Genomic DNA, 57,671 nt, shown 5'->3' with positions numbered 1-57,671 from the left:
GCGGATGTGGTTGTCGCTGAAGCCCTGGTTGCCGGACCAGACGATGCCGACCCTGAGCCGGCCGTCGCGAGCCCCCAGCAGCCGGGCGGCCTTGGCGCGCGCCTCCTCCGGGACGGTCAGGCGGGCCGGCGGCGGCACCGTGGCGGCGGTGGTGCCGAAGCGGTGCGGCAGGCCGATGATCGAGCTGTGGACGTGACAACTCCGTCGCCTGAAGGGCGACGGCTTCTCGGACCAGCTATGCGGCATCCCGCTGACTTGGCGTCCGAAGGCCGTGTCCCGGCCCTGTTCCATGTCCTGCCCTCTGCAGGATGACCTTCGCTGCCGCAACGTCCCGATCCATCACGCATCCGCAGTCGCAGCGGTGCGTGCGGTCGGCGAGCGTCTTGGCGACGACGGCCCCGCACTCCGGGCAGGTCTGAGAGGTTCCGCGCGGATCGACAGCTTCCACCCGAACACCAGCGTTCGCAGCTTTGTAGTCGAGGAAGGATCGAAGTTGGCCCCATGCGGCGTTGTGAACGGCCTTGGCGAGCATCGACCGGGTCAGACAGTCAACGCCCAAGTCCTCCAAGGCAATGACGGCGTAGCGGTCTACGAGCGAGCGGGACAGCTTGTGCAGGAAGTCCCTGCGCCGGTTGGCCGTAGCCGCGCTGTGACGCGCCAGCCTGCGCTTCGCCTTGAGCCTGCGCTTGCTGCCCCGCTTGGCGCGGGCAAGCGCACGCTGAAGACGACGCTGTCTCTTGGCCGCACCCTTTGTCCATTGCGGAGCAGCGACCGTTTCCCCGTCCGAGGTGGCGATGAGCGACGACAGGCCCAGATCGAGGCCGACCGACGCGCCGTCGCGCGGCTGAACCTCTTCGTCGGGCATCGTGATCTGAAAGCACACGAACCACTTTCCGGCGGCGCGCGACAGCACGGCGGCTCCAACCTTGGCGAAGGCCGGAAGATCGCGGTGCCACTTCACCTTCACCTCGCCGGGGATGCCAACGACACTGAGGCGCTTGCTCTTGCGGATCGTCAGCCCGTCGCCAACCCGGAACTCGGCGCTGTCGAACATGCTCTTGGCGCGGAAGCGCGGGAACCCGGCCTTGCCCTTCCTCACGCGACCGAAGAACGCCACGAACGCCTTGTCCAGCCGGCGGAGCACCTGTTGCTCGGCGCTGAAGCTGTAGCCGGCCAGCCGCTCGTCAGCCGCCCGGACATCCTTCAATTCGCCGGCCTGATCGACGTACCGCAGGGCCTTCCCGGCCCGGCGGTACGCCTCGATCCGCTGCTGAAGGGCAGCGTTGTACAGGTCGCAGAAGGCGCCAAGCATCGCCTCGAACCCGGCAACCTGCGCCGTGGTCGGGTAGAGGCGATACTTGTAGCTCAGGACCGGCATCGGTCACTTGCCCTTCTGGTTTTCGATGTAGCGGCGGATCGTCTCTTCCGAGACGCTGCCGACCGTTGCGGCAAAATAGCTGCGGGACCAGAGCGTTGGAAGCCTGGACCGCAGCGCTGGGAACTCGTCACGAAGAACCCGGCTGGACTTTCCCTTCAGGCGGTTGACGATTTCGGCAACACCAAGTGTTGGATCAGCCTCAACGAAGACGTGAACATGATCGGGCATAACTTCCAGCGCGTGGAACGTCATATCGTACTCGGACGCCACTTCGCCAAGAACTTCCCTAAGCCGGTCGTCAATCGGTGGCGTCAGTACGGGGCGCCGATATTTCGGGCACCATATGATGTGGTATTTCAGCGAAAATACCGCCCCGGCGTTCTTAGCATAGCGCGTCGTCATGCGAGAGATTATGCTTCTGCCAGAAAACTAACGCAACAGCAAAGGAGGCGCGGCTTCCGCTGCCGGCTTAAGCCGGCATTCCCCGCCGCGAAATCATGATGGCCGGTGGAGTGGGGGAGAAGGGCGGCTAGAAACCATAGAGAAGCGGGTCCGGCACCCACAAGACGCGACATCCGTCAAACAGTATCGCCTTTGGGGCGTGTCCATCCGCCCGCGCCGCCTGCCGACAGGCCTTGCAAGGGCGGTCATCCTGAATTAACCCGATCGTCAGAAAGCACCGGTTACGGTCGGGGTTCATTTCGATCCCGATGCGGCGCCCGCCCCGGAGCATCCGGCCGGCGGGGTCCGGCCCGGCGGTTTCGAACGATGCGGCTTCAATGGACGGAACCGGCGGTGACGACACACTCCAGCAAAGCGGGCGGGGCCATGCCAGGGACTCCGGCGGATGGATCGGAGGAGTCCGCCCTGTCCGGGACCGGCTTGGAGGCCGGCCTGCGCATGCTGGACGGCCGGTCGGTCCTGATCACCGGGGGGACCGGCTCCTTCGGGCGCCGCTTCGTCGAGACGGTGATGCGCCACGCCACGCCGCGCCGGGTGATCATCTTCTCCCGCGACGAGTTCAAGCAGTACGAGATGCAGCAGCGCATGCCGGCGGAATGGGCACCGACGCTGCGCTATTTCATCGGCGACGTGCGCGACCGCGAGCGGCTGGAACTGGCGATGCGCGGCGTCGATTTCTGCGTCCATGCCGCGGCGCTGAAGCATGTGCCGGCCGCCGAATACAACCCGATGGAATGCATCCACACCAACGTCTACGGGGCGGAGAACGTGGTGCGGGCGGCGCTGTCGATGGGGGTGCGGCGCGTCGTCGCGCTGTCGACCGACAAGGCGGCCAACCCGATCAACCTCTATGGCGCCAGCAAGCTGGCATCGGACAAGATCTTCATCGCCGCCAACAACCTGTCAGGCGCGCTCGACACCCGCTTCGCGGTGGTGCGCTACGGCAACGTGGTGGGCTCGCGCGGCAGCGTCGTCCCGCTGTTCCGCAAGATGATCGCCGACGGCGCCGACCATCTGCCGGTCACCGACGAGCGCATGACCCGCTTCTGGATCACGCTGCAGCACGGCGTCGATTTCGTGCTGTCCTGCTTCGCCATGATGCAGGGCGGTGAGATCTTCGTGCCGAAGATCCCGAGCATGCGCATCGCCGACCTCGCCCGCGCCATGGCGCCGGACCTGCCGCAGAAGATCGTCGGCATCCGGCCGGGCGAGAAGCTGCACGAGGTGATGATCACCGAGGATGATTCCCGCCAGACCTACGAACTGGCCGACCGCTACGTGATCGAGCCGGCCTTCGCCTTCTGGCAGCATGCGCCGTACGAGCGGCTGAACGCCCGTCCGGTGGCCGACGGCTTCCGCTATGCCAGCGACGGCAACGACGACTGGCTGGACGGCGAGCGGCTGCGCGACCTGCTCGCGGAAGCGCCCTGATGGCGGATCCTCTAGCGGCGGATGCCCTATCGGCGGATCTGCCCTTCCTCCCCTACGGCCGCCAGTCGGTGGAGGAGGAGGACATCGCCGCGGTGGCGGCGGTCCTGCGCGGCGACTGGTTGACCCAGGGGCCGGCGGTCGCCGCCTTCGAGCGGGCGCTCGCCACGCGGGTGGGGGCGGCCGATGCGGTGGCCTGCGCCAACGGCACCGCGGCGCTGCGGCTGGCCTATGCCGCGCTCGGCATCGGGCCGGGCGACGCGGTGGTGGTGCCGTCCAACACCTTCCTCGCCACGGCGTCGGCCGCCCGCCACGCCGGGGCCGAGGTCGCCTTCGCCGACGTCGATCCCGACAACGGCCTGATGGGCGTGGCCGAGGCCGAGGCCGCCATCGCCCGCGCCCGCAAAGCCGGCTGGCGCGTCCGCGCCCTCGCCCCCGTCCATTATGCCGGGCAGACCGCCCAAATGGCCGGGGCGGCCGGGCTGGCGGCACTCGCGCAGGCGGAGGGGCTGGCGCTGGTCGAGGATGCCTGCCACGCCATCGGCACGGTGGATCTGTCCCCGGATGGCGAGACGCCGGTCGGCGCCGGGCGTGCGGAGGTGGAGGCGGGGTCGCTGACCGTCTTCTCCTTCCATCCGGTCAAGACCATCGCGGCCGGGGAAGGCGGGGCGGTCACCGGCGGCGATCCGGCGCTGATGGCGCGGGTGCGGCGCCTGTGCAACCACGGCATGATGCGCGTGCCCGAACCGGGGGAGGGCTTCGCCGACCCCGACGCCGCGCTGGATGCGGAGGGAAAGCCCAACCCCTGGTACTACGAGATGGCGGAGCCCGGCTTCAACCACCGCCTCTCCGACATCCATGCAGCATTGGTGCTGAGCCAGCTCGGCCGGCTCGACCGCTTCGTCGAACGGCGGGCGCGGCTGATGGCGCTCTATGCGGAGCGGCTGGCGCCGCTGGCCCCGCTGGTGCGGCCGCCGGCCCTGGTGCCCTGGTGCCGGCCGGCCTGGCACCTGTGCGCGGCGCGCATCGGCTTCGATGCTGCTTTCGATGCTGCGGGGCGGACCCGCTCGGCCGTGATGACGGCCCTGCGCGGCCTGGGCATCGGCACCCAGGTGCACTATATCCCGGTCCATCGCCAACCCTACTGGCGCCGCCGTTACGGCGACCTCGCCCTGCCCGGCGCCATGACCCATTATGCCCATACGCTGTCGCTGCCGCTGTTCCCGGCCATGGCCGACGGCGATGTCGACAGGGTCGCCGCGGCGCTGGAACGGGTCCTGTCCTGACGGATGTCCAGCCGGCCATCCTGACGGAAGATCAGTGTCCAGACCGTTTCGTCCAAGCGATTCCGTTAGCGTTTTGGACAGGATGGACGGATAACAATGGCGTCGTCAGGACGGCATAGGCCTAGGTCCAACGGCTGTAGAGCCGCATGGCCGGGGTCGGGTCATCCCGAACGCCGCTCCACAGTGCTTCGCGTACGGACCTCCGAATTTGCTTCGCAACACGCTCTGGAATCTGCTTGGCGAGGGGCTCCCCATGTTGGCGGCCCTCCTGTCGATTCCGTTGCTCATCTCCGCCGTCGGGATGGAGCGTTTCGGCGCGCTGACCCTGATCTGGGCGCTGCTCGGCTATCTGGGGGTGCTCGACCTCGGGCTGGGACGGTCGCTGGTGCAGGTGGTCGCCGACCGGATCGGACATGCGGGCCATGAGGGAGGTCCGGAAAACAAACCCGGAGATGACCAGGGCCGCGGCGGCACGGCGGGCATCGCCGGGCCGGCCATCGCCCTGATGGGGGCCATCGGCCTCTTGACCGGCGGGGCGGTGGCGCTGGGCGCCGGGCTGCTGGCCGACCGGTTCCAGCTGGATACCGGCACCTCGCCGGACGAGATCCGGCTGAGCCTGCTGATCGCCGCGGCCATCGTGCCGATCGCACTGGTCTCCGCCGGCCTGCGCGGCGTGCTGGAGGCCCACCAGCGCTTCCGCCCGATCAGCCTGGTGCGGATGACGGTGGGGGTGCTGAACTACCTGAGCCCGCTCTGCGTGCTGCCCTTCAGCCAGAGCCTGGTGCCGGTGATCGCCGCCATCGCGGCGGGGCGCTTCATCGGGCTGGTCGGCTATGGCGTGCTGGCCGTGCGCCAGATGCCGGACCTGCTGCGCCCCATCCGCTGGGGCCGGCCGAGCTTGCGCGGGCTGTTCACCATGAGCGCCTGGATGATGCTGAACAACCTGGTCGGCCCGGCGATGCTCTATGCCGACCGCTTCATCCTGCTCAGCCTGGTGCCGGCGGCGATGGTCGCCTTCTACACCACCCCGTTCGAGCTGCTGTCGCGGCTGATGGTGATCCCCGGCGCCCTGTCGCTGGCGCTGTTCCCGCTGGCCTCCAGCCTGTTCCGGCGCGATCCGCCGGCGCTGGGCCGCATCCTGGACGCCGGAGGCCACCTGACGCTGGCGGTGTTTCTGGCGATGCAGGCCGCCACCATCGTCGGCGGCGAGACGGCGCTGGGGCTGTGGCTGGGTCCGGCCTTCGCCGCCAACAGCGCGTCGGTCCTATCGATCCTGATGCTGGGCGTCTTCTTCAACGCCACCGCCTATGTGCCCAACACCCTGATCCAGAGCGTCGGGCGCGTCGATGTGACCGCCCGGCTGCAGCTGGCCGAGTTGCCGGTCTATCTCGGCGTGCTGTGGCTGCTGGCCGAGCGCTATGGCGCCGTCGGCGCCGCCGCGGCCTGGAGCCTGCGCACGGCGGTCGATTGCGGGCTTCTGCTGGTCCTGCTGCCGCGCGTGGCGCCGGGCACGGGGGCGGTGGCGCTGACCATCGGCCTGCGCGCGCTGCTGGCCGGAGCGGCGGGAACGGCCGGGCTGCTGGTTGGCGGGCCGGTGGGGGCGGCGATCAGCCTGACCGGCCTGCTGGCCGTCGGCCTGGGCGTCGCCGGCCGGCTGCTGCGCACGCGGTCCTGGGAGAAGCTGTCCGCCCCGCTGCGCAAGTCCCGCGCCGCCCGGCTGATCGACGGAACCGCGGCCGACCGGATGTAACGTCACCTCGTCAAGACACGGTTGCGCGGGTGGTTCCTTTGCCGCCGGAAATGCGCTATGTGAGCGGAAACTCTGTGCAACGCTGGTTGGAGTTCGAAGGCCATGGCCGAGGGTACTGTGGACTATTACGCGATGGTCGAAGAGGCTTGGCAGCTCAGCGACACCGCGCGCGACTATGTGAAGAACGCCGGCCGCGAGGTGGACAACACCGAGCTGTGGGAGAAGGTGTTCGCCTCTTCGCCGCTGATCGACCTGGAGCGCACCCGCGCCGAAGGCGGCCAGCCGCTGCAGAAGATCTTCTTCAAGAACCCCTACGGCCTGCAGTACCGCGCCGACCACAAGGACTGGATCCCGTTCCGCCACGGCGCGCTCGACCCGGCCTATCTCCAGGTCATCTGACCGGGCAGTCTGGACGGCCGGTCTGGACGATTGTCCGGCGGGCAGTGCCGTCTTGCGGCGGGAGTTTAGGGAGCGGGCATGGCGCGGCTGGTGGCGGGGCAGGGCTTCGCCCTCGATCTGGATGAGGCCCGGCTGGCGAACGGCTTCGTCGCCGACGCCTTCACCACCGTGCCGGACGCCTCCTCCATCGCCGCCGGTGCCGGCAGCCTGACCGTCGCCCGCACGGTCGCCGGCCGGGCGCACGCCACCCTTCTGGACTATGCCGCCTCCGGCAGCGGGGCCGCGGCGGCCGTCCGCTTCACCGGGTTGAGCGACCGCGATGCGGCCGGGCTCTTGCGCTACCGGATCGAGGGGCTGGACGTCGCGCTGACCGGCGGGACGCTCGACCGGCTCGGCGCCCGCATCTTCCAGCAGATCGACGGCTTCGTCGGGGCGGACGGCAACGACAGCGTCCATCTCGGCGTGCCGGGCGGGCGCAGCTTCGACGGCGGCGGCGGCATCGACCGTGCCATCTACACCGCCGACCCGCGCCGCTATGCCCTGCAAGGCGGCGCCTACCGCGCGGAGACGCCGGTGGTGGTGGCGCTCGACGGCAGCGGCCGGCGCCATGCCGTGGTGTCGAGCCGGAACGCCGATACGCTGACCGACGTCGAGCTGGTCAGCATCGACGGCCGCACCGCCGCCCCGGCGGCGCTCGCCTTCGACGCGCGGAGTTACCTCGCGGCCAACCGCGACCTCGCCGCCGTCTTCGGCGACAATGTGGTGGCCGCCGCCGCCCATTATTCCTGGAACGGCCGGAACGAGGGGCGCAGCCTGGGCGGATTCGACGCGCTGGGCTATCTGGGCGCCAATCCCGACGTGCTGGCCGCCGTCGGCGTCGATGCCGGGGCCGCCGTTCAGCATTACCTGGCCTATGGCGCCCGCGAAGGGCGGACGGCGGGTTTCGATCCCTACGGCTATCTCGCCTCCCACCCCGACGTGCTGGCCGCCGTCGGCATCGATCCGGCGGCGGCGGTGCTCCACTATGCCCGCCACGGCCGGGGCGAGGGGCGCAGCGTGACCTTCGACGCGGCGGCCTATCTGGCGGCCAACACGGACGTGGCGGCGGCCACCGGCGGCAACGCCGCTGCGGCCAAGCTCCATTACCTCGCCTTCGGCCTCGGCGAGGGGCGGCCATTGCGGGTGACCCCCGGCCGGTCCCCGGCGGCGGCCTCCATGAGGGCCGCTTCCATGAGATCGGCCATGCCGGCCGCCGCCGCACTCCTGGAGCCGCAGGGGACGCCGCAGGAGACGCCCCAAGGGACATCTCTTGGGACATCTCTTGGGACGCCGCAGGGGGTGCCGGTCGTGGTGACCGGGACGGCCGGCAACGACACGCTGAGCGGCAGCGCCGCCTATGACGCGCTGGGCAACCCGATCACCGACGCGGTGGACGGGCTGGCCGGGATCGACAGCTTCGTGCTGACCGGCGCGCTCGCCTCCTACTCTCTGGCCATCGATGCCAACGGCAATCTCGTGGTCGGCGGTCCCGACGGCACCGACACGCTGACCGGCATCGAGCTGCTGCAGGCCACCGACGGGGTTTATCCGGTGGGATCTCTGGTCGGCTTCTCCCAGCCGTCGCTGACGGGCCTGACCGTCTCGACCTCCGCCTCCACCGGCGCCGATTATCTGGTGGGCGGGATCATGGGGGACGCCATCGGCGGCGGGGCGGGGAATGACACCATTGCCGGGCTCCTCGGCAACGACACGCTGTTCGGCAATGCCGGCAACGACGTTCTGCTGGGCGGCGACGGCGCCGACCAGCTGGAGGGCGGGGCGGGCAACGACCTGATGTTCGGCGGAGCGGGGGACGATCTGCTGCGCGGCGACGTCATCGACGTCGTCGGCAACGACACCCTGCTGGGCGAGGACGGCAACGACTGGCTCGACGCCGGGGCGGGCAACGACTGGCTGGACGGCGGCGTCGGCAACGACACGCTCTATGGCGGGCTGGGCGGCGACGTGCTGCGCGGCGGCGGCGGCGACGACGTGCTGTTCGGCGACGTCTATTCCGACCGCAGCCACGAGATCTCGGTCAACGCCGCCGACACCACCACCGTCTACGAGGACGTCCTGCTGGGCGGCGCCGGCAGCGACACGCTGGTCGGCGGCTATGGCGCCGACCTGATGGACGGCGGAGCGGGGGCGGATGTCTTCTCCATCCGCAACCTGAACGAATCCACCCTGGCCGCCCCCGACGCCATCATCACCTTCAACGGTGCCGTCGTGGCGCAGCAGGCCCTGCAGGGGCTGGCGAGCTACGCCACCGTCGGGGCCGAAGGCGACCGCATCGACCTTTCGGAAATCGACGCCATCACCGGCACCACCGCCAACGATGCCTTCACCTTCGTCGGCACCGCCGGCTTCACCGCGGCCGGCCAGCTGCGCTATCAGACGTCCGGAACGGTGACGCTGATCGAGGGCGACGTGAACGGCGATCGCGCGGCCGACTTCCGCATCCAGGTCAACATCGCCAACTACACCTTCTCCGCCTTCGACTTCGTTCTGTAGGCGCGCGGCGGCCACCCTCATGATGTTCACCCTCGTCAGGACCGAACGGTTCGAGCAGGAGATCAAGAAAAGCCGCTTCCTGGCCCACGCCGCCCCGGCCGGCAGCGAGGAGGAGGCGCGCCGCGTCATCGCCGCCGGCAGCAGCCCGGATGCCGGCCACAATTGCTGGGCGTTCCGGATCGGCGACATCTACCGCTTCAGCGACGACGGCGAGCCCGGCGGGACTGCGGGGCGGCCGATCCTGCAGGCGATCGAAGGGCAGGGCCTTGACCGCGTGGCGGTGGTGGTCAGCCGCTGGTTCGGCGGCATCCTGCTGGGCGCGGGCGGGCTGGTGCGCGCCTATGGCGGCACGGCGGCCAGCTGCCTGAAGGCGGCGGAGCGCGAGCCGATCGTCGACTACGCCATCCTGTCCGTCGCCTGCGCCTTTGCCGAGGAGGCACGGATCCGCTCCAGCCTCGGTCCCTTTCCCGGCACCCAGGTCGAAACCACGGGCTTCACCGCCGACGGCGTCCAGCTTCGCGTCACGCTGCCCCGCGACCGTGCGGAGGATTTCACCCGCATGGTCACCGACCTCTCCCGCGGGCAGGCGGTGATCGGACCTGTCGGAGATCGCGGATAAGCGGAAGCGTGACCGTTTTCCATAAGGCTCATTATGTGTTTTTCATGGCATGAAATCATGATGAAAAATTATGGATTTGTGGTTTGGAAGCTTGTCGCGGTGCCGCCGGGCCTGCCGGCCGACGGAGAAGGCTGACGAGAAAACCACCCCTTTTTCGTGCGCTAAAAATGGCGGTTCCCCGTAGAGCGGCAATTTTGAGCAATCGCCGGTGAATGCGGAGTTCCGCCGAAATCACCGGGTGAAATTTCTCCATGCTTCTTCCGCTTTACTTGGAAGGATCGCCCGTTCTAGCCGGTGATACCCCGACTTATCGAGTTGTGGGCGGCGGTTTCCTCCTCATATTTGGGTGAATACGGCCGATTGGCCCAACAAATCATCACCGGAGCGCGGTTGCGTGTCCGGCAGCCGGCGGGAAATGCCCCCGTCCCGGTCATGCCGCCCTGCCGCCGTCAAGGAGGACCATCTGTGCGCGACGTACTGATTGCGGACGCCGGCCTCGCGGATCTGGACCGGCTGCTCGACCGTTGCCGGCCGAACGTTCGGGTCGTCCGGGTGGCGGCCGATGAGGATGGCGGGAAGGCCCTGGCCGATGCGCTTGCCGGGCGGCCCGCGGCCATCCATCTGCTGGCCCATGGCGAGCCGGGCGCGGTCCGCCTGGGCGCCCGTCCGCTCGATGTCGCGGCGCTGGAGGGGACCGGGGAAGAGGCTGCAGAGGCGGACAGGCGTTCCTGGCCGCAGGCGCCGGACACGGAGATCCTGATCCATGCCTGCGACGTCGGGGCCGACGGCGGCCGCTTCGCCGCGGCGCTCGCCCGGGCGACCGGCGCACGGGTCGCCGCCGCCAGCCATCCGGTCGGTCATCCGTCGCTGGGCGCTTCCTGGGACCTCGACGTGACCACCGGGCCGGTTGCCGCCGCCCTGCCCTTCTCCGGCACCGGCGACTGGGTCCATCATTTGGCCTACAGCGGCACCCCGTCGGACGGCGACGACACGCTGGTCGGCGACGACACCGGCAACATCATCGACGGCGGGGCCGGCAACGACAGCATCGCCAGCGGCAGCGGCGACGACAGCCTGGTCGGCGGGGCCGGCGACGACACGCTGGCCGGCGGCGGCAACACGGGCGTCGCGGCCGGCGACACCATGAATGGCGGGCTGGGCGCCGACCATTATGTCGGCGGCAGCGGCTTCAACATCGTCACCTACGAGGACGCCACCGCCGGCATCACGCTGGACCTGATCGACGGCGCCAACAACACCGGCGAGGCGGCCGGCGACAGCTTCGAGAACATCCAGCGCTGGATCGGCTCCGAGTATGCCGACAGCATGACGGCGGGCGATACGGCTGTGTGGTTCTGGGGCCATGGCGGCAACGACGTCGAGCATGGCGGGGCCGGCAACGACACGCTGGAGGCCGGCGACGGCAACGACAGCGTCTTCGGCGGCGGCGGCAACGACCAGCTCTACGGCCGCGCCGACAATGACGAGCTGCATGGGGAACTCGGCGACGACACGGTGGCCGGCGGCGGCGGTGCCGACCTGATCCATGGCGATGCCGGCAACGACCTGCTGAAGGGCGACTGGGAACGCGACACCATCCATGGCGGCGACGGCGACGACACCATCCTGGCCGGCATCGTCTCCGCCGGCAGCTATGCCCAGACCCAGGCCGACACGATCTTTGGCGAGGCCGGCAACGACCGCTACATCGTCGTCAGCCAGTATGACGCCGGCACCGTCAGCTTCGACGGCGGCACCGGCACCGACACGCTGGAGGTCCGCTCCGACGACCTGAGCAGCTTCAACGGCTACGACCTGGAATATTACACCGCCGTCGCCTCCCCCACGATCGACCTGACGGGGATGACGCTGGCCGGGGTGGAGCGGCTGGAGCTGACCGGCGGCAGGGCGCATGACGTGACGCTGACGGGCGCGCAGGCGGCCGGCTTCGAGGCCATCGCCGGCAGTGCGGCGTCCGACACCCTGCGCATCGCCGGCAGCGCCGACCTGTCGGCGGTGGCCCTGTCGGGCATCGAGGCCATCGACGTCACCGGCAGCGGCGCCACCCTGACGCTCGCGGCTTCGCAGCTGGCCGGGCTGGCGCTGACAGGCAACGGCAACGCGCTCGCGGTGGCGGCGTCCGGCAATGGGGCAGCCGTGGATCTGTCGACGGCCACCGGCTTCGCGCAGGTCGCCCTGACCGGCACCGCCGGGGACGACGACCTGACGGTCGGGGCCGGGACGACCGTCACCGGCAACGGCGGCGGCGACATCATCCGCATCGCCGCCGGGACCACAGGTGCCGTCACCGTTACCGACGCCGCCATCGGCGACCGTCTGGTGATGGAGGGCGCCGACCTCGCCGGCATGCAGGTGGAGACGGCCGCCGGCTCCACCGTGCTGCGCCTCGGCAGCGGTCTGGCCGTGACCCTGACCGGAAGCTTCGACGCCAGCCAGTTCCGGGCCGGCAGCGGCGGCAGCGTCACCATCGTTCAGGCCAACCGCGCCCCGGTGGCGGAGGAGGACAGGACGCTGACCGCCCAGGCCGGCGGCACCGTCGCTCTCGGCATCGCCGCCCCGACCGACGCCGACGGCGACGCCCTGACGGTCACCGTCACCGGGCTGCCGACCGGCGGCACCCTGACGCTTGCCGACGGCACCGTTGTGACCGCCGATCAGAGCCTGACGCTCGCCCAGTTGTCGGCCCTCACCTTCACCGCGGCGTCCGGCACGGTCGGCGATGCCGGGGCCTTCACCTACCGGGTCGACGATGGCCATGGCGGCATCGACACCCAGAGCGTGGCGCTGACGGTGGAGGCCGCTCCGGTCGTCTCGCCGCCCCCGCCCCCGCCTCCTCCGCCTCCCCCGCCCCCGCCCCCTCCGCCGCCGCCCGTCCCCACTCCCGATCCCGTGCCCGATCCGGTGGTGGAGCCGGCGGTCAACACCGCCCCGGTGGTCCAGGCCGACAAGACGATGACCGTCCAGGATCGGACGGCGGTGTCGCTCGGCATCGCGGCGCCCACCGATCCCGACGGCGACGCGTTGACGGTGACGGTGACCGGGCTTCCCGCCGGCGGCACCGTGCGGCTGGCCGACGGCAGCGCCGTGGCGGTGAACCAGACCCTGTCGGCGGCCGACCTGCCGGCGCTGACCTTCCTGGCCGCCGACGGCATGTCGGGCGACGCGGGGGCCTTCGCCTACCGGGTCGAGGACGGCCATGGCGGCGCCGTCGCCCAGCGCGTGGCCCTGCAGGTGGCGCCGTCGGCCGACCCCGCCTCCACTCCCCAGGCGCCGTCCGCAGGGGGGCTGCCGGCCGGCTTCAACGCGCTCGCCTACATCGCCTCCCACCCCGACCTGATCGCCGCCTTCGGCGCCAACGCCGAGGCCGGCACCCGGCATTACCTGCAAAGCGGACAGGCGGAAGGGCGGACGGTCACCTTCGACCCGCTGGCCTACACCGCCTCCTTCCCCGAACTGATCGCAGCCTTCGGCACCGACGCCGATGCCGCGGCCCGGCACTACATCGAGCTCGGCCGGGCGGAGGGGCGGCAGCCGAACTTCAACGGCCTGGCCTACATCGCTTCCCACCGGGACCTGATCGCCGCCTTCGGGACCAACGCCGACGCAGGCACCCGGCACTACATCCAGAACGGCTACGCCGAGGGTCGGAGCGTCACCTTCGACGGCTACAATTATCTGGCGGCCAACCGCGACGTGGCGCTCGCCTTCGGTGCCGATCCCGATGCCGCGGCCCGGCACTACATCCAGAACGGCCTGTCGGAGGGGCGGCCGGCCCAGGGCTTCGACGCGCTGCGCTACATCGCCAGCAACCCGGACCTGATCCAGGCCTTCGGTCCCGACGTCCAGGCGGCCGAAATCCATTACATCCAGGTCGGCTACGCCGAGGGCCGGTCACTGACCGCCTTCGACCCCGCCGCCTATCTGGCGAGCAATCCCGAGATCGCCGCGGAGTTCGGCACCAGCGACGCCGCGATCGAGCTTGCCTACATCAAGCGCAGCACCTCGACCGAGACGGCGGCCATGCCCGCAGCCATGGCGACGGCGCCCATCGCCGTCACCATGCTGGCGGCGGGGATGACCGGATCGGAGGCGCTGGGGATCGGCAGCGGCTTCCACGACCCGTCCTTCTCCGGCACGGCGCTCGGCACGCTGGCGGCGGGCGACGGCGGGCTGTCCGGCCGGGAGCGGACGGAGCTTCCCGCCTGAGCGGCGCGGAGGTTCTGGATAGGGTCTTGCGCAAAGATGGCGGCGCCGGGGCTTCCCCGGCGCCGCTTTCCGTTGGTCCGGTCCGTCAGCGGCCGCCGGCGGTCCTGGCGCGCTCGGCCTTCGCCATGGACGGCAGCGCCACGTCGATCACCAGCCGGTGGCCGCGGTCCTTGTCCGGGGCCAAGGTGGAGACGGCGAGCAGGCGCACCGGCGCGCCCTTGGCGTCGTCCTCGCCATCCTCGTCGCTGAACAGCAGGCGGGTGCCGCCGCCGTCCCGCTCTGCCCGGTAGCCGAGCGCCGTCGCCGGCAGGCGGCCGGACGGGGCGGCCTGCCACAGCGTGCCGGGCAGCCTCACCTCCAGCCGGCCGTCGGGGCGCCGCACCGGCGTCTCGTAACGCGGGTCCTGGTCGAGGTCGAGCACGATGCGCAGCCCGTCCCCGCCATTGGCGGTGCGGATCCGCTCCACATGACGCTGGCCCTCGGGGCGTTGAGCTTCGGGGCGCTGGGTTCCGGGGCGGGCTGCGGGCTGGAAGCTGACCGGCTGGGCGGGGGCTGCGTCGCCCCGGGGGTCGGGCTTCACCGCCGGAACCGGAGCTGCGGGAACTGGAACTGGCGGAGCCGGGGAGGCGACAGGCTGTGAAACCGCGGGCTGGGCGGCGGCCGGTTGGGCGGCCAGTTGGGCGGGCGGCCGGGTGGCGGCCTGCGCAGGGGGGACCGCCTTGGCCGGTTCCTTGCCCAGTTCGACGAAGCCGCCGGTGCGCCCCTCGGCGCGACCATGCTGGACATAATGGGCGTAGCCGCTGGAGGCCTGCCCGCTGCGGATGGCGGCGACGACGTCGGGATTGGCGGCCAGATAGCCCCGCTCCCGCCAGCCGGTCGGCGGCGCCAGGGCGCTGTCGATCTGCGGGGTGCGGCGCAGGCCGGACATCAGCGACCCGTGCAGGCCGAGCCCTTCCACCGCCAGCGACAGCCACATGGGCGTCAGCAGCAGAAGCAGAAGGCGCAGCAGCTGGGAGATCGGCGACAAGGCGGGGTGCGTCCGGCGAAGGGGAAACGGCACCGGTCACGTCGGCCCGGCGTTCCCCGCATGCCTACTCCCAAGCGCGCCGTCCGGTCCAGGAAAAGCCGCCGGCCGGAGGGGGGTGCTTTTTCGGCTATCAACCCCTTTGACCACCAACGATGCGGGGTACCCCATCGTTCGGGTGGCCGCCCGTCGGCGCGATGCACACCTTGGGTTGGCCGCAGCCGTTCGGCGCCACCCCTTAGAGTTTCGGAACCGGGAAGCCTTCATGGAACAGATGCGAGACGGATCGCCGGCCGATCCGGCGCGGGACCCCTCCTCCCCCCTCTCCTCCAAAGGGCAGCCTCAGGCCGAGGGTTCCCAACCCGGCCCCAACCCCAACTCCGGCTCCAACCCCGGCCCCAATCCTGGTCCAAGGCCCGGCCCGCCTCTCGATCCCGGCATCGCCGGGCTGGTGTCGGCGCTGCGCATGCTGGGCATCCCGGCCGATTACGACGGCGTGCGCCATGCCTGCGGCGGCGAATCCCCCGACCTGACCGGTCTGGTCCGCCAGGCCCACCGGCTGGGCGCCAAGGCCCGCGTGGTGAAGACCAAATGGGAGCGGCTGGACCGCACGCCGCTGCCCGCCCTGGTCCCCGGCCCCGACGGCGGCTTCCTGGTGCTGGCCAAGGCCGGCAACGACCGCGTGCTGGTGCATGACGCCGCGACCAACCAGACCCGCATCCTCGACCGCGACGGGTTCGAGCCGCTGTGGACCGGCCGGCTGCTCTGCCTGGGGCGCAAGGGCACGATGGGCATGGGCCAGCCGCGCTTCGACGCCCGCTGGTTCGGGGCGGTCGCCTGGAAATACCGCGGCATCCTGGGCGAGGTGCTGCTCGCCTCCTTCTTCATCCAGCTGTTCGCGCTGGTGACGCCGCTGTTCTTCCAGGTGGTGGTCGACAAGGTGGTGGTGCACCGCAGCCTGGGCACGCTGGACGTGCTGATGGTCGGCATGCTGGCCGTCATCCTGTTCGAGGCGGTGTTGGGGGGCCTGCGCACCTACACCTTCGCCCACACCGCCAACCGGCTGGACGTGGAGTTGGGGGCCAAGCTGTACCAGCGGCTGCTGTCGCTCCCCATGGGCTATTTCGCGGCGCGCCGGGTCGGCGACAGCGTCGCCCGCGTGCGCGAGCTGGAGACGATCCGCAACTTCATGACCAGCTCCACCATCACGCTGGTGCTGGACCTGCTGTTCACCGTGGTCTTCCTCGGCGTGATGCTGCTGTACAGCCCGATGCTGACGGCGATCGTCGCGGCCTCCTTCCCCATCTACGTCCTGATCAGCCTGGTGGCGACGCCGATCCTGCGCCGCCGGCTGGACGAGAAGTTCGCCCGCGGCGCCGAGAACCACAGCTTCCTGGTCGAGACGGTGTCGAGCATCGAGACGGTCAAGGCCATGGCGGTGGAGCCGCGCATGCAGCGCCGCTGGGAGGACCAGCTGTCCGGCTATGTCCGCGCCGGTTTCCGCGCCGGCAACCTGAACAACATCGCCAGTCAGTCGGTGCAGTTCGTCTCCAAGATCTCGACCATGCTGGTGCTGTGGCTGGGGGCGAAGCTGGTGATCGAGGGCAGCCTGACGGTGGGCGAGCTGGTGGCCTTCAACATGTTCGCCGGCCGCGTCGTCCAGCCGGTGCTGCGCATCGCCCAGCTGTGGCAGGATTTCCAGCAGGTGCGGCTGTCGATGCACCGCATCGGCGACATCCTGAACACCGCGCCCGAACCGCTGCAGAGCCCCGGCCGCGCCGCCATGCCGGCGATCAAGGGCGACCTGACCTTCGACCACGTCACCTTCCGCTACCGCCATGACGGGCCGGAGACGCTGAGCGACGTGTCGCTGCACATCCCGGCGGGGCAGGTGGTCGGCATCGTCGGCACGTCGGGCTCGGGCAAGAGCACGCTGGCCAAGCTGCTCCAGCGCTTCCATGTGCCGGAGCGCGGGCGGGTGATGGTGGACGGCACGGATCTCTCGACCGCCGACGCGGTGTGGCTGCGCCGGCAGATCGGCGTGGTGCTGCAGGACAATGTCCTGTTCTCAGGCACCATCCGCGAGAACATCGCGCTGACCGACCCGACGATGGAGATGGGCCGCGTCGTCGCCGCGGCGAAGCTGGCCGGCGCCCACGACTTCGTCGTCGAGCTGCCCGACGGCTACGACACCGTGGTGGGGGAGCGCGGCGCCAGCCTGTCGGGCGGGCAGCGGCAGCGCATCGCCATCGCCCGCGCGCTGGTCACCAACCCGCGCATCCTGATCTTCGACGAGGCGACCTCGGCCCTCGACCATGAGTCCGAGCGGATCATCCAGGCCAACATGCGCCGCATCTGCGCCGGCCGCACCGTGCTGATCATCGCCCACCGCCTGTCCACCGTCGCCATCGCCGACCGCATCGTCACGGTGGAGCGCGGCCGCATCGTCGAGGACGGCGCGCCCGACGAGCTTCTGCGCCGCGGCGGCCGTTACGCGACGCTGTTCCGCGGGCAAATGGGGCAGCTGCCGGGGGGGAACCCGCCGCCAGCGGACGGGCTGATCGAACAACGGGCCGCGGGCTGAGGGGGATGAGCGCCATGAGCAAGACGAACGCCGCGGTGAAGACCACCCCCGCCATCCCCGATCCCGCCATTTCCGATCCAAATGGCCCCAATCCCGCCGCGCCCGTCAACCCTGCCGGCGTCAAGCCGCCCGCCAACGTGCCGGGCACCCCCGGCGAGCCGCGCCCGCCGACCCGGCCCCAGGGGCGAACCCAAAAGCGGCGGCGCGACGAGATGGACTTCCTGCCCGACGCGCTGGAGATCCTGGAACGGCCGCCCTCGCCCACCGCGCGGACCTTCACCGCCGTCATCATGCTGGCCTTCACCGCGGCCTGCGCCTGGGCGTGGTTCGGCCATGTCGACGTGGTGGCCGTGGCCCAGGGCCGGGTGGTGCCGAGCGGCCGGACCAAGACCGTGCAGCCGATGCAGACCGGCGTCGTGCGCGCCATCGCCGTCGAGGACGGCCAGCTGGTCAAGGCCGGCCAGACGCTGATCGAACTGGACCCGACCGGGGCGACCGCCGACCGCGACCGCATCCGCTCCGACCTGTCGGCCGCAAGGGCCGAGGTGGCGCGGCTGCGGGCGGCGCTGGAGGTGGTGACCGGCAACCCCGACGCCGTCTTCGCCGCTCCCGCCGGCCTGTCGCCCGAACTGGCGCGGATGCAGAGCCAGCTGCTGGCCAGCCAGATCGCCGAGCAGCGCGCCAAGCTGGCCGCTCTGGACCGCGAGCAGGCCCGGCGCGAGGCCGACCGCGCCACCGTGGTGCAGACCATCGCCAAGCTGAACGCCACCCTGCCGCTGATCCGCGAACGGGCGGAGGCGCTGTTCGACCTGTCGAAGCGCGGCACCTCGTCCCGCTTCCAGTATCTCCAGCTCCAGCAGGATCTGGTCGGGCAGGAGCAGGAGCTTCTGGTCCAGAAGATCAAGCTGACGGAGGCCGACGCCTCCATCGCCGCCACCGCCGAGCAGCGCCGCCAGACCGAGGCCGAATTCCGCCGCCAGCTCTACACCGGCTTGGCCGAGGCCGAGCGCAAGGCCGCCTCGCTGGATCAGGAGCTTGCCAAGGCCGACCAGCAGGTGGATCTGCTGCGGCTGACCGCGCCGGTGGACGGCTATGTCCAGCAGTTGGCCATCCACACGGTGGGCGGCGTGGTGACCACCGCCCAGCCGCTGATGGTCATCGTGCCGGAGGACAGCCGGCTGGAGGTCGAGGCCTTCATCCCCAACAAGGACATCGGCTTCGTCCAGACCGGACAGGTGGCGGAGGTGAAGGTGGAGGCCTTCTCCTTCACCAAATACGGCCTGATCCCCGGCCGCGTCGCCTCGCTGTCCGGCGACGCCGTGCAACAGCAGCAGCAGGCCGACAGGGGGACGGACAAGAGTGGCGCCAAGGCGCCGGAGGCGGGAGCGGTCTATGCCGCCCGCATCGCGCTGGACCGCGACACGCTGGAGGTCGACGGCAAGGAGACGCGGCTGCAGCCGGGCATGACCGTGACCGCCGAGGTCAAGACCGGCCGCCGCCGCATCGCCGACTACCTGCTCTCCCCCCTCTCGCGCAGCGCTCAGGAAGCCATGCACGAGCGGTAACCTCCCCCTCCCCCTCCCCGGCGGGGAGCGGGGGAGGGTCGGGGTGGAGGCAAGCCCCCACTCCTCCTTCGGGCCTCGTTACGCCGCCAGCCCGTGTGCCAGATCGTGCGCGTCGTACCAGGCGTGCAGGCCGTGGGCGGCGTCCTCGAAGCCGGAAACCGTCTCCGGCATCCGGGCGGCCATGGTGTCGGCGATCCCGTGCGACGTCGCATTGGCCGTCACGGCGTGGCCCAGCAGGTCGCCGGCCTGCAGATCGGCGACCTGCGCCTGCGCGCCGAACAGGCTCTTGTCGGCGGCGACCACCAGCGTGCCGTTCCACCACATCCCGCTCTGGCCCTTGACCACGTCGCGTCCGTCGAGCGCCCCCTTGTCGTAGGTCACCGCGGCGTCGGTGGCGGCATAGCCGTGGCCGTTCACGCTGACGCTGTTGACGAACAGGTTGCGGTCCTGGCCGCCGGCGAAGCCGTCATTGTCGTACTGGATCTGCACCTTGTGGGCGCTGTCGGCCGACACGCTGGTGGTGAAGGCGTGGGTTTTCGCCGCGCTGCCGACGGTGGCGCTGCCGACGGCCTGGCCGTCGACCAGCAGGGTGAAGTGGGCGTTGACCCCGGCGGCGGCCGTGCCCTTGGCGTTGACCAGGATGGTGGCGGCGGCTGTCGCGGGCGCGCCCGGTCCGGTGTCGGGCGTCTCCGGCGCGCCGTAGAGTTGGTCGATCTTCGCCAGCAGCGTCTGGGTGTTCAGGTCGGTGTAGCCGGTGGCGCCGATCGGCGTTCCGGTCTGCTTCGCCAGCGACAGGAACTCGTCCTGGGTCAGGGCACTGCCGCGCAGCGCCAGGGCCTCCTGTTGGGCGAGCGCCACCGCGGCGGTCACCGTCGGCGCCGCGAAGGAGGAGCCGTTGGCCGTCACCGTCCGGCCCGCCAGGTCGGTCAGCCGGATGTCGGTGCCGTCGGCGCAGAGGTCGGTGATGCCCGGATTGCGCTGGGCCCAGCCCGGCAGCGTCCCGTCGCCGGTGGAGGCGGTGACGCAGATCGTGTTGTGGTCGGCGGCGAAATAGGAGACGTCGGTCGCCGTCCCGTTCTGCCCGGCATTGCCGGCGGCGGCCGACACCAGCACCCGCTTGGCGGCGAGGCTCGCCAACTCGTCCGACAGGATGGTCGTGGTCTCCGACGAGGCGGAGCCGCCGGCCAGCGACAGGTTGACGCCGACGACGTTGTAGTCCGACGCATGGGCGACGACCCACTGCAGCGCCTGCTCGATTGCCGCGCCGGATGCGGTGGTGGAGCCGTCCGGCATCACCTTCAGCGCGATGATGCCGACGTCCGGCGCCTGGGACAGGATGCGGGAGGTCACCAGGGCGCCGTGGGTGTCGGCGTTGGGGTTGCGCGCATCGCCGTCGTTGTCGGCGTAGTCGTGCTGGTAGACCACGGAGGCGGCGGGCTCCCAGGTCGGCGACCAGCCGCTGTCGATGACGACGACCGTCTTGCCGCTGCCGGTGTGGGTGCTGTTCGCCATGCTGTCGATCCCCGCTGTCTGCCATCGATGAAAAGCCGGGCGGAGTATGAAGGCGGGCGGTGTGGCCTTCGGATGATAAGGACGGGGCTGTTTTGGGATGGGCCACCTCTTATGCGACGGCGCATAAGGGCGGGTCTGGTTCTCTTCCTGCGGCGGCCCACGTGTAGAGGGACGGTCAGGCAAGGCGGAGCAGTGCCGTGCGAGGGGTCTAGATGAGGGTGCCGGTCCATTATCGCTGGGGGTTCGCCGCCCTGCTGTTCCTGCCGTTCGCCGCCGCCGCTCAATCTCCTGTCGCCCCTCCCACCGGGGCGCCGGCACTGGAACTGCCGGTGCGCTGCCGGATCGGTACGGACTGCTTCGTCCAGAACTACGTCGACACCGATCCGGGGCCGGGGATGAGGGACTTCGCCTGTGGACGGCTGACCTATGACGGGCACAAGGGGACGGATTTCCGCCTGCCCGACCTGGAGGCGATGCGGCGCGGGGTGGCGGTGGTGGCGGCCGCTCCCGGTACGGTGGCCCGCGTGCGCGACGGGGTGGAGGATGTCAGCATCCGGCAGAACGGCGGCTCTCCCGCCGGGCGGGAGGCCGGCAACGCGGTGGTGGTCGATCATGGCAACGGCTGGGAAACCCAGTACAGCCACCTGAAGCGCGGCAGCGTCGCGGTCAAGCCGGGCGACCGGGTGGAGGCGGGCACGCCGCTGGGCCAGATCGGCCTATCCGGCAACACCGAATTTCCCCATGTCGATTTCGGCATCCGTCACGACGGCCGCACGCTCGACCCCTATACGGCCAAGGAGGTGGGCGGCGGCGAGGCGCCGTCCTGTGCTGCGGACCAGGGCACTGCCGACCGGGGCGCCGCTGGGGCGGGCTATGCCGCCCTTCCTCCTGCTGCGCTGTGGAGCGCCGAGACTCGCCGGACGCTCGCCTACCGGCCGAGCGCCCTGCTCGGCGCCGGTCTGGCGCCCGAGGCGCCGAAGGCGGAGGTCGCGCGGGACGGCGGCTATGGCGGGGGCAATGACGGCAGGCCCCTGCCGGCCGGCACGCCGACGCTGGGCGTCTGGGCGGAGCTGATGGGCGGGCGGCAGGGCGACCGCGTGACCCTGGAGGTGACCGGCCCCGATGGCCGCCGCCTGCTCCGCAGCGAAGGGGCGGTGCCGCGCCCGCTGGCCGTGCTGTTCTTCGGCACCGAGGTGAAGAAGCCCGCCCCCGGTCCCTGGGCTCCCGGCCCCTACCGGGTGACGGTGACGCTCCGCCATGGCGATGAAACGGTGCTGCGGGAAGAACGGCGGGTGGAGGTGCGCTGAATGGAGGTTGAGCCGGACACGCCCAAGACAACAGGAAAGGTGATGCAAGTGACAACTGCATCCAGGTCAGCATTTGTCACGCAATGAACACAGAACACCCGTACAAAAGTCTACATCAGAACGGATGAGAATACCTCTTTATTAAGTACTTCCGCCGTGTGATTGCCTCGTATGGGCAAGGCAATCCGGCAATGACAGACACTCAGCAGGCTTTCTACGTCGCGACCAACGGCAACGATTCCTGGTCGGGGCGTTTGGCGGCACCCAATGCCGACGGCACCGATGGCCCCTTCGCCACGCTGGAACGCGCGCAGGGCGCCATGCGGGCAACCGGTATCCGCGACACCTATGTGCGCGGCGGCACCCATGCGATGGCGCGCACGGTGACGCTGACCGGGGCCGACAACGGCGTCCGCATCATGGCCTATCCGGGCGAGACCCCGGTCTTCAGCGGCGGCGAGCGGGTCGGCGGCTTCACCGCCATCGGCGGCGGACTGTACGCCGCGGCGACATCGGCGACGGGCCTCGACCTTTCCATCGGCGGGGTCCGGCAGAAGGTGGCGCAGACCGGCGACTGGAACGCCGGCGATCCGCGCTCCGGCTGGTCGGTCCTGGAGGCGGCCTCCGGCGGCGCCAGCAGGACCAGCCTGCGCGCCGGGGCCGGCGACGGGGCGATGGCGGCGGTGCTGGCCGCCGGGGTCCAGCCCGGCACGATGATCCAGACCTTCGATACCGAGCGGCTGTCCGACAACATCGTCGGCGTGGCCTCCACCGATGCCGGCAGCCGGACCATCAATTTTACCCAGAGCGCGAAATACGCCCTGCGCAGCGGCGGCACCTATCGCCTGCTGAACGACGACGCCTTCATCCGCGACGCCGGCGAGTTCGCCTGGCAGGCCGAGACCGGCCGGCTGGTGGTGAAGCCGCAGGATCCCGGCGCGCTGCTGGCCCAGGGGGCGGTGGTGGCGCGGCTGGGCACGCTCCTGTCGCTGAATGGGGCGAGCGGCGTCACCCTGCAGGGGCTGACCTTCGCCGACACCGCCTGGGACGGCTCGGCGCTGACGCTGACCAATTCGTCCGGCAACAGCATCGCCGGCAACCGCTTCGTCAATGCCGGCACCGGGATGACGCTGACCGGCTCGTCCGGCAACGCGATCGAGGCCAACCGGATGGAGCATTTGGGGGCCGGCGGCATCAAGGTCGCCTATGGCAGCAACGGCAACCGCATCAGCGCCAACAGCATCGACGGCATCGGCGAGGTGCTGAAGGACGTGGCCGGCATCCAGCTCTACGGCACCAGCGGCACGCTGATCTCCGGCAACGACATCCGCAACGGCACGCGCTACGGCGTCTCGATCAAGAACTGGGACGGCGCCACCGTCAACACCGACACGGTGGTGGAATACAACCGCATCTACAACACGATGACCGAGACCGCCGACGGCGGCGCCATCGAGATGCTGGGCCGGTCCAACGTCGACACCCGCACCGTCATCCGCGGCAACGACATCCGCGGCGTCGGCGGGCTGGCGACCGACGGGTCGGGCTGGCTCGACCGCCACAAGAGCTTCGGCATCTATCTGGACGACATGGCCAACGGCGTCACCGTCCAGGACAACTTCATCCAGAACACCGGTTGGGCCAGCGTCTTCATCCATGGCGGCGATTCCAACAGCGTCACCAACAACTTCTCCGTCCTGTCCAACCCGCGCGAGCGCTTCATCCGGCTGGAATGGGTGCCGAGCGCCGGCAACATCGGTCTGCTCGCCAACAACAGCGTCACCGGCAACGTTATCTCCTCCTCCACCGGCGTGGATTACTGGGAGTTCTGGACCCCCGGCGCCTACACCGTCACCAGCAACCTGCTGCAGGGCATGCGCGGGCTGACCGGCGGCGACAGAGTGTCGTCCGGGCTGTTCGTCAACCCGTCGGCCGGCGACTTCCGGCTCGGCAGCGGTGCGGCGGGGCTCGGTCTTTCCCTGGGCATCCGTGACCTGGATTGGGCGCGGATGGGCAGCGCGCCGCTGACGGTGCCGGGGATTCCCGCCCCCGGTGCCGGCGGTGGGCCGGGTGGCGGGGGCTCCCCGGCGACCGGCACGGGCGGCGCGCCCGCCGCGGCCGGGCCGGCCTTCTCACCGCTGGCCTACATCGCCTCCTACACCGACCTGTCGGCGCTCTTCGGCGCCAACGCCGCCGCCGGTGCGGCGCATTACGCCGCCAGCGGCCGGGCGGAGGGACGGACGGTCAGCTTCGATCCCTTGGCCTACATCGCCTCCCATGGCGACCTGTCGGCGGTCTTCGGCACCAACGGCGATGCGGGCGCCGCCCATTACATCACCAGCGGCCGGATGGAGGGCCGGGCGGTCAGTTTCGATCCGCTGGCCTACCTCGCCTCCTACGGCGACCTGTCGGCGATCTTCGGCACCGACCGGACGGCGGCGGCGATGCACTACATCGCCAGCGGCCGGACCGAGGGGCGGACGGTCAGCTTCGACCCGCTGGCCTATCTCGCCTCCTACGGCGACCTGTCGGCGATCTTCGGCACCGATCGGACGGCGGCGGCGATGCATTACATCACCGGCGGCCGGGCCGAGGGGCGGACGGTCACCTTCAACCCGCTGTCCTATCTGGCGGCCAATGCCGACCTCGCCGCCGCCTTCGGCACCGATACCACCCGGGCCGGGTTGCATTACCTGGGCACCGGCCGGACGGAAGGGCGGGCCACCGGCTTCAACGCCTCGGCCTATCTGGCGGCCAACGGCGACGTTGCCGCGGCCACCGGCGGCGACCTGACGGCGGCGATGCGGCATTACATCCAGAACGGCCGGCTGGAGGGCCGGGCGCTGAGTCCCGCCTCGGCATCCCGCGCGGCCGGGCTGCTGCCGGAAAGCGCCATGCTGGCCGCCGGGATGGGGTGAGGGGGGAGAGCCTGCCCCTCTCCCGCCTGATCGGGTGACAAGCCGGGCGTGAGCCGTTAAAACGGCCCGTTCGGCGCCGCTGTCCCGCGGCACCCGGATTTCCATGCGGGGATGATGGCTCAGGCTCTTCTCGACACCCCCTTCGCCCAGCCGGCCGAACCCACTCCGTTGGGAAGCGGCCCATTGGGAAAAGGTCCGGGCAAGGCGGACGGACGGCGGTGGCCGCTGCTGGTCAAGCTGGCGGTGACGGTCGTGATCCTGGGCGCGCTCGCCGCCGGGGCCGACTGGCAGGGCATCGCCGCGCGCCTGTCGGCCGCCGACCCGTGGCTGTTCGCCGCCGGTTTCGCCGTGAAGGCGCTGACCCTGCCCTTCGCCTCGCAACGGTGGCGGTCGGTCGGACGGGCTGCGGGCTTCAGGCTGACCCGCTGGACCGCCTTCCGCCTGCAGATGGCCAGCGGATTCCTGGGGCAGATCCTGCCGGGATCGGTGGGAGCCGACCTGCTGCGCGGCTGGTTCACCTGGCGGCTCGGCCACCCGGCCGGTCCGGTGATGCTGGCCCTGCTGGTCGATCGGCTGATGGCGCTGCTGGGCTTGGTGCTGATCGGGCTGGTCGGGCTGCCGCATCTGGCCGCGGTGGCGCCGCCCGCCGTCGCCGGCACCGTGCTGGCGGGCGCGCTGGTCCTGGCCGTGGCCATGGGGCTGCTGCTGCTGGCCGGCCGCATCCCGCGCGACCGGCTGCCGATCCCGAAGCGGCTGCGCGACGGGGCGCTGGTGCGGACCGCCTGGGGGGCGGTGGCGCAGCTGCGGGCCATGGCCGGCAACCGTTCCGCCTGGGCGGCGCTGGGCCACAGCGTCGGCGTCCATCTCGCCACCATCGCCGCCACCATCCTGTTCGCCCGCTCCGTCGGCCTGCCGCTCGGCTGGCTGGACGGGCTGGCCATCGTGCCGGCCGCTATCGTCGCCGCAGCCCTGCCCGTCTCGCTCGGCGGCTGGGGCGTGCGCGAGGGGGCGATGGTCGCCGGCTTCGCGCTGCTCGGCTTCGATGCCGACGCGGCGCTTCTGGTCTCGCTGCTGATCGGGCTGTCGATCGCCGTCCTGTCGCTGCCCGGCGGCCTGTTCTGGCTGCTGCTGCGCAACGAGACCGCCTCCCGGCCCGATTTGGCCCGCTCCGATTTGGCCCGCCCCGACATGGCCCGGTCCGACACGGCCGAGCCCGATGCCCTTCCCACGGATTCCACCCGATGACCGACCAGCCCCTTCCGACGCTCGACCGGACCGCCGCCATGGATGCCACCCCGGAGGCCGCCACCTTGGAACCCGCAGCGCCGCGTGCCCTTTCCCCCCGGCAGGAGCGCATCCGCGGGCTGTTCGACGCCATGGCCCCCCTGCGCGACCGCTGGGCCGAACGCAACAACGCCTTCCACGAGGCCGACCGCGCCTATCTGCGCTTCCTGATCCCGGAAGGGGCGGCGGTGCTGGAGATCGGCTGCGGCGTCGGCGACACGCTGGCGGCGCTGAAGCCGTCGCGCGGCGTCGGCATCGATCTCAGCCCGGAGACCATCGCGGTGGCGAAGACGCGGCACCCGGAGCTGGAACTGATCGCCGCCGACGCCGAGAACCCGGCGACCATCGAGGCCATCAAGGGTCCGTTCAGCCACATCCTGCTGTCGGGCACCATCGGCTTCCTCGACGACATCGAGGAGACGCTGCGCCTGCTGCGCCGGGTCGCCGATCCCAGGACCCGCATCATCGTCAGCTATCACTCCCGCGTCTGGGAGCCGATCCTGTGGGCGGCGGAGAAGCTGGGGATGCGCATGCCGCAGGGCCAGCAGAACTGGCTGTCGACCAGCGACATCGTCAACCTGCTCGATCTGGCCGGCTGGGAGCCGGTGCGCCGCGAATGGCGCCAGCTGATCCCGAAGCGGCTGTTCGGGCTCGGCACGCTGGTCAACCGCTACATCGCGCCCCTGCCCGGCATCCGTCGGCTGTGCGTGCGCAACTATGTCGTCGCCCGGCCGCAGCCCACCGTGGAGGAGGTCACCGTCGACGGCAAGCCGGCCTCGGTCACCGTCCTGATCCCCTGCCGCAACGAGCGCGGCAACATCGAGAACGCCATCCGCCGCCTGCCCCGCTTCGCCCCCGACGTCGAGGTGATCTATGTCGAGGGCAACAGCCAGGACAACACCTTCGATGAATGCCTGCGCGTCCGCGACGCCTATCCCGACTGGGACATCAAGGTCATGAAGCAGCCCGGCAAGGGCAAGGGCGACGCGGTGCGCGCCGGATTCGCCGTGGCGCGCGGCGACATCCTGATCATCCTGGACGCCGACCTGACGGTGCCGCCGGAGACGATGGGGAAATTCTACCAGGCGATGGTGTCGGGGCGCGGCGAGTTCGTGAACGGCACCCGGCTGGTCTATCCGATGGCACCGGAGGCGATGCGCTTCCTGAACTTCCTGGCCAACCGGGCCTTCGCGCGCATCTTCTCCTTCCTGCTGAACCAGCGCTTCACCGACACGCTGTGCGGCACCAAGGTGCTGTGGCGCAAGGATTACGAGACCATCGTTGCCAATCGCCACTACTTCGGCGATTTCGACCCCTTCGGCGACTTCGACCTGATCTTCGGTGCCGCCAAGCAGAACCTGAAGATCGTCGAGGTGCCGGTGCGCTACGCCGACCGCAGCTATGGCGAGACGCAGATCTCCCGCTTCACCCATGGCTGGCTGCTGGCCCGCATGGTGGTCTTCGCCTGGAAGAAGCTGAAGGCGTTCTAAGGGCTCAGCGCAGGGTCGATTCCACAGCTATCGCAGGATGCCCTTCTCCCCTTGCGGGAGAGGGGCTTTATTGGCGAATCATGCCCAAATGAAATTGCCGTGGAGCCGATTCAGCGTACCGTCGACAGGGCGATCTCGAAGGCCCGCCGGTTGATCGCCCAGGCTTCGAAGGCGGTGTCCTCGTCGGGGGAAAGCAGGATCAGGCAGACCGGCAGGCTGTGCGCATCCGCCCCCCCGGTCTCGCTGAGCGCGATGCGGGCCGCGAGGATGGTCATGGAGGTCCCGCTCCGGCGGGCCTTGCGGCGGTGGAGGAGGAGGCTGCGCTCCGCCGTCCGTTCCTCGGCGACGCGCTCGGCATCGGCGGACAAGGTGAAGCCCTGGTTGGCCAGCTTGGCGAGCGTGGTCCGCTCGATCTCCGCGGCGGCGGCGAGGGCGGCGGCGGCGGTCCCCTCCGCGGCGCCGAGCACCGCGATCAGGCTGCCGCGGCCGGTGGAGCCATCCGGCCCGACATGGTCCAGCACCAGGGAGGCGCCGTCCGGCGGGGCGTCGCCGCCCGGCGTCTCCCGCCACAGGCCGGAGGCGAGGAAGCGGACGGCGTGCGCCCCCTTCAGCTCCGTCCACTCGAACCCTTCGGCGAAGGTCTGGCCGGTCGGCTCGGCCAGCCGGAAGCGCATGGCGGCAAGCAGGACGATCTCCTGCATCACCCGGTGGTCGGCCTGCCCGCCCCGCGACGGTCCCCCCTGCATCATGCGTCCGTCGATCAGGAACAGCAGGTCGCCGTCCTTGACCGTCAGCAGCCGGTGCAGGCGCAAGCCGCCGTCATGGCGCCCGGCGGCGAGCGCGTCGCCCATCATGCCAGTCGGCGCGGGCGCCTGGCGGAAATCCAGCTCGCGGTAGCCCTGCGAGCGCATCCAGGCGCGCAGCCAGTCCGCCCCATGCATCTCGCGCGGCAGGAAGGCGGCCCAGACCACCAGTTCCACCCCCTCCGCCGATCCCGGTGCCTCCGGCTCTCCCGGATGAAAGCGGGCCAGCGGGACGAGGGGCGCCTCCGGACCGGGCGCGGCGGTGGCCGTGCGTTCCACCGCCCAGCCCCGCGGCAGGGCGATGGAGAAGCCGGTTCCCGCCGGCAGGCCGTCGCGGACCAGGACGTCCAGATAGGTGGCTTCGATCACCGGGCGCGGCGACAGCGGCGCCGTCAGCAGGGTCGGCAGTCTGGGATCCATGGTCTACTCTTCCTTCGCGAGGGCCGCCGGGCTCATGGTCCGGCGTTCCGTTCCCGGCCGGTGTAGCGGGGGCCGATGCTGAGGTCCACATCGGCCTTCAAGCCCAAGAAGGCCGCGGCCTCGCCCCCCGCCCCCATATGGTAGCGGCCGCTCTCCAGATCCTTGAAGGCATAGGCGGCTGCCCCGGCCCCGACCGAGCCGGCGGACGCGCCGCCCTTGCCGCGCAGGCTGAGGGTGTAGTCGGTGAAGGGGATCGGGATGTTGATCTCGCCCTTCAGGTCGCCCGATGCCGCCGCCGCACCGGCCTTGGCGCCCAGCGCGACGCCGGCCCGCCGCCCGTCGGAGCCGATCAGCCCGTCCACCTTGGCTTCGGCCTGCATCAGCGAATATTCGCCGCCGGCCTCGGCCCAGGGGTTGTTCTGGTCGGTGCCGGCGAACAGCGTGCCTTCCTGCGCGACCATCACCGCCTTGGCCGAGGCGGTCCCGCCGGCGCCATGAACGATGCCGCCGGCGGCCTTCGCCTCGGCGGTCAGGAGCTCCATCTTATGGGAGCCGCCGACATAGCGATTCCCCAGATGGCCGGCATGTTCCATCTTCACCATGCCGACGCCGACCTCGCCCTTGGCCTGCCCCAGCAGGCCCTGGCGCTTCGCCTCGCCGTCGGCCATGGCGTAGAGGACGCTGACATTGTCGTCGCCGCCCGCCCGCTTCAGGAAGGCCGGCTTCTTCGGGCAGGGGGCGACCGGCGTGCCGGGCGGCGCAGGCGCCGCCGTCTGCGCCGCCGCCTGTCCGGCGCGGGCCGCGGCGGGGGCTGCCGGCGGGGCCGGAGGCGGCGCCACGACCAGCCGCTGGCCCGATGCGATCATGTTGGGGTTGGAGATGCCGTTCAGCCGCTGCAACTCGGCCACGGTGGTGCCGTTGCGCCGGGCGATGGCGGACAGCGTCTCGCCGCGCTGGACGGTATGCACGGTCATCGTGCGCCCCCCGCCGTGCGAGGGGCCGCAGTCAGGGCGGCGGTGATCTGGTCGAGCCGCGCGTCGGCGCCGCCCGGCCCGTCCAGCAGGGCGCCGAGCCAGGCGAACTCCTCCCGTCGGGCATGGTCCGCTGGGAAGGCCGCCAAGATGTGGACGTAGCGGGTGATCTGCCGCTCGGTCTCCATGCCGTGGGTGGGAGCGGCGGCGAGCGCCGCCTCGATCCGGGCGGCGACCTCGTCAGCCGGGATTTCGGGGGCTTCCCGCGCCATCATCGCCGTCGCCGTGGCGCGCAGGCGGTCATGGAAGGCGTCGGCGCGCGTGGCGTAGAGTTGGTCCTGCTGCCGGTCGGAGATGCGCAGCATGGCTCAGCGCTCCCCCGGCCACAGGATGCCGGTCCAGACCAACACCGCCGCGACGGCGCCCGCGAGCGCGAACAGCGCCGTCAGCGTGAAGCCGGCGGTCTGTGCCTGATCCAGCGCGCGGTCGCGCAGGATGGCGTCGGCGATGACGCCCTTGGCCTCAATCCGGGTGAAAAGGGCGCGCAGGCGACCGACAAAGCCGGTGACGAGCGCCGGGGCCGCGAGGCCGAGCATGCCGCCGCCCAGCCCGACGAACAGCGCCTTGTAGGCCCGGGCGGCAAGATCGCGGTTGCCGCTGAACAGCGGCAGGGTGCGCTCTCCCAGCACGGAAAGGCCGATCAGGGTCAGGAGGATGAGAAACGCCGCGAGGAGCAGGCGTCCTTCGGTGGAGGACGGAAGCGGATCCATAACCCTTTGGCCGGTCGGGGTGAAAACGGGCAAGCGGGAGCTTCACAAAAGCAACCCCGCCTGTCTACCCAGTTAACTGTCCGACCCGTCCGCGTTTTCCGCCCTTGCTGCCTGTCTCGAAGGTGCGGGAGAGCCGAAACAGGACCAGCCCAATTGTGACAGGATGCACCGATCATATCCCGGCCGGCGTTCCTCTCCCGCGGTGGGGAAGGGACTGGGGAAGAGCAGAATGCCTGAAGTGGGAGCCGGCGGTGTGCTCCATTCATCGCTCAGGGCATCGACCCTGTATCATCGACTGGGTCTTGCCAATCCCGCGGGCATCTTGCCTCGCTGGCGTGTTCCACCCCATGTTCCCTTGCCTCTGGGTTCACGCTCATCCGAGGTCTCGGTATGCCCCTTCGCCCGCGTCAGACGTGCCGGGTCTGCGGTTCGTCGATCCTGCTGCCGGTCATCGATCTCGGCCTGCAGGTCCTGCAGGGAGCCTTTGCCAAGCCGGGGCGGCCGGCGCCGTCCGAGGTGACCCTTCCTATGCGGCTCGTGCGCTGCGGCGCCGACCAGGACCCGGCAGCCTGTGGGCTGCTGCAGACCGCTTTCAGCGTCCCTCCCGAACTGCTGTTCCGGACCTATTGGTACCGCTCGGGCCTCAACACGACGATGCGCGATCACCTGCGTGGCATCGCCGAGCAGGCTGGAGCGCTGGTCGCCCGGCCGGCGCCCGCGGTGCTCGACATCGGCTGCAATGATGGGACCCTGCTCTTCTCCTACCCCGTTGCGTCGCTCCGGGTCGGGGTCGACCCGTCCGACATCGCCGCCGGGCTTGGTGGCGACGTCACCGTCGTCAATGCCTTCTTCCCCTCCGCCGCCGCCCTGACGGAACTCGCCGGCACCCGGTTCGACATCGTGACCTCCATCGCCATGTTCTACGACATCGAGGACCCTTGCGGGGCAGCCGCCGCAATTTCCGGGCTGCTCGCTCCGGAGGGGCTGTGGGTGCTGGAGCTGTCCTACCTGCCGCTCATGCTGCTGCGGAACGCCTTCGACACGGTTTGTCACGAGCATCTGGAATATTACAGCCTCGCCGTTTTGGAGACCGTGATGCGGCGGGTCGGTCTGCGGATTTTCCGGGCGGAGGTCAACGCGATGAACGGCGGCAGCATCCGCTGCTTCGCCTGCCACGCCGCGAACGACCGGTTCGGCACAGCCGAGGACGCAGCGTTTCTGGAGGCGCTACGCAGGCGGGAGGCGGCGATGGAGCTGGCGACGGACCGTCCTTATCGTGCCTTTCAAGCGCGGGCGGAGACCCTGCGGGAGGAGGTGGTCGGCCATCTGCGCGCCGTTCGGGATGCGGGCGGGCGCGTACATGTCTATGGCGCCTCCACTAAGGGCAATGTGCTTCTACAATGGTGCGGCATCGACCAGGACCTCGTCGAGTGTGCCGCCGACCGCAACCTCGACAAGATCGGTGCCGTCACGCCTGGCACCGGCATCCCGATCGTCTCGGAGATTGAGTCCCGCGCGCTCAGGCCCGACCTCTATCTGGTGCTGCCCTGGCATTTCCGCCATGAGTTCCTGGAGCGCGAACGCGCGATGGTGATGTGCGGAACCAAATTGCTGTTTCCGCTGCCCGAAGCCGAGGTGGTGGAGGCGGAGAATTTCGAGCAGGCTCTGGCCCGCTTGGACTGCATGGAGACGCTGCTGCTGGGAAATGCCTGAAGAGGCAGGGCGGCGGCTCACTCAGCCCTTGATCCCGAAGACGAGGGCGGGTGAACCGGAACCTCGTCCAGCAGCCAAATCATCGGTGAGCAAGCCGGTCCTCGCCGCATCGGTGCAGACCTGCTTCAAGGAATGTCCGGACCTTCAACATGGAACCGCGCAAGGTCCGAGGGAGCCGAACATGCTGTCAGACGGTGATGGCCTCCGGCATGGCGAGGGCCTGGTAGCCGTCGCGTTGCTCGGTCAGGCTCAGCAGCAGGTCGGTCAGGCTGTCGCGGGCGAAAGTGTCGGTGGTACCCGCCAGCTTGCGGCGCACGACGCCGATGAACTCCTCCAGCACTTCCAGGTGCAGGGTGGCGGAGGCGAGGACGTCCTTGGCGATGGGGGCGGTCATGATGGCGGTCTTTCGAGAGAGACAGAAGACGGAAGGAGCGGCAGGATCAGGCGGCGAGCGCGGTGACGGGCTGAACAGTCGCGAGCACGGCGCGGTAGGTCTCGCGCTGCTCGCTCAGGCCCGACAGCAGGTCGGTCAGGCTGTCGCGGGCGAATTCGCTGGTGGCGCCGTTCAGCTTCGACTGGGCGATGGCGATGAATTCATCGACGACATCCAGGTGAAGAGCGGCGGAATTGAAGATCTCGGCGGCGCAATCGGTCTTGGACATGGCGGCGATCCCTGTATTCGTGGCGGAGGCTTTTGCCCGTTCTGATGAGCTTATTGAGCCATCCGGCCAGTTAACGAGGTGTTAAGATCACCGATTGGTCCTTGGTCGATTGGTGATTACCACTTCCAAGAAAAACGCTGCCGAACGCCGCTTCGCAATTTGGCGGTAGGATTACTTCTTTCGAGGGTGGTGGCGGTGCGGTCCGCAAGCTGCCAGAAAAAAGCCCCGGGAATTCCCGGGGCCTTGCCGTCATGATCGGTAGAGCCGCCAGTCGTGGCTCTGGTCCCAGAGCCGCAGGGCGTTCGTGAAGGCGGCACTCCATCGGGCCAGTGCTTTGCTGACCACCGGCGGGAATTGGGCTGTGTCCAGAGCGTCTTCGTACTCCCGTCGGGCTTCGCGAGCCCAGCGCCGCCGCTCCTCATACCGCTCCCGTTCGAAATCGTAGGACATCGCCGCCCCCCTTCAATGGGAGATGATCGGAAGCGGACAGTATAATCCGGAAAACTTTTCGGAGCTAATTAGATATTATATTTCTGTTTCAAGAATTAGGTCGGATAAATATTTTCGCGCGCCTCTTCGCGCCGCGTCTTGCCGGGCAAGTTCGCAAACCGGAAGGGGCGGCTGGAAGCCGCCCCCCGGAAAGGTTCAGGGCATGCGCGCACACTGCCCCGGGGATGGTGATCAGACCGCCTGCGGCAGCCCGTGGATGTAGCCGACCCCGCCGCTGCGGCGGTTGCGGTAGGCATCGTCGATCAGGGAGGCGACGCTGTCCTTGACCTTGTCGTGCAGGCCCTTCTCCCAGTCGCCGGGGTGCTGGAAGTTGCTCATGATGTAGGAGAAGCCGTTGACGTCGTCGACCGCCTGCAGGCCGGTCGATTCAGCCCCCGCCGGGCAGGACAGCAGGCGGGCCAGCTGCTTGGTGTCGACGTTGTAGGCCCACAGGAAGTTGTTGACGTGGTTGCCGCTGTCCTCGCCGATGAACAGCGTGCGCAGCTTCTCGGAGAACTTCAGGTTGTCCGGGTTGGCGATCAGGTCGGCGTCGGCGGTGTTGCCGAGCGCGTCCGGTGTCGACAGGTCGCGGCCGACCAGGGCGGGAACCGGGCTGAAATGCACCGGCACCCACTCGCTGGCGATGGCGCCGCCGGCGAGGTCGGTCTGGCCGGCCTTCATCGGCAGCTGGTAGACGGCGCCGGCGTTGATCGCCTTCACCTTGATGCCGCTCTTGCCGTCGCTCATCGACTTGTAGATGTAGGACACCGCCATGTAGGCGGTCTTGTCCTTGGCGTTGACCGTGACGCCTTCCAGTTTCGACAGGGCCAGCGTGGCGCCCACGGTCGGGGCGTAGCGGTGGGTTTCCAGGAAGGCGGCGGCCTTCTCCATGCCCGGCTTGAACCTGACCCACTGGGTCTTGCCGTTGAAGCCGATGGCGGTGAAGGACGGGTCCTTCGGATCCTCCTTCTTCACCTCGACGATGTCGGCGGCCTTCAGGCTGTCGGCCAGCTTCTCGATCTCGGCGCTGGTGGCGTGGCCCAGCTTGACCCATTTCAGCGCGAAGGCGCCGCCCTTGTCGATGTCCTTGCCCTCTTCCTGCTCCATCCTGGCAGCATAGAGGGTGCCGGCCGACAGGTCCTTGGCCTTGTCGGCGATGAACATGAACAGGCCGCCGTTGGTGGTGTCGTCGCCCATCAGCACGGTGCGCTCGTCCGGCATCACCTGCACCAACTCGTGCGAGATGCGGCCGAGATTGTAGTGCTTCCTGATCGTGCCGGTGCCGTCGGGGTTCACGATCACTTCCGGCATGTGGCCGTAGTGATAGGGGTTGGCCTTGGCCTCGTCGCCGAACAGGTTCTTGCTGTAGGTGCGGAACTGGTCGTCGAGGGCGGTCGCGTCCGGCTCGTACTCCTCGCTCGACAGGTGGGTGTTCCAGGGCGACAGGCTGGCGCCGCAGGTGATCCACAGGCCGTGCGCCGGGCTGGTGTCGACGTTGTGGTACTGCACCAGCTTCAGCGCGCCGGTTTCCTTGTTCTGGTCCAGCGTCAGGACGGCGATCGGCGACGGCAGTTTGCCGTACATCGAGGCATCCTTGGAATCGCGGCTCGCATATTCGAACTGGACGACGGCGAACAGGGTGTTGCCGGTAACACCGGCCACCTTGGCGCCTGGGATCGGGTTCAGCAGGTTGCAGCCGTCCGGGCAGTCGGAGAAGAACTGCGCCGGGGTCGCCATCGACTGGTCGAGGATGGGCTTGCCATTGATGTCGGTATAGCCGCCGGCCAGGATGGTGCCGCCCTTGCCGTCCGGAACCATATCGCCGGTGATGAACAGCGGCTGGTAGCCGAGAGCGAAGCTCTGCTTCGTGCCGTCGGCCCAGGTCACGACCATGCTGGACTCGACCATGGTCTTGGCCTGCGCGGCGGCGGCAGTGGGAGCGGCCATGCCGACGAACTCGACGGCGACCGGCGCGCCCTTGGCGGCGGCTGCTTCGGCGCCCGAGGCGAACAGCAGTTCTCCGGCGCCGATGCCGGCGACCGGCAGCAGCGGCAGCCCGGCGAGGGCGCGGAGCACAGAGCGGCGCGACGTCTCAGGAAGATTGGCGGACGGATTGGTCATGACTGGTCTCTCCCGAACCCTCATCAGGGCAAGCGGCTGGCGTGGCCGCGCCGCCGGGCCGTTTAGGATGCCGGACGACGCAGCCTTGTTATTGGCGAGCGGCGGGAGGCTACCGCGGGGATGTTACAATTTGACGGTCGCGCCCCTGTTTGATAGGGCGCGACTGTCCGTTGGTCAGCGCGCGCTGAGCATGCAGGTGCGGTCGGATGGCATGGGCAGGACCACCGGCCTGCCGTCTGCCCCGGTGCCGCGCACCTCGCGTCCGCCGGGTTTTCCGCCGGTGGCGGGCAGATCGACAATCTCCGGGTTGGCGACCTGCCCGGCGACGGTCCATTGCCGGGTCTGCGGATCCTGGCAGCGCAGCTCGTACTGGCCCTTCATCGGCTCGGCGGCGGTCGGGGAAACGGCAGCTGGCAGGATGAGGGCGGGCATTAGGGCGGCCATCAGGGCGAAATGGGCGAAGCTGAGCATCGGGCTTTTCCTCAGCTGGGTGTGTCCGGTGAGTTGGAACGGGATAGCACCCGCGCGATGTCGGCCTGCCAGATCATGCTGACCAGCGCGATCTGGGTCAGCAGGTGCATCTCGCCGCGACCGATGGCCTCTAGCAACTCCGCCTGCGTCAGGAACAGGATCTCGGTGTCCTCTAGGTCGTCGGCCACCGGATCGGCAACGCGGCGGCAGCCGGTGGCGTGGAACATGTGCGACCAAGCCCCGCCCTGGTTAGCGTTGACGATGTAGGCGCCGAGATCGGTCCAGTCTTCGGCCTCCATCCCCGTCTCCTCCATCAGCTCCCGCTTGGCTGCGGCTAGCGGGGACTCGTCGGGGGACAGGTGGCCGCCGGGAAAGACCAGACCGACCTTGCGCGGCCCGTGGCGGTATTGGCGGTAGGTGACGATCCGTCCGTCCGTGGTCTCGGCGAAGATGCAGGCGAAAGAGGGTTGGTCGAACTGGTAGTAATCATCAATCCGTCGCCCGTCCGGGAGTTCCACTGTCTCCACCCGCACCTTCAGGAAGGGATCGGCGTCGAGCAACTCGCGGCTGCCCAGCACGGTCCAGGGGCGGTGAAGGCGGTAGGGGCGGTGTCCGGGCATGAGATGACCTGTTCTGTGACGGGGGCGGTCACCATAGCCGCGTGACGATGCCGTCGAAGACCGCGTCGGCGGAGACCCGCGGCAGCTTGTAGTGCATTGCCGTGGCCGCCAACAGACGGTCAAAAGGATCACGGTGAGGCTAGACCATCAGGCCGGCGATTAGGCAGACCGCCGGGTCGAAGCCGGCGACCAGCCCGCCCTGCTCGGCCAGCAGCGTATCCAGCCGTTCCACGAAAGGTCCATCTCCGGCCATTTGCCGAGGCGGACCTTCTGGGCGATTTCGAAGAAGGTGATCGGGCTGACCAGGACTATGTCGGCTGTGGTGATGGCGGCGACGGCTGGACTCGACAGGCGAGCGTCGCCGGACAGGCTCCAGGCCCAGGCGTGGGTGTCGAGCAGAACTGCCGTCATGGATCCCTCAGGCTCCTCCTTCCCAGGAGCCGAGATCGGCATTATCCATCGGTTCGAAAAAGTCCGGCCCGGTGCCGAGCTTGTCCTTCAGCAGGCCGATGGTGAACGCCCCTCGGGTGACCGGGACCAACCGCACAACGGGCTTGCTCCCCTTGGCAATGACGACCTCCTCACCGCGCAGCGCCGCCTCGATCAGTTTGGACAGGTTGGTCTTGGCCGCATGAATGGTGACCTGCCGCATTCGGCACCTCCAATCTTTCCCAAGGATCATAGAAGTGGACTGTATATTAGTCGACTTAGCTAATTTGGTGACAGGACGGTGCTTTCTCTGAATGTGGCTGATAATTTAAATAAAGATTAATGAAAATTCTCCACTTGCAGGGTCGTGCCTCGGGAAATGAGAAAAATATTTGTGGAGAAAGCTGATGATTTATTCTGTGTTTGCGTGTGTCAAATGAAGCGGATTTTGCCACATTTATTCTGATTATCCATTGGCATTGAGCCTCTTCGGCAAAATGCTTATCGGTTCTTGCTCCATTTCCATCAAGAGCCATGCAGACCAAAGCCAATTCCCCCATTCCGCGCCTGATCCACCAGACCTGGAAGACCTGCAACGTCCCGCCGGAATTCCAGGTTCTTCAGCGCAGCTGGACCGGGCACAATCCCGGCTTCGCCTACCGGTTCTGGACCGACGACGACATCGAGCGCTTCGTAGCCGAGGAGCATCCGGCACTGCTGCCGGTTTTCCGCGGCTATGCCGACCCCATCGCGCGCATCGATCTGGCGCGCTACCTGATCCTGCGCCGTTTCGGCGGGGTCTATGCCGATCTCGACTTCGAATGCCTGCGTCCGATCGATGGACTGCTGGAGGACCGGAGCTTCGTCGTCGGGATGGAGCCGGAGGAGCATGGCCGGCTGGCGAAGGCGGCGGAGCGCGGGCTGCCGCGCATCCTCTGCCCGTCCTTCCTCGCCTCCGCTCCTAACCATCCCTTCTGGGACCATCTGCTGGCCCGGCTGGTCGAGGCGCAGTACTGCCCCGACGTGCTGGACGCCACCGGCCCCTTTCTGCTGACCCGCGCCCATGACGGGTATGAGGCTGGGTATGAAGGAAAGGGTGGCGCGGTGACGGTGCTGCCGCCGGAGTTACTCTATCCTGTGACCAAGGAGGACTGCTGGAGTGGCCGCCTGTTTGATCCCGTCTTCTGGGAGCGGGCGACGCGTCAGGCCTACGCGGTCCATTACTGGGAGGGCACCTGGTTTCGCGGCGATGCGGCGCGCGGTATTGGGCCGGGGGCCGTCCTGCCGCGGCAGGTCACGGCGGTGGTGACCGACGGACGGCTGGAAGAGGCCCGCTCCCCCGTGGCGAAGACGCAGGGGCTGCCGCTGATCTCCTGTCTGATGGTCACCAGGGGCCGGACGGAGCTGCTAGAGTTCGCCATCGACGGCTTCGCGCACCAGACCTATCCCAACCGCGAACTGGTCATCGTCTGCGACAGCCCAGCGCTGCTTCTGGACGATCCGCTGGAGCGGGCGATCCGTGCCGCGGACTGCCCGAACGTCCGGCTGGTCCGGGTGAATGCGGCCGGCCGAGAAGGGGGCGTGACGCTGGGTGAGCTGCGCAACATCGCCGTCGACCATGCGGCCGGCCATTATGTCTGCCAGTGGGACGATGACGACCTCTACGACCCCTGCCGGCTGGAGATGCAGCAGCGGGTGCTGGCCGCCGCCGGCGCCCAGGCCTGCCTGCTCGGCCGCTGGATGATCTGGTGGCCGGCCGAGGACCGGCTGGCGGTATCCTGTGAACGGGATTGGGAAGGCTCGCTTCTGTGCGAGAGGGCGGTGATGCCCCGCTATCCGGCCCTTCGCCGCGGCGAAGACACGCCGGTGGTGGAGCAACTGCGCCGCAGCGCCCGGGTCGTGCGGATGGACCTGCCGCGGCTCTACACCTATGTCGTCCATGGCGGCAACACCTTCACCGTCTCCCATTTTGAGGCCCACTGGCAGGCGGCCACCGCCCGCTTCGACGGCGGGCGCTGCCGGGCCGTGCTGGAGGAGATGGGCAAGCGCCTGCCGGTGGAGGGCTACCGCCGGATGGCAGCGCGTGGTGTCATGAACGCTCTTTCCGCAAGCAGTCCGACGAGCAGGCACATCGATGTCGAGGTCGCCGGGCATCTGACCGCGGCGATTGGGCTGGGAAGCGCCGTCCGCGGGACGGTGACTGCGCTGCGGGCATTAGGGCTGCCGGTGACGGTGATCGACTTGCCACTCGACGAAACCCATCCCGTTCCGCTGCCCGCTTTTCCCTCGGGAACACCGCCGGATGAACCGGACTTGGCAGCGGCTTCTGGTGCCTTCGCGGTGACGCTGGTCCACACCAATCCGGACACCCTGCGCCAGTCGCTGAACGCCCCCCCTTCCGAGAGCGGCCTCGATCCCCGCCGGCTGCTTGACCGCTTCACCATCGGCTATTGGGCCTGGGAGGGGGCGTCGGGGATCCCGGAGCCCTGGCGAGATTGCCTGCCGCTGGTTGATGAGATCTGGGTCCCCAGCGCCTTCACCGCAGCCGCGGTGGCACCCCATGTTCCGCTGCCGGTGATCGTCATGCCCCACGCCGTCACGGTCTCGCCAGGTCCGCCCGCCTTCGACCGGCAAGCGTTCGGCATTCCTGACGGTACGGTCTGCTTTCTGTTCCTGTTCGACGCGACCAGCAACGTTACCCGCAAGAACCCGGCCGGTCTGATCCGGGCCTATCGCGCCGCCTTTCCTGACGCTGCGCCCGACACTCTGCTGATCATCAAGGCGAAGAAGCTCTCGGATGGCGAATGCCGCGCGCTGGAGGCGTTGGCCGGCGGCCGGCCGGACATCCGCATCGTCAACGAACCCTGGACAGTGGAGCGGATCGCCGCACTGATGGAGGCGTGCGATGCCTATGTCTCGCTGCACCGGGCGGAGGGGTTTGGACTGACCGTTGCCGAGGCGATGGCTTGCGGCAAACCCGTCATCGTCACCGCCTATTCCGGCACGATGGACATCACCACACCGGATACGGCCTACCTCGTGTCCTGCCACACTGCCATATTAAAGGCGGACAACGGCTATTACCGGCGCGGCACCGTCTGGGCCGATCCCGATCTGGAAGAGGCCGCCCGGTTGATGCGCCGGGTGGCGTCCAATCCCGACGAGGCGCGGGCGGTGGGGGAGCGCGCGGCCGCCCGGATGCGGACCCATTTCAGCCCGGAAGCCGTCGGTGCCCGGATGCGCGACCGCCTGTCCGTCCTGATGTCGTCGCGCTCCAACCCGCCAGTCCGGCCGGCGGCCCGGCCTGTGGAGATTGGACGGGTGAGAAGGGGGGCGGAGCGCGTGCTGGTGCTGACCCCGGTGAAGGATGCAGTCGGCCATCTGCCGCGCTACCTGGAGCTGCTCGGCCGGCTCGACCATAATCCGTCCCGCCTGTCGCTGGGCTTTCTGGAGGGGGACAGCCGCGACGGGACCCACGACTGGCTGGCCGGCCGGCTGCCCGAGCTGCGGGAGCGCTACCGCCGGGTGACCCTGCTGCGCCACGATCACGGCTTCCGGCCCGACGGCCCGCGCTGGGCGCCGGCGATCCAGCGGCGGCGGCGGGAGGTGCTGGCGCGCGCGCGCAACCGGCTGCTGTCCGGCGCGCTGGGGAACGAGGACTGGGTGCTGTGGCTCGACGCCGATCTGGTCGATTACCCGCCAGACCTGCTGGCCCGGCTGCTCGCCGCCGGGCGCGACATCGTCGTCCCCCATTGCGTCCTGCCCGACGGGCGGACCTTCGACCTCAACAGCTTCCGCCTGGATGGAACGGAGGTGGCGGAGGAGGACCCGCGCCATTTGGTCGACGGCATCTTCCAGCCGCCGCGCGGCGCCGGACGGCGTTACCTGGGCGATTTTCCCGGCGAGAAGGCCGTGCCGCTGCACGGGGTGGGCGGTACGGCCTTGCTGGTGCGCGCGGACCTTCACCGGGAGGGTCTGTGTTTTCCCCCCTACAGCCATCGCGGCTACATCGAGACGGAAGGACTGGCGGCGATGGCGCGCGACATCGGGGTCTCCGCCTGGGGCCTGCCGGACCTGCGTGTCGTCCATGCCGATCACTGACAGGCGAAGCATCATGTCGACCATTGAACGACCCGCCATCGACAGCCTGGAGATCGCGGCCAGCATCGTCATCTGCACCCATCGGCGGCCCGAACTGCTCGGCGCCTGCCTGGACAGCCTTGTCGGGCAGCGGGTGGGTGGCGGTTCTCCAGGCTTTGTTCACGAAATCCTGGTGATCGACAATTCCGCTCTGGCGGAAGGACGGCCGGTCGTCGAGAGCCGGCAGGCTGCCTTCGCTCTGCGGGGGGTGCCGTTGCGCCATGTCCTGGAGGAGCACCACGGCGTCAGCTTTGCCCGCAACCGCGGCGTGGCCGAGGCGGCGGGGGCGCTGATCGTCTTCATCGACGACGACGAGCGGGCTTGCAACGGGTGGCTGGAGGCGCTGGTGAAGCCCTTCGCCGACCCGGGTGTCGACATGGTCGCCGGCGAGGTTGATCCTGATTTTGGCGTTCATCCCCGTCCGGATTGGCTGACCGATGACTTGCTGCACGTTTTTTCCTGCCGCTGGGGCTGGGACACGGAATCCCGCTTCCTCAAGCCCGGCGAATGGTTCGGCGAAGGCAACTGCGCTTTCCGCAAGCGGCTGCTGGACGGACAGGGTTTTCCGACCGATCTCGGCCGCAGCGGCGATGGCCTGATGTCGAGCGAGGGCATGCTGTTCACCGCCTTGCGTGCCGCCGGCGCCACCGCCTATTACGTGCCCGGTGCCCGCGTGTCGCACTGCATCCATCCTGACCGGCTCGACAGGGCCTGGGTTTTGCGGCGGATGTTCTTCCAGGGTATCTCGGACTATATCGCTCACCGTCGTTACGGGCTGAGCAAGTTGCCGCAGGACTTCAGCCTCAGCCTGGGCAAGCTGGTAGCATTGGACGTGCAGATGCTCGATCCAGCCAGCTTGCGGGCGATTGCGGATCTCTATTACCAACTCGGATACGCGGCGGCGTCGAACATGTACTGAAGCGGCCCGGCTTCTTGCGGCGTCATATGGATCTGGTTCACCAACGGGGCACGGATTTCGGAGGGCTGGAGAATGGGAGCATGCGGGCGGTGATCGGGCGTTCCTCCTCTGGATCGGAGTGGCCTGAGAGGGCTTGTCTGCGCTGAAGCCCCTTGCGGACACCCTTCAGCGCCATGACGACGCCGTTTCCAATGAAGAGGGAAAGAAAGCCGATGGCTATGGATGGTGTCGAACATCGCGTGCTGTATCGCGACCCGCGTTTCTACGCGTCCTTCCCGTCGCTGACCGCGAGGTGGGACGGTTCGGTGCTGCTCGCCTTCCGGCGCGCGCGCGACCATCGCTGGCTGCGCGGGGCGAAGTACCGGGCAGGAGAGGCCGGCTTCAACCATGTCGACCATCTCGATTCCCGCTCCCAGACCGTCCTGCTGCGGTTCAGCCCCGATGTGGAACCGCTGGGGGAAGCCATCGCCCTGCCCCCCGACCCGCAGGCGGCGGACCAGGACGCCAGCCTGCTCAGCTTGCGCGACGGCCGCATCCTGCTGACCGGATTCCGCTGGTATCCGGTGCCGGCGGCCGACGGAGAGGCGCTGCGCGCGCTGGGCTTCGGGCTGGCGGGAAGCCCGCAGAAGACCGGCGACCTCTACCTGTTCTGGGGCGGCTACAGCCGGCACAGCGACGATGACGGGCGGAGCTGGACCCCGCACCGCGACCTGCCCCCCTTGCCCGGCCATCCCGACCTTGTGCCCGGCCAGCGGCCCTTCCATGGCGGGGCGGTGCGCGGCCGGGCGGTGGAGGCGCCGGACGGCACCATCCTGCAGACCGGCTACACCCACCACCCCTCCACCGGCACCTATGCCAGCCATCTCTTCGCCTCCACCGACCGGGGGGAGAGCTGGGTGCACCGGGCGATCATCGCCATCGACCGCGAGGCCAAAGCCGGCTTCTGCGAGACGGCGCTGCATCTGGATGCCGACGGCGTGCTGCACGCCTTCCACCGCACCACCGGGCTGGACGACCATCTGGCGACCTCGCGCTCGACCGACCTGGGCCACAGCTGGGAGCCGTGGCGGCGCCATGCGGTGGTCGGCCATCCCTATGACGCTTGCCCGCTGCCGGACGGCCGGCTGCTGCTGGTCGGCGGTTACCGCCATGCGCCCTACGGCGTGCGCGCCCGCCTCTACGACCCGCGCCGCCAGCAGCCGGACGAGGTGCCGGACTTGGTGCTGCGCGACGACGGGCCGGCGCCGGATCTGGGCTACCCCTGGGCGGCACCGCTGCCGGACGGCCGCGCCATGGTCGCCTATTACATCTGCGACGCCACCGGCTCGCGCGGGATCGAGGCGACGCTGTTCCGGCCCTGACGGCGCTTGAACCCTGCGACCCGCTGTGCCCTGGACCAGCCGGCGGGGCGCGGGCTACCCTTCGCCATCATGAAAAGCATTCCCGCCCCCTTCGCTCCGGCCAAGGCCGCTCCCGGCATCGACCCCGCCGCCTATCACGACCCGGAGATCTTCCGGGCGGAGGAGGAGCGGATCTTCCGGCGGTCCTGGATCTTCGCCGGTTTCACCGACGATCTTGCCAAGCCCAACGATTATCTGACCCGGCGGATCGGTGGGCTGGATGTGCTGGTTCAGAATTTCGACGGGGAGCTGCGGGGCTTCCGCAATGTCTGCACCCACCGCTTCGCCATGATCCACCGGGCGCCGCGCGGCAACGGTATGCTGCGCTGCGGCTATCACGGCTGGACCTTCGACCGCGACGGCGTTCCCTACGGCATCCCCGGCAACGAGGCGAACTTCGGCCTGGATAAGGCCGGCCGCTGCGGCCGTGCCCTGACGCCGGTGGCGGTGGGGGTGTGCGGCCGCTTCGTCTTCCTGCGGGTGGCGGCGGAGGGACCAAGCCTCGACGACTGGCTGGGCGTCTATGGCAACGTGCTGCGCCATGCCTCGGAAATCTTCCTCCGCCCCTTCGACGAGCAGGCGATGGAATGGGCCGCCAATTGGAAGATGGGGGTGGAGAGCGTGCTGGAGGTCTACCACGCCGACCTCACCCACCCCACCACCTTCCGCAAGTTGGTGAAGGGCGACTGGCACTGTGATTACGATGGCGCCCATTCCCGCGGCGTGACCAGCGTATCGGACAAGAGCGCGCGCTGGTGGGATGGCGTGTCGGAACGGCTGGGCTTCCGCCCCAGCCATGCCTTGCGCGAGTACGACCACCTGCACATCTTCCCCAACCTGGAGATCGGCTTCACCCGCGGCGCGGTGATGAGCGTCCAGACCTACGACCCGCTCGGCCCCGAGCGTTGCGCGCTGACCCTCCGCCTGTTCCTGGCCGATCCCGACGGCGATGCCGGCAGGGGTGGTCCCGCCGCCCGCCGCCTGATCGAGGAGGGCGCGCGCGACCTCAACGTCGCCCTGCTGCGCGAGGACCAAGAGGTGTCGGAACTGGCCTTCCGGGGCTGCCGGCAGACGGAGCGCCCTGCCCTGCTCGGCCTGAACGAGGAACGCATCCAGCAGTTCCATGCGGTGTGGCGGGCACTGGTTGGTAGCGTCACTGCATCAGAGGAGTGAAAGCGACGCCTCACCCTGTTTCATTGGTGTAGCTTCGAGAGGCGGCGGAAAGCTCTTCTTCAGGAACTGGCCGTGAGAACAAGAATCCTTGTATTTGCTCGCATCCAGTTTGTGCAAGGAATTGAAGCTGCTCAACCGTTTCCACGCCTTCGGCTGTTACGACAAGCCCTAACGCTTGTCCCATGTTGACGATAGCTTGCACCAGTGAGGACGAGTTGTCTGACTGCCCGAGGTTCCGGACAAAAGACTGGTCGATCTTGATTTTGTCCACCTGAAAACGGCGAAGATAGCTTAGGCTTGAGTATCCTGTGCCGAAATCGTCAAGAGCGATCCGGAATCCGGCGTTGCGCAATTTCTTCAATGTTTGATGGCAATTCTCATTGTCATCAAGCAAGACCTTTTCGGTGATTTCAAGCTCGATGCGGCTTGGAGGGATGCCATAACGCCGCACGGTTCCAATAAGGCGTTCATAAACGTCTTCAGTGTAAAACTGAGCAGGAGATAAGTTGACGGAAATGGGAACTGCAGGCAAACGCTGAATAATACGGCAGCTGTAGGCGAGGACCCACTCATCTATTCTCACTGATAGGCCGCAATCATCCGCGATAGGCAGAAATTTGGAGGGTGGCAAAAGTCCCAGTTCTGGATGATTCCAGCGGACAAGAGCCTCCAGTCCGGTCAGTGTCTGGCCATCGTTTGACATCAGCGGTTGGAAGTGGACAACCAGTTCTTCCCTGTCGAGGGCGGCCCGCAGATCGGCCTCCAACCGCCCTCGCTCCTTCACCGTCTCGTCCATTCCTTCGGTGAAAAGACAATGACGGTTCCGTCCTTCAGATTTCGCGCGGTAGAGCGCGATGTCCGCCTTGCGCATAAGGGTCGTGGCGTCATGCCCCACATCTGGAGCAATGGCGATCCCGATGCTGACACCGACGTTGGCTTGCAGACCTCCAAGAAGGGAAAAAGGCTGAGCAGCGCAGTCTAGGATGCGTTGACACAGCGCCACTGTGCTCGCGTCATCAGAAATGCCGAACTGGATGATGGCAAATTCATCGCCGCCAAGACGGGCGACCAGATCCCCTCGCCGGACCAACGTCGAGAGCCGGTTTGCAAACTCCCGGATCAGGTCATCCCCAGCTTGGTGGCCCAACGTATCATTGACCTGCTTAAATCGATCAAGATCAAGCAGCAGCAAAGCAAAGCGGCTTTCGGTGCTGTTGGCGCTCCGTCTCGTCCACCCCAAAGCCTGTCCCAATCCTTCCATCAGACGCGCTCGATTGGGCTGTCCGGTTAAGACATCATGAAAGGCAAGATGCTGCGCGTGTGCTTGGCTTGTCTGAAGCTCGCTGGTGGATTTCCACAGAATACGAATCAGAGCCATCATAATGGAAATGATCCCAATCGCCATTGCGGCATACGTCCATGCAAGATGGCTGAGGATATATTTGCCTGGTGTCTCCGGCCGCCAAATAAGGTATCCAATAGATTTGTTGAACTTGTCTTTCAACAGAAAAGTGGTTTCACCATTTTGAGGGTTGGGCGTGCTTGAGAAGCGTGCTCCATCGATCAAGTCTTCGTCGCGAAGGTCCTCCAGAAAGCTGCCGTCAAGGAAGCGAACGCCGAGCAGCAGGGTCTCATTGCCGGTCGGGGCGACAGGCCCCTCATCCGCGTGGGGCACAATGCGCATAACGCTGACCACTGCCGGCCGCTCACCGATCCGATGTAAGGCCGAAGCGTGGATCGCTCGTCCGGTGGATTTGCGCTGCGTGCGATCGGGCAAAATCGATCCATCACCACGCACGTCGTCCAGCAAGTCTGCAACGTCAGCCCTGATTCCTATGAAACGATCAGCCTCGACTTGAGCGCCGTCGCGCATAGCATAAATAGCGGTATCATAAGCGTTGAGAATGTAAATCTGGTCATGCCCAAACATCTTGTGCATCCAGATACCAATGTTTTCGTCGAGCCAAGCGATGTTGAGACCATCTGGATTAGAATAGGTGACGGCATCATTCCATACAGCGACGACCTCAAGCTCATGTGCTAAACGTTCAATGCTTGTGCGAATATCGTGTTCGACCATCCGTACTTGTCGCTCGATTGACGCTTTGTCGGTTTGTTTCGTTGCCCAGAGCATACCGCCGGCTGTCAAGCCCAATACCAGTACGGTCATAGCGAAAATCGGTGCGGCAATCTTTACGGAAAACCGCCAGGCACTGGAGCCTTGCTCCTGTTTTGATTTGCCCATAGATTCCGAATCCAGCAATGAGACTGTGTTGTATGAAGGAAAAATAAATATACCTTAAAACTTAACCGTTCCTTTCATATCACGCGCAATGCGCAACCCTTATTGAAGAATCCAGAGTGCGAGTGGGCTGGACTTGCGATTGTTTCGCCAACTTCCAGATCTGCATGTGCGAAGGTTTTTTTCCTGAAGATTCTGGGCTGCTGGATCGCGTGAGTGGCATCTTAGCCACATATAACGCTTTGAGACCGTGGCTCGAAGCTTTGTCAGCTTGGCGGAAGGCATCAGGCCCTTGGCCTCATCTCCATTCCCGCCCGTCCATGTCTTGGTAGACGCCGAAGCGATCTCGCACTGCCAACCAATCTTCCATCAGCATTTCAAAGATATGCAGGTCAATCTCCTGCCCATTCTTCACCACTTGGCGCTTCAGCACGCCGACCAGGCGGTAGCCGATCATCGGTTGGCCTTTCAGCAAGCGCGGGCTGTTGGTGCCCAGGATATGGTTCACCACCTTGCGCAACCCCATGGTGAAGAAGATGTGGTTCAGCATGTAGGCAAAGTTCAGCGGAGCCGCCCCTATCCGCCCCGCCCGCTCGCCCATCAGCACGCCGATGGTGGCAATCTTCCAAACGGGTTCGGTCACGGTGATGGAGACATGCCCGGCCGGCACGCCGTCGACGCAGAGAATGCGGTGGACATAGTCGTCCCGTTCCGCGCAGCGCCGCAGCCATGCCTTCTGCCGCTCCACGTCGTAGGGCACGGTGGTCAGCATCTGGCTGGCGATGTCGGGCCGGGTGCGCCAGTCGAGCAGAAGCTGGGCGTGCTTCTCTGTCGGCTCGATGAAGGTCAGGGAACCGCTCACACTGTTTCTCCCAATTGCCGCAGAATTGTCTAATGAAAGTCGAGGATCCGGCGTTTGCGTTGACCGTAGATCCCGGTGAAACCGGGGAGGTCGGTGATGCCAAGCCGGCCCTGCTGCACCGCCTCGCAGACCGGGCAGTCCTCGGCAATCACGGTGCTGGCGGACTCGATCAGATAGGCGGCGGTGGAGCGGTGGAAGACGGGAAGGCCGTTGGCCATCGCGTGCCTCAGGCGGTGCGGCCGCCGTCCACCGTGACGATGGACCCGGTCATCCAGCGGCTGGTATCGGCAAGCAGATAGGCAATCATGTGGGCGATGTCGTCTGGATGGCCGAAGCCCAGCGGCTGCAGCGTGCGCAGATGCTCGTATTGCTCGGCAGTCAGCTTCTGCTTGCCGCGCTCGATCAGCTCGGTCTCGACGATGGAGGGGACCACGCAGTTGACGCGAATGCCGTCGCTCAGCAATTCCACCGCCAGCCCCTTGGTGGCGGCGATGATGCCGCCCTTGCTGGCGGCATAGACGACGTTGCCCGGCGAGGCCGCCGTCGCGGCGGTGGAGGAGATCAGCGCCATCGCCGCGCGCTCGGCATGGCAGCCCTTCTGCCGCAGTCCGCGGGCAAGCGCCAACGCGCTGCCCAGGTTGGCCCGCATCACCTCGTCGAAGAAGGCGGCGGAGAAGATGCGGATCGGCCGCAGAGTCTGGATGCCGGCGCAATGCGCGATGCCGTCGAAGGGCGCGTCGTCGGCGCACAGCCCCTTTACCCAGCCGGGCACGGCTTCGAGATTCGACAGATCGAAGGGGGCAATGGCGTGGTCATCGCCGTCCAGACGATCTGCGGTTTCAGCCAGCCGTTCCTCGTCGCGGCCGTTCAGCACCAGCCGCGCCCCCAGCTTCGCCAGCACCACCGCCGTCGCCCGACCGATCCCGGCCGATGCCCCGGTCACCAGGATGCGGCGGCCGGTCAGGTCCATGGGGTTGTAGGTGGCCGGGTTGCAGGCGGCTGTCATGGCGGGAAAATCCAGGCTGGTGGCGTATGGGGACGCGGACCATAGCACAGGCGCGACACGCTCCCCGCTGCGGCTTTTTCGATTGAGCGGCGGATGGGACCTAGCCGGAGGTGCCGTCTGCTGCAATTGTCCGCAATCAATCTTCCGGAAACCAATCCGGCGCCACTCTGCGCTATGGTGCCGGCCACCGATTTCCGAAGAGGCCCCGCCGGGCCCTTGAACACGCGAAGGACAGGACAGCCATGAAAGCCATCATCGACGGCATCCGGATCGCCGGCCTGCGCGCGGTGGTGCCGCCCCAGCGCCATTCCTTCGTCGAGGATCCGGGCATGTTCACGGTGGAGGAGGCGAAGAAGCTGGCCGCCACCATCGGCGTGCAGGAGCGCCGCGTGCTGCCGCCGCCCTATTGCGCGTCGGACCTCTGCCTTGCCGCGGCGGAAGGGCTGATGCAGCAGTTGGACTGGGATCCGGCGACGGTGGAGGTGCTGGTCTTCGTGTCGCAGGACGCCGACTACGTGCTGCCGGCGACCGCCTGCATCATGCAGCACCGGCTGGGGCTGCCGACCAGTGCCGCGGCCTTCGACGTGCCGCTGGGCTGCTCGGGCTATGTCTACGGCCTGTGGATCGCGGCGAAGCTGCTGGGTGGATCGACGGCCAAGCGGGCACTGGTCCTGTGCGGCGACAACCCGACCCGCTACCTGCACCCCAAAGACCGCGCCACCCTGCCGCTGTTCGGCGATGCCGGATCGGCGACCGCCCTGGAGGTGGATGCCGCCGCTCCGCCCATCCCGGTGGTGATCGGCACCGACGGCGCCGGCGCGCCGCACATCTTCGTCAAGGCCGGCGGCAAGCGCCATTGCCTGATCCCGCCGGTCGGCACCGCCGGTCGGATCGCCGACGAGGCGGCTGCCGCCCAGCTGGAGCGCGACTCCCGCCTAACGCTGAACGGGGCGGAGGTGTTCTCCTTCACGCTGCGCGCCGTGCCGCCGCTGCTGCGCGAGGCGATGGAGCATGCCGGCACCGACGTCGAGGGCATCGACCGCTTCGTCCTGCACCAGGCCAACGCCTTCATGCTGGAGCATCTGCGCAAGCGCATCAAGGCGCCGGCCGATCGCTTCGTCATCGACATGCAGGGCTTCGGCAACACCAGCTCCGCCTCCATCCCGCTGGCGATCTGCCACGCCATGGGGGAGCAGCTAGCGGCCGGGCCGGTGAAGACGCTGATGGCAGGATTCGGGGTGGGCTGGTCCTGGGGCGCTATGGTGGCGGAGCTGGGGCCGATGCCGGAGCCGCAGGTGGTGGATTTGCCCGACGGCTATCCGGTGCTGGCGGTCGGGTGAGGAAGCAGAGATGCGGGCGCTACCGGCGGGGGGCGCGGAGCGTCATGGCACCCTCTGGCGCGCTGAGTATGCGCCAGGGACGAAGCGAATGAGATGAGTCAGATGCAAGTTTTGCGGCGCAAGGATGGTGGAATGATGGGCTGTTGGCCGTGAGCTTCCGCTTTGCCCTGTTCCAGCCCGAAGGCGCTCCGTTTCCAGATGAGCTCGCACCGCTGTGCGATGGGATGCGCGCCGCCGGCTGGGAGCTGCATCCCTGCCGGCTGACGCGGGATGTGGAAGCATGCCGGCCGGACGTGGTGCTGTCGCTGACGGCGGAGACCGGCAAACGCACGGGCCATCCCTGGCTGGGTGTGCTGCATGACGATCCCGGCAGGCTTCGCAGCGACCGGCGGCGGCTGGATGCGGTGCTGTCGCAGGATGGCTGGCTGACACGAACGGCGGAACAGGCCGCTTTCCTGACCGACAGCTTGGCGCCGACGGGCCGGCCGGCCCATCTGCTGCCGATCGACGGTTTGACCCCCCCGGCTCTGGCCGGTTTGCTAGAGGCGATGCGTGACGCGGCCGGCTTCGCCATCCCTGCATCGGGACCGTCGGTCGACCACATCGTCCGTGTGGGTGGGCGGAGCATCGATTTCGTCCGCCGCTGCCTGGATAGTCTGAGCGCTCAGACAGCCCCCGGCGTCGGGGTCATTCTCGTCCGCTATGGCCCCGTGTCGGGGCTAGACGCAGAGATGGAACGGCTGCGTCCACGCCTTCGTCGTATGGTCCTGGTCGATAGTCCCGCTCCGGCGGCGCGCAGCACCTGCCTTTGGGCTGGGCTTGCCGCCGTGGAGGCCGATCTGTTCGGTATGCTGGACGATGACGATGCGCTTCATCCCAACCATGTCGCCAGCCTAGCTCCCCTTGCCCTGGCCGGGGCGTTGGCCGTTGCCGGATCGGTGCAGGTCTGGGACGATGAAAGCGGTCCCGTTCCGCCTGCCGGTTCGAAGAGCGAGCATCGGACTTTTCATGCCTTGCCGCCGCCCGACCAGCGGGCGTTGTTCCGCTCACGCATCGCGATCCATTCCAGCGCCTTTTTGGCGCCTTCGACCCTACTTTCGGCGGTCGGTCCAGATCCCGGGCTGGATTTTGCCGAGGACACCTGGCTGGTTCGCCGTTTGGCCCGTGTGGCGCCGCTGGCTTCGTCCTGGCGGGTCAGCACCGATTTCCACTGGCGTCAGGGCGGAGCGGACAACACGGCCTTCCGGGCGGAGGGCCGGGCGGAGGCCATGCTCCGCATTGCCGACCGTGAACGGCTTGATCCCGCCGCCGCCGCCCTGCGCTGGGGCGATGAGGACGGACAGCCCCTCGTCCCGGCCTGGGGCCAGCCGGCTGAGAAGCCGGCTCTGCCGTCACTGTCACAGCCGCAGGATTTCCATGCCCTGCCTGGAGGGCGGCCGCTTTATGTCTATGGCAGCGGGGGCGGTGGCCGGATCGTGCTGGGCGAAGTGTCGAAGCATCCGCACCTGACGGTTACGGCCGTGCTCGACAGCAGCCGGTCAGGCTTGGCGTTCGGGCTCCCCGTGCTACGCCCGGCCGATCTGCCGCCCGATCATCTGCGCGATGGGCTCTTCATCATTGCCAGCGAGCATGTGGCGGCGATGACGGCGACGTTGCGTGCATTGGGTGTGAAGCACATCCACGATGCCAGCCCGCATATCCGCCTCTACACCGACCTACGCCAGGGCTGAGAGCCTTTTCTGGCGGCCATCACCCGGAACGTCTTGGGCCAAGGCGGTATCAGGGCGGCGGGTGGTCGGCCAGTTGCCTCGCCATCGCCTCCTGGCGGGCTGCGATGTAGGGATAGGCGTTCACGATACGGGCCGGAGCCATCTGTCCGCGCCGCAAGGTCAGCAGGATGTCGGACACGTACTGCGCGGCGATGATGATGGTGGTTGCCGCCATCTCGGCCGGATCCAGGTCGCTGGGGCGCAGCAGGGGCAGGCCCAGCATTTCCCCTTGCCGGCGGCTGTCCAGAAATCCCCGCAGCCGGGTACGGACAGCTGCGGGCAACCCGTCATGCACCAGCTCGCCCCCCTGCCCCGCGCCGTAAAGCCACAGCGGTCCCACGGCCGGCAGTTGCTCGAAATCACTGGGGTGCCAAAGGAAAGGCACACTGGCCGCCAGGGCCGGGTTCAGGTCGTTGATCCCCGCCAGCCGGGGTGGCCGGTCGCGGCTTTCCGGTTCCTTCGTGTTGGGCCAAGCGCGCAGCGCCGGGACGAGGGTGGGGGCAGGCAGACGATGCAGGGTCAGGCTCGGCACGGGCTGCAGGGACAGTTCGCCGGCTTCGGCCAGAGCGGGAGGCAGGTTGAGCGCCAATGCCAGCCAGTCGTCGCTCTCCGCCGCCAGTCCGTCCAGCCGTTCCGCCCGGCAACAGAATCCTCCGGCCCGCAGCCAGGCGCGGGCCAGCCGCCGCCCCTCTGGCACCTGTCCGTCGTCGGGCGGAGGCAGAGCCAGGGACTCGGCCGGGTCGATGGGGAAGCCGGTCGGCTCCTCGGGAGCGGGCCAGATGCCGGCGGCGATGGCGCCTCCCTCCGCCTCTGCCGCGGCGACAAGTCCGGCCAGATGCCCCTGATGCCACTCGATGCCTTCCGGCAAAATGGCGAGGGCGTCGATCCCGTCCAGCGCCGCCTGCAGAGTCGCCGGTCCGGCAGGCTCCGCCAGGGAACGGATCGCTAGTCCTGTCGATCCCGGCGCAAGGTGTGTGCTGTCGGCGCAAAGCTGGGCAGCCGGGATCAAGGCGGTCAAGGACAGGCAGCCTTCGTCTTTTTGCCGGTTCAGGCTTTCCAAACGTTCAGCCAGGTCGCCGGTGCCAGGCAGCAGAACTCCGACATGAACGGGTCGGGATCGGGGGCGGGACCGGCCCCGCGCCAGGGCGGCCAACAGGCCGGGCAGCGGTTCCAGCAGCCTTTCCAGGCAGAGATGGCGGTTGAAAATAGATTGCGCGGCGGCGGCCATGGTCCGGGCTTCGGCCGGATGGGCGCGGATCCAGGCAACGCGATCCAGAATGCGGGCGGCGGTCTCTTCCTCCCCTCTGTCGGTATCGATATACAGCACGTTGTCGGCGAACCAGTGCTCGATGAAGGGGTGGCGGTCGGCGATGATGACGGCGCCGGCGGCAGCCAGTTCGAAAACCCGCATGTTGGGCACGCCGTAGGCGCGGTGCTGGGGCAGATGCAGGCACAGGCCCATGCCCCAATGGTGGGCCGCCCCGATCACCGACCGCCCATCGAAGGGCAAGGGACCCTGGTAGGCCTCGGGAAGGTGCGACCAGCGTTCCTGCGTGCCGTGCAGGGCCAGGGCGTCCGCCTCAGCCAGCCGGCGCAGCAAGGTGGGATAGCGTTTTCCATCCCAGTTGGAGCCGACATAGAACAGGCGGCTGTGCGGCCCCAGGTTGGGCGTCAGGGCGGAGCGGGGCGAGCTGACATGAAAGGGCAAGCAGGGGGGATCACGCCCCAGCTCCGCCATCAGCCCGGCCAGATGGCTCTCCAGCCCGGAGCCGGAGACGAGATAGGCATCGAAGGTCAGCTCGAACGCCTCGCCATGAACCCGGGCCGTGTCGCTCGCCCCCTTCAGCAAAGAGGGAGGATTCCAGTAGCAGGCCAGCCAGGGATGATGGGTCAGCTTGGCGGTGACTTGCGGATGCAGGCACAGCACCCCGTCCGGATCCATGGTTTCCACCTGCAAGGATCGGCTGAGGATGGCCGTCTCCCAGCCCAGGCCTTCGATGGCCCGGGCAATGCGCAAGGCCAGTTCGCGCTCTGCGACGGGATGGGTGGGATCTATGGGGTTCAACAGGGCCAGACGCGGCCCCGTCCGGCGGGGACACATGGATCAACTGTAGCCGTTGTGGCTGAACTCCGGCCGGTCCGCCCGGACGAAGAACAGATCGACCTGCCACAGCGCCTGGTCATGGTCGCGCCAGAGAGGCTCCGACATGTCGATGACCCGGAATCCCCGTTCGGCCATATAGGCGCACATTTCGTGAAACAACATGGCGTCGGGATGGATGTGGAAGACGTAAGTCTCGATGACCACCAGGCTGGTCCGGTCCAGAATGGGAGCCGCCCCCTCCAGGATGGGGCGCTCAAACCCGTGCGTATCCAGCTTGATCAGATAGGGGCCGGGCAAGTCCAGCCGCGCCACCTCTCCGGCCAGCGACACCTGCGGCACCGACCAGCACCCCTTCCCCGGCTCGCTGCTGGCCGCTCCGCCATAGGGGGCGCCGGGATCATTGGTGAACCAGATCTCCCCCTCCTCGGCGCCGGCAGCGGCGATGACATGGCTGAATTGCGGCTCGGCCCCGCACAAAGTCTCCAGCTTTTCCCGCCAGTGGCCAAAGGCTTCCACCAGATGGTAGCGGGCCTGGGGCCAGCAGGGCCGGGCCTTCAGCGACCAGGATCCATCCGAGGCACCGACGTCCAAAACGGTTTCCACCTTCAGCCCGCGGGCCTCGATACGGGCAAGAGCCGAGGGCGTGTACAGCGTCTCGTCGCGCAGCAGCCAGCGTAGCCGGCTCAGCGCGGCGTGGGCCTCGGGATCGATGCCCACAGCCCGGCTCATGGATCGGATGGCACCCAGGCGATCGCCTTGCCGGTTCAGGCAGCGGCCGAGTTCGACATGACCTTCAGAATTCTCTGGCTCTGCATCCACGGCACGGGCAAACCAGCGTTCTGCCGCCGCTTCGTCTCCCCGCGCCACTGCTGCCCGACCTTCGACCAGCAGACCTGAGAATGTTTCCCTGCCCATCGCACTTCCTTCTGCCCGCCCACGCTAGGGGGGCTCTGGGTAAATCCATGCGTATTTGGGCAAACTTGTCAACGAATCCGCACGCGTTCGCCGACCCGTGTCAACACACCCGTGCGCCCGTCAGAGCACCGTCTTCACGCCGATCCGGCCCGTGTAGTCAATGCGGTTCAGCAGTATGGGGGGATGAGTGCTGAAGTACTCGTCAACAGCTTGGCGTGCCCCCCGCCAGTGACCGTAATCATCGACGATCAGCACGCCGCCAAGCGCCAGTAGCGGATACAACTGCTCCAACTCATGCCGGGTCGATGCGTACCAGTCCGTATCGAGCCGAAGCAATGAGATGCCGGCGGGGGCCGCTGCCGGAATGGTGTCCTCCACCCGACCCGGGACGAAGTGGAATCGGTCTTCCGGATAGCCGGTTGACAAGACGTTACGCCTGACCTCGTCGAGGCTAGCCAGGCACCAGACGGACTTCGGGTCCTGCGGATCCTGTGTATCCAGCAGGTGGGCTGCGGATTCATTCAGAAGGGACACATCGCGGTCCGACGGCGGCGGCATGCCCTGAAACGTATCGAACAGATGGATGGTCCGATCCGTGATCCCCCGTTGCAATAATGCAAGGGCCATCACCATTACAGAGCCGCCACGCCACACCCCGCACTCCACGAAGTCACCTGGAATGCCGGCATCAACAACGTGGTGGACTGCCTTGTACAATGCATACATGCGTGAAGACGAACTCATGGTCGCTTCGCGCGCGACATCGAACACCGGCAGGAACGCCGCATCATAGTCCGGTGGCAAGTCCACGGGTCCAACTCCAGAAGCCATGGGTGGCGCGTGCGGCGAGATGCCGGGCATCGGCATCCGCGGGGATTACCTCACAGTGCCGTTTGAATGGCAAGCTGGGAGGCGTGTGCCCGTCCGGTCGTGGCGTCTCTGGCGGACGGGCACATGGCCGCGTGTTGCATGGAGGAGGGAGAGGCAAAGGAGGCCCCGGCTTCCTCTGGTCGGTCAGGCGACGCGAACGGATTGCGGGCGTCCGAGATCGAGCATGCGGTTAAGGACCTTGACGGCGATGGCCGCCATCACACTCCGAGGAAATCTCCCGTTTTCCGTGCATGGCGCAGAACGGTCTGGGTGGCCGGGTAGAAGCTCACATAGGCATCCAGGATGAAGCGGCGCACGTCGTCCACGCTGGCCGCGTCATCGCAGCCGTGAATGTCCTGGATCAGCGCCGCCAGGTCGGGGGAGATGACGACGTCGTCGGTTGCGGTCGGAATCAAGGCGCGGAGACGGGCGGACTTCGGCCGGTTGTAGTCTGTCGGACTCAACAGCGGTTTGCCGAGCGTATCGGCGATGCTCGCGTGCTCGGCCGCACCGGCTCCCGGTCGGTAAAGCGGTTGCGGGCCGGAATGGAAGTATGGGATACCCATCTCAAGCGATAGGATGGAGTGGGTTCCGATCTCGTTGCCGGTGGTAAAACGGGCACGACGCAGAAAATCGTACAACCGGGTGGTAAATCCCGGATCGGCCATGTGGCCGGCGGAGAGGATCGGCAGACCGGCCTCCAGATAGGGCCTGTGCCGCCCCTTCAGCAGATCCAGGGCGTAGATGCACACTGAAACCGGCTGGAACCGCTCCGGCAGGGCGCGGAGTTGCTCGGCATAGACGCTGTGGTCGAACTCCGTGTCAATGTGATGGGTGGAATGGCAGGGGAAGGCGACGGTACCGCAGGCATCGGCGTCCTGAACGATGCCCTGGTAGCGGCGGTAACGGACCTGAGGCGCCCCAAGTACCATGATCTTGCGCCCCGGCTGCCCTTGAAGGGTTTTGGCGAAACCTTCGTGGCAGATAAGGATGGGCAGCCGCGACTCCGTGTACATTCGAAACGGTTCCGGGTCGATCATGGGGCCGTGATGCATCTGGAAGCGCAGTGGGAAGGTTGCCGGCAGCTCGCACATGTCGAGGATGTGGTACCCCAGCCCATACCAGTAAGGCTCGTCGGGCAGGGGTTGGGCGGCAAGCGCTTCAATCTGGCGAAGCGCCGTGTCCAAGTCGAATCCCGTGATGCTCATGCCCGTGCTGTGCCTTTATTGTCCGCGCCGTCGTGTCACCGACCGTGATGCATCATCGCCACAGCCAGCCCGCCATTCATCTTCGACATCGAAGTGGAAAGAAAGCGTTGATCGTGATAGTGCCGGGCGGCAGCGTATTGCATGGAGGTGGAAGAGGCAAAGGAGGCCTCAGCTTCCTCTGGTCGGTCAGGCGATGAGAACGGATTGCGGCGTCCGAGATCGAGCCACCTCGATAGCCGCTCTCTGCCTACGGCATCCCTCCCATCATGGACGCCGAAGGGGACTGCTTGCTTTAGCCGGCAGGGGAATTCGGTCCGCAAACTTGCGAAGCGCTCGGGCGGGCATATATAAGAACAAACGCAGAACAGCACGGCGCTTATGCTTCTCAGCTACAAATACCGCATCTACCCGAACCGGCGTCAGCGCGAAGCGCTCGACGAGATGCTGTATTGGTTCTGCCAACTCTAC

At 68.1% G+C, this 57,671-nt stretch carries 45 protein-coding genes and 1 pseudogene (1 of these 46 running past the window's edge); 21 read left to right on the top strand and 25 right to left on the bottom strand.

The annotated features are described in order from the left end of the window. The 3 genes in view from ACWPKK_RS29505 to tnpA are tightly spaced (at most 3 nt apart) and all read right to left on the bottom strand, a layout consistent with a single transcriptional unit that may run on beyond the window. Positions 1–246: the 5' end (the start) of a glycosyltransferase family 9 protein gene (locus ACWPKK_RS29505; RefSeq protein ID WP_452011683.1), read on the bottom strand. Its footprint begins 375 nt before the window's first position; the window shows 246 of its 621 coding nt (coding positions 1–246); the start codon lies at positions 244–246; the stop codon falls past the left edge of the window. Then, positions 236–1,378: an RNA-guided endonuclease InsQ/TnpB family protein gene (locus ACWPKK_RS29500; protein WP_452011681.1), complete on the bottom strand. Its 1,143-nt coding sequence runs from the start codon at positions 1,376–1,378 to the stop codon at positions 236–238. The genes ACWPKK_RS29505 and ACWPKK_RS29500 overlap by 11 nt, the downstream gene beginning before the upstream one ends. Positions 1,379–1,381: 3 nt before the next feature. Next, entirely contained in the window at positions 1,382–1,780 is a 399-nt protein-coding gene (gene tnpA, locus ACWPKK_RS29495) for an IS200/IS605 family transposase (protein WP_452011679.1), read from the bottom strand. A gap of 498 nt (positions 1,781–2,278) precedes the next feature. Here tnpA and pseB point away from each other — a divergent pair, with 498 nt between their 5' ends. The 7 genes from pseB to ACWPKK_RS29460 all read left to right on the top strand — a co-directional run bounded on the left by pseB (position 2,279) and on the right by ACWPKK_RS29460 (position 14,102). After that, entirely contained in the window at positions 2,279–3,271 is a 993-nt protein-coding gene (gene pseB, locus ACWPKK_RS29490) for a UDP-N-acetylglucosamine 4,6-dehydratase (inverting) (RefSeq protein WP_452012125.1), read from the top strand. Further along, the gene (locus ACWPKK_RS29485; protein WP_452011676.1) at positions 3,271–4,554 is read left to right on the top strand and encodes an aminotransferase class I/II-fold pyridoxal phosphate-dependent enzyme; all 1,284 of its coding nucleotides are present in this window, start codon (positions 3,271–3,273) and stop codon (positions 4,552–4,554) included. The genes pseB and ACWPKK_RS29485 overlap by 1 nt, the downstream gene beginning before the upstream one ends. A 253-nt stretch (positions 4,555–4,807) precedes the next feature. Beyond that, entirely contained in the window at positions 4,808–6,304 is a 1,497-nt protein-coding gene (locus ACWPKK_RS29480) for a flippase (protein ID WP_452011674.1), read from the top strand. Positions 6,305–6,406: 102 nt separating this feature from the next. Continuing rightward, on the top strand, positions 6,407–6,703 hold the full coding sequence (locus tag ACWPKK_RS29475) for a hypothetical protein (protein WP_044553747.1): 297 nt from the start codon (positions 6,407–6,409) through the stop codon (positions 6,701–6,703). Between the two features lie 78 nt (positions 6,704–6,781). Continuing rightward, on the top strand, positions 6,782–9,256 hold the full coding sequence (locus ACWPKK_RS29470) for a calcium-binding protein (protein WP_452011670.1): 2,475 nt from the start codon (positions 6,782–6,784) through the stop codon (positions 9,254–9,256). 22 nt (positions 9,257–9,278) lie between these two features. After that, a complete protein-coding gene (locus ACWPKK_RS29465; protein ID WP_452012122.1) occupies positions 9,279–9,875 on the top strand; it encodes an IMPACT family protein in 597 nt (198 codons plus the stop codon). A 465-nt stretch (positions 9,876–10,340) separates the two neighbouring features. Further along, positions 10,341–14,102 (top strand): DUF4347 domain-containing protein, encoded by a 3,762-nt coding sequence (locus ACWPKK_RS29460; RefSeq protein ID WP_452011667.1) that lies wholly within the window; start codon positions 10,341–10,343, stop codon positions 14,100–14,102. Positions 14,103–14,187: 85 nt separating this feature from the next. Here the strand turns inward: ACWPKK_RS29460 and ACWPKK_RS29455 are convergent, their stop codons facing one another. After that, complete coding sequence (locus ACWPKK_RS29455; RefSeq protein ID WP_452011664.1) at positions 14,188–15,129, bottom strand: hypothetical protein; 942 nt, start codon at positions 15,127–15,129, stop codon at positions 14,188–14,190. A 262-nt stretch (positions 15,130–15,391) separates the two neighbouring features. Between ACWPKK_RS29455 and ACWPKK_RS29450 the strand changes: the two genes are divergently transcribed. Together ACWPKK_RS29450 and ACWPKK_RS29445 are read left to right on the top strand one after the other, a co-directional pair. After that, positions 15,392–17,710, top strand: a complete 2,319-nt coding sequence (locus ACWPKK_RS29450) for a type I secretion system permease/ATPase (RefSeq protein WP_452011662.1) — start codon at positions 15,392–15,394, stop codon at positions 17,708–17,710. 14 nt (positions 17,711–17,724) lie between these two features. After that, entirely contained in the window at positions 17,725–19,275 is a 1,551-nt protein-coding gene (locus tag ACWPKK_RS29445) for an HlyD family type I secretion periplasmic adaptor subunit (protein ID WP_452011659.1), read from the top strand. A gap of 78 nt (positions 19,276–19,353) precedes the next feature. Here ACWPKK_RS29445 and ACWPKK_RS29440 read toward each other — a convergent pair whose 3' ends face one another. After that, positions 19,354–20,787 (bottom strand): carbohydrate-binding domain-containing protein, encoded by a 1,434-nt coding sequence (locus ACWPKK_RS29440; RefSeq protein ID WP_452011657.1) that lies wholly within the window; start codon positions 20,785–20,787, stop codon positions 19,354–19,356. 212 nt (positions 20,788–20,999) lie between these two features. Between ACWPKK_RS29440 and ACWPKK_RS29435 the strand changes: the two genes are divergently transcribed. The 4 genes from ACWPKK_RS29435 to ACWPKK_RS29420 all read left to right on the top strand — a co-directional run bounded on the left by ACWPKK_RS29435 (position 21,000) and on the right by ACWPKK_RS29420 (position 27,786). Next, positions 21,000–22,094: a M23 family metallopeptidase gene (locus ACWPKK_RS29435; RefSeq protein WP_452011654.1), complete on the top strand. Its 1,095-nt coding sequence runs from the start codon at positions 21,000–21,002 to the stop codon at positions 22,092–22,094. 191 nt (positions 22,095–22,285) lie between these two features. Further along, positions 22,286–25,012, top strand: a complete 2,727-nt coding sequence (locus ACWPKK_RS29430; RefSeq protein WP_452011652.1) for a right-handed parallel beta-helix repeat-containing protein — start codon at positions 22,286–22,288, stop codon at positions 25,010–25,012. A gap of 111 nt (positions 25,013–25,123) precedes the next feature. Further along, positions 25,124–26,257 (top strand): lysylphosphatidylglycerol synthase transmembrane domain-containing protein, encoded by a 1,134-nt coding sequence (locus ACWPKK_RS29425; protein WP_452011649.1) that lies wholly within the window; start codon positions 25,124–25,126, stop codon positions 26,255–26,257. After that, positions 26,254–27,786 (top strand): glycosyltransferase, encoded by a 1,533-nt coding sequence (locus ACWPKK_RS29420; protein WP_452011646.1) that lies wholly within the window; start codon positions 26,254–26,256, stop codon positions 27,784–27,786. The genes ACWPKK_RS29425 and ACWPKK_RS29420 overlap by 4 nt, the downstream gene beginning before the upstream one ends. Before the next feature lie 110 nt (positions 27,787–27,896). On the opposite strand, the gene ACWPKK_RS29415 is transcribed toward ACWPKK_RS29420, so the two are convergent. The 4 genes from ACWPKK_RS29415 to ACWPKK_RS29400 are packed head-to-tail and all read right to left on the bottom strand — an operon-like array spanning position 27,897 to position 30,750. Then, entirely contained in the window at positions 27,897–29,009 is a 1,113-nt protein-coding gene (locus ACWPKK_RS29415) for a hypothetical protein (protein WP_452011643.1), read from the bottom strand. 32 nt (positions 29,010–29,041) lie between these two features. Continuing rightward, positions 29,042–29,983 (bottom strand): LysM peptidoglycan-binding domain-containing protein, encoded by a 942-nt coding sequence (locus tag ACWPKK_RS29410; protein ID WP_452011640.1) that lies wholly within the window; start codon positions 29,981–29,983, stop codon positions 29,042–29,044. Beyond that, positions 29,980–30,345: a hypothetical protein gene (locus tag ACWPKK_RS29405; RefSeq protein ID WP_452011638.1), complete on the bottom strand. Its 366-nt coding sequence runs from the start codon at positions 30,343–30,345 to the stop codon at positions 29,980–29,982. The genes ACWPKK_RS29410 and ACWPKK_RS29405 overlap by 4 nt, the downstream gene beginning before the upstream one ends. Positions 30,346–30,348: 3 nt before the next feature. Continuing rightward, positions 30,349–30,750 carry a hypothetical protein gene (locus ACWPKK_RS29400; RefSeq protein ID WP_452011635.1) on the bottom strand — a complete coding sequence of 134 codons (402 nt, stop codon included), beginning with the start codon at positions 30,748–30,750 and terminating at the stop codon, positions 30,349–30,351. Positions 30,751–31,140: 390 nt separating this feature from the next. Here ACWPKK_RS29400 and ACWPKK_RS29395 point away from each other — a divergent pair, with 390 nt between their 5' ends. Next, the gene (locus ACWPKK_RS29395) at positions 31,141–32,463 is read left to right on the top strand and encodes a class I SAM-dependent methyltransferase (protein WP_452011632.1); all 1,323 of its coding nucleotides are present in this window, start codon (positions 31,141–31,143) and stop codon (positions 32,461–32,463) included. A gap of 187 nt (positions 32,464–32,650) precedes the next feature. Here ACWPKK_RS29395 and ACWPKK_RS29390 read toward each other — a convergent pair whose 3' ends face one another. The 8 genes and pseudogenes from ACWPKK_RS29390 to ACWPKK_RS29355 all read right to left on the bottom strand — a co-directional run bounded on the left by ACWPKK_RS29390 (position 32,651) and on the right by ACWPKK_RS29355 (position 37,478). Continuing rightward, positions 32,651–32,857 (bottom strand): hypothetical protein, encoded by a 207-nt coding sequence (locus tag ACWPKK_RS29390; protein ID WP_452011630.1) that lies wholly within the window; start codon positions 32,855–32,857, stop codon positions 32,651–32,653. Positions 32,858–32,903: 46 nt separating this feature from the next. Further along, positions 32,904–33,125 carry a hypothetical protein gene (locus ACWPKK_RS29385; RefSeq protein WP_452011627.1) on the bottom strand — a complete coding sequence of 74 codons (222 nt, stop codon included), beginning with the start codon at positions 33,123–33,125 and terminating at the stop codon, positions 32,904–32,906. A gap of 249 nt (positions 33,126–33,374) precedes the next feature. After that, entirely contained in the window at positions 33,375–33,575 is a 201-nt protein-coding gene (locus ACWPKK_RS29380) for a hypothetical protein (protein WP_452011625.1), read from the bottom strand. A gap of 231 nt (positions 33,576–33,806) precedes the next feature. Next, positions 33,807–35,735, bottom strand: a complete 1,929-nt coding sequence (locus ACWPKK_RS29375; RefSeq protein ID WP_452011622.1) for a PhoX family protein — start codon at positions 35,733–35,735, stop codon at positions 33,807–33,809. Positions 35,736–35,909: 174 nt separating this feature from the next. Beyond that, positions 35,910–36,206, bottom strand: coding sequence for a hypothetical protein (locus tag ACWPKK_RS29370; protein WP_452011619.1), 297 nt, complete (start codon positions 36,204–36,206; stop codon positions 35,910–35,912). 11 nt (positions 36,207–36,217) lie between these two features. Next, positions 36,218–36,826 carry an NUDIX hydrolase gene (locus ACWPKK_RS29365; protein WP_452011616.1) on the bottom strand — a complete coding sequence of 203 codons (609 nt, stop codon included), beginning with the start codon at positions 36,824–36,826 and terminating at the stop codon, positions 36,218–36,220. 28 nt (positions 36,827–36,854) lie between these two features. Further along, positions 36,855–37,237: pseudogene (locus ACWPKK_RS29360) on the bottom strand (type II toxin-antitoxin system VapC family toxin). 7 nt (positions 37,238–37,244) lie between these two features. Continuing rightward, positions 37,245–37,478, bottom strand: coding sequence for a type II toxin-antitoxin system Phd/YefM family antitoxin (locus tag ACWPKK_RS29355; RefSeq protein WP_452011614.1), 234 nt, complete (start codon positions 37,476–37,478; stop codon positions 37,245–37,247). Between the two features lie 311 nt (positions 37,479–37,789). Between ACWPKK_RS29355 and ACWPKK_RS29350 the strand changes: the two genes are divergently transcribed. The 4 genes from ACWPKK_RS29350 to ACWPKK_RS29335 all read left to right on the top strand — a co-directional run bounded on the left by ACWPKK_RS29350 (position 37,790) and on the right by ACWPKK_RS29335 (position 44,887). Further along, positions 37,790–41,356, top strand: coding sequence for a glycosyltransferase (locus tag ACWPKK_RS29350; RefSeq protein WP_452011611.1), 3,567 nt, complete (start codon positions 37,790–37,792; stop codon positions 41,354–41,356). Then, positions 41,343–42,314 carry a glycosyltransferase family 2 protein gene (locus tag ACWPKK_RS29345; RefSeq protein WP_452011609.1) on the top strand — a complete coding sequence of 324 codons (972 nt, stop codon included), beginning with the start codon at positions 41,343–41,345 and terminating at the stop codon, positions 42,312–42,314. The genes ACWPKK_RS29350 and ACWPKK_RS29345 overlap by 14 nt, the downstream gene beginning before the upstream one ends. 212 nt (positions 42,315–42,526) lie before the next feature. Beyond that, entirely contained in the window at positions 42,527–43,675 is a 1,149-nt protein-coding gene (locus ACWPKK_RS29340) for a sialidase family protein (protein WP_452011606.1), read from the top strand. Between the two features lie 69 nt (positions 43,676–43,744). Next, on the top strand, positions 43,745–44,887 hold the full coding sequence (locus ACWPKK_RS29335; RefSeq protein WP_452011604.1) for an aromatic ring-hydroxylating oxygenase subunit alpha: 1,143 nt from the start codon (positions 43,745–43,747) through the stop codon (positions 44,885–44,887). Between the two features lie 10 nt (positions 44,888–44,897). Here the strand turns inward: ACWPKK_RS29335 and ACWPKK_RS29330 are convergent, their stop codons facing one another. From ACWPKK_RS29330 to ACWPKK_RS29315, 4 genes are all read right to left on the bottom strand, one after another. Continuing rightward, entirely contained in the window at positions 44,898–47,132 is a 2,235-nt protein-coding gene (locus ACWPKK_RS29330; RefSeq protein ID WP_452011601.1) for a putative bifunctional diguanylate cyclase/phosphodiesterase, read from the bottom strand. Positions 47,133–47,427: 295 nt separating this feature from the next. Further along, complete coding sequence (locus ACWPKK_RS29325) at positions 47,428–47,991, bottom strand: GNAT family N-acetyltransferase (RefSeq protein WP_452011598.1); 564 nt, start codon at positions 47,989–47,991, stop codon at positions 47,428–47,430. A 29-nt stretch (positions 47,992–48,020) separates the two neighbouring features. Next, the gene (locus ACWPKK_RS29320; protein WP_452011596.1) at positions 48,021–48,209 is read right to left on the bottom strand and encodes a hypothetical protein; all 189 of its coding nucleotides are present in this window, start codon (positions 48,207–48,209) and stop codon (positions 48,021–48,023) included. Positions 48,210–48,217: 8 nt separating this feature from the next. Beyond that, a complete protein-coding gene (locus ACWPKK_RS29315; RefSeq protein WP_452011593.1) occupies positions 48,218–48,997 on the bottom strand; it encodes an SDR family NAD(P)-dependent oxidoreductase in 780 nt (259 codons plus the stop codon). 242 nt (positions 48,998–49,239) lie between these two features. Between ACWPKK_RS29315 and ACWPKK_RS29310 the strand changes: the two genes are divergently transcribed. After that, positions 49,240–50,337 carry a 3-oxoacyl-ACP synthase III family protein gene (locus tag ACWPKK_RS29310; RefSeq protein ID WP_452011590.1) on the top strand — a complete coding sequence of 366 codons (1,098 nt, stop codon included), beginning with the start codon at positions 49,240–49,242 and terminating at the stop codon, positions 50,335–50,337. A 149-nt stretch (positions 50,338–50,486) separates the two neighbouring features. Further along, positions 50,487–52,067, top strand: coding sequence for a glycosyltransferase (locus tag ACWPKK_RS29305; RefSeq protein WP_452012120.1), 1,581 nt, complete (start codon positions 50,487–50,489; stop codon positions 52,065–52,067). Between the two features lie 49 nt (positions 52,068–52,116). Here ACWPKK_RS29305 and ACWPKK_RS29300 read toward each other — a convergent pair whose 3' ends face one another. The 4 genes from ACWPKK_RS29300 to ACWPKK_RS29285 form a co-directional block, all read right to left on the bottom strand. Continuing rightward, positions 52,117–54,123: a glycosyltransferase family protein gene (locus ACWPKK_RS29300; protein ID WP_452011588.1), complete on the bottom strand. Its 2,007-nt coding sequence runs from the start codon at positions 54,121–54,123 to the stop codon at positions 52,117–52,119. Between the two features lie 87 nt (positions 54,124–54,210). Further along, positions 54,211–54,939, bottom strand: coding sequence for an FkbM family methyltransferase (locus ACWPKK_RS29295; protein ID WP_452011586.1), 729 nt, complete (start codon positions 54,937–54,939; stop codon positions 54,211–54,213). Between the two features lie 306 nt (positions 54,940–55,245). Further along, positions 55,246–55,992 carry a TylF/MycF/NovP-related O-methyltransferase gene (locus ACWPKK_RS29290; protein ID WP_452011583.1) on the bottom strand — a complete coding sequence of 249 codons (747 nt, stop codon included), beginning with the start codon at positions 55,990–55,992 and terminating at the stop codon, positions 55,246–55,248. A gap of 221 nt (positions 55,993–56,213) precedes the next feature. Further along, a complete protein-coding gene (locus tag ACWPKK_RS29285; protein ID WP_452011581.1) occupies positions 56,214–57,203 on the bottom strand; it encodes a hypothetical protein in 990 nt (329 codons plus the stop codon). Positions 57,204–57,581: 378 nt separating this feature from the next. On the opposite strand from ACWPKK_RS29285, the gene ACWPKK_RS29280 reads away from it, so the two are divergent. Further along, positions 57,582–57,671 (top strand): helix-turn-helix domain-containing protein (locus ACWPKK_RS29280; RefSeq protein WP_452012117.1); only part of this gene is annotated, 90 nt, incomplete at its 3' end.

Source organism: Azospirillum largimobile (assembly GCF_977007025.2).
This window is presented reverse-complemented; position numbering and strand designations above follow the sequence as displayed.

Excerpts from the sequence above, each read along its gene's own strand:
- ACWPKK_RS29500 (WP_452011681.1), bottom strand. The coding sequence starts at position 1,378 with ATGCCGGTCCTGAGCTACAAGTATCGCCTCTACCCGACCACGGCGCAG.
- tnpA (WP_452011679.1), bottom strand. The coding sequence starts at position 1,780 with ATGACGACGCGCTATGCTAAGAACGCCGGGGCGGTATTTTCGCTGAAA.
- pseB (WP_452012125.1), top strand. The coding sequence starts at position 2,279 with ATGCTGGACGGCCGGTCGGTCCTGATCACCGGGGGGACCGGCTCCTTC.
- ACWPKK_RS29485 (WP_452011676.1), top strand. The coding sequence starts at position 3,271 with ATGGCGGATCCTCTAGCGGCGGATGCCCTATCGGCGGATCTGCCCTTC.
- ACWPKK_RS29480 (WP_452011674.1), top strand. The coding sequence starts at position 4,808 with ATGTTGGCGGCCCTCCTGTCGATTCCGTTGCTCATCTCCGCCGTCGGG.
- ACWPKK_RS29475 (WP_044553747.1), top strand. The coding sequence starts at position 6,407 with ATGGCCGAGGGTACTGTGGACTATTACGCGATGGTCGAAGAGGCTTGG.
- ACWPKK_RS29470 (WP_452011670.1), top strand. The coding sequence starts at position 6,782 with ATGGCGCGGCTGGTGGCGGGGCAGGGCTTCGCCCTCGATCTGGATGAG.
- ACWPKK_RS29465 (WP_452012122.1), top strand. The coding sequence starts at position 9,279 with ATGTTCACCCTCGTCAGGACCGAACGGTTCGAGCAGGAGATCAAGAAA.
- ACWPKK_RS29450 (WP_452011662.1), top strand. The coding sequence starts at position 15,392 with ATGGAACAGATGCGAGACGGATCGCCGGCCGATCCGGCGCGGGACCCC.
- ACWPKK_RS29445 (WP_452011659.1), top strand. The coding sequence starts at position 17,725 with ATGAGCAAGACGAACGCCGCGGTGAAGACCACCCCCGCCATCCCCGAT.
- ACWPKK_RS29440 (WP_452011657.1), bottom strand. The coding sequence starts at position 20,787 with ATGGCGAACAGCACCCACACCGGCAGCGGCAAGACGGTCGTCGTCATC.
- ACWPKK_RS29435 (WP_452011654.1), top strand. The coding sequence starts at position 21,000 with ATGAGGGTGCCGGTCCATTATCGCTGGGGGTTCGCCGCCCTGCTGTTC.
- ACWPKK_RS29430 (WP_452011652.1), top strand. The coding sequence starts at position 22,286 with ATGACAGACACTCAGCAGGCTTTCTACGTCGCGACCAACGGCAACGAT.
- ACWPKK_RS29425 (WP_452011649.1), top strand. The coding sequence starts at position 25,124 with ATGATGGCTCAGGCTCTTCTCGACACCCCCTTCGCCCAGCCGGCCGAA.
- ACWPKK_RS29420 (WP_452011646.1), top strand. The coding sequence starts at position 26,254 with ATGACCGACCAGCCCCTTCCGACGCTCGACCGGACCGCCGCCATGGAT.
- ACWPKK_RS29415 (WP_452011643.1), bottom strand. The coding sequence starts at position 29,009 with ATGGATCCCAGACTGCCGACCCTGCTGACGGCGCCGCTGTCGCCGCGC.
- ACWPKK_RS29410 (WP_452011640.1), bottom strand. The coding sequence starts at position 29,983 with ATGACCGTGCATACCGTCCAGCGCGGCGAGACGCTGTCCGCCATCGCC.
- ACWPKK_RS29405 (WP_452011638.1), bottom strand. The coding sequence starts at position 30,345 with ATGCTGCGCATCTCCGACCGGCAGCAGGACCAACTCTACGCCACGCGC.
- ACWPKK_RS29400 (WP_452011635.1), bottom strand. The coding sequence starts at position 30,750 with ATGGATCCGCTTCCGTCCTCCACCGAAGGACGCCTGCTCCTCGCGGCG.
- ACWPKK_RS29395 (WP_452011632.1), top strand. The coding sequence starts at position 31,141 with ATGCCCCTTCGCCCGCGTCAGACGTGCCGGGTCTGCGGTTCGTCGATC.
- ACWPKK_RS29390 (WP_452011630.1), bottom strand. The coding sequence starts at position 32,857 with ATGACCGCCCCCATCGCCAAGGACGTCCTCGCCTCCGCCACCCTGCAC.
- ACWPKK_RS29385 (WP_452011627.1), bottom strand. The coding sequence starts at position 33,125 with ATGTCCAAGACCGATTGCGCCGCCGAGATCTTCAATTCCGCCGCTCTT.
- ACWPKK_RS29380 (WP_452011625.1), bottom strand. The coding sequence starts at position 33,575 with ATGTCCTACGATTTCGAACGGGAGCGGTATGAGGAGCGGCGGCGCTGG.
- ACWPKK_RS29375 (WP_452011622.1), bottom strand. The coding sequence starts at position 35,735 with ATGACCAATCCGTCCGCCAATCTTCCTGAGACGTCGCGCCGCTCTGTG.
- ACWPKK_RS29370 (WP_452011619.1), bottom strand. The coding sequence starts at position 36,206 with ATGCTCAGCTTCGCCCATTTCGCCCTGATGGCCGCCCTAATGCCCGCC.
- ACWPKK_RS29365 (WP_452011616.1), bottom strand. The coding sequence starts at position 36,826 with ATGCCCGGACACCGCCCCTACCGCCTTCACCGCCCCTGGACCGTGCTG.
- ACWPKK_RS29355 (WP_452011614.1), bottom strand. The coding sequence starts at position 37,478 with ATGCGGCAGGTCACCATTCATGCGGCCAAGACCAACCTGTCCAAACTG.
- ACWPKK_RS29350 (WP_452011611.1), top strand. The coding sequence starts at position 37,790 with ATGCAGACCAAAGCCAATTCCCCCATTCCGCGCCTGATCCACCAGACC.
- ACWPKK_RS29345 (WP_452011609.1), top strand. The coding sequence starts at position 41,343 with ATGCCGATCACTGACAGGCGAAGCATCATGTCGACCATTGAACGACCC.
- ACWPKK_RS29340 (WP_452011606.1), top strand. The coding sequence starts at position 42,527 with ATGGCTATGGATGGTGTCGAACATCGCGTGCTGTATCGCGACCCGCGT.
- ACWPKK_RS29335 (WP_452011604.1), top strand. The coding sequence starts at position 43,745 with ATGAAAAGCATTCCCGCCCCCTTCGCTCCGGCCAAGGCCGCTCCCGGC.
- ACWPKK_RS29330 (WP_452011601.1), bottom strand. The coding sequence starts at position 47,132 with ATGGGCAAATCAAAACAGGAGCAAGGCTCCAGTGCCTGGCGGTTTTCC.
- ACWPKK_RS29320 (WP_452011596.1), bottom strand. The coding sequence starts at position 48,209 with ATGGCCAACGGCCTTCCCGTCTTCCACCGCTCCACCGCCGCCTATCTG.
- ACWPKK_RS29315 (WP_452011593.1), bottom strand. The coding sequence starts at position 48,997 with ATGACAGCCGCCTGCAACCCGGCCACCTACAACCCCATGGACCTGACC.
- ACWPKK_RS29310 (WP_452011590.1), top strand. The coding sequence starts at position 49,240 with ATGAAAGCCATCATCGACGGCATCCGGATCGCCGGCCTGCGCGCGGTG.
- ACWPKK_RS29295 (WP_452011586.1), bottom strand. The coding sequence starts at position 54,939 with ATGAGCCGGGCTGTGGGCATCGATCCCGAGGCCCACGCCGCGCTGAGC.
- ACWPKK_RS29290 (WP_452011583.1), bottom strand. The coding sequence starts at position 55,992 with ATGCCGATGCCCGGCATCTCGCCGCACGCGCCACCCATGGCTTCTGGA.
- ACWPKK_RS29285 (WP_452011581.1), bottom strand. The coding sequence starts at position 57,203 with ATGAGCATCACGGGATTCGACTTGGACACGGCGCTTCGCCAGATTGAA.